The sequence below is a fragment of the Polaromonas sp. P1_F1 genome (assembly GCF_056405795.1).
Map to the genome: position 1 here is coordinate 109121 of NZ_JBFUBJ010000001.1, position 56341 is coordinate 165461.

The 56341-nt window shown below is 61.7% G+C and carries 56 protein-coding genes (2 of these 56 cut by a window edge); 28 read left to right on the forward strand and 28 right to left on the reverse strand.

Annotated features, from left to right (window positions below; all coding sequences use genetic code 11):
- The 3 genes in view from AC1DZE_RS00585 to AC1DZE_RS00595 are tightly spaced (at most 57 nt apart) and all read left to right on the forward strand, a layout consistent with a single transcriptional unit that may run on beyond the window.
- On the forward strand, nt 1-363 hold the 3' portion of the coding sequence (locus AC1DZE_RS00585; protein WP_477667967.1) for a TRAP transporter substrate-binding protein. The gene continues 621 nt to the left of window position 1, outside the view; only the last 363 of its 984 coding nucleotides appear in the window; its start codon lies off the left edge, out of view; the stop codon is at nt 361-363.
- A 20-nt stretch (nt 364-383) separates the two neighbouring features.
- The gene (locus tag AC1DZE_RS00590; protein ID WP_477667968.1) at nt 384-917 is read left to right on the forward strand and encodes a TRAP transporter small permease; all 534 of its coding nucleotides are present in this window, start codon (nt 384-386) and stop codon (nt 915-917) included.
- Between the two features lie 57 nt (nt 918-974).
- Nucleotides 975-2285, forward strand: coding sequence for a TRAP transporter large permease (locus tag AC1DZE_RS00595; RefSeq protein WP_477667969.1), 1311 nt, complete (start codon nt 975-977; stop codon nt 2283-2285).
- 8 nt (nt 2286-2293) lie between these two features.
- Here AC1DZE_RS00595 and AC1DZE_RS00600 read toward each other — a convergent pair whose 3' ends face one another.
- Nucleotides 2294-3016: an aspartate/glutamate racemase family protein gene (locus AC1DZE_RS00600; RefSeq protein WP_477671912.1), complete on the reverse strand. Its 723-nt coding sequence runs from the start codon at nt 3014-3016 to the stop codon at nt 2294-2296.
- A gap of 39 nt (nt 3017-3055) precedes the next feature.
- On the opposite strand from AC1DZE_RS00600, the gene crcB reads away from it, so the two are divergent.
- The 3 genes from crcB to AC1DZE_RS00615 all read left to right on the forward strand — a co-directional run bounded on the left by crcB (nt 3056) and on the right by AC1DZE_RS00615 (nt 5541).
- A complete protein-coding gene (crcB, locus tag AC1DZE_RS00605) occupies nt 3056-3442 on the forward strand; it encodes a fluoride efflux transporter CrcB (protein ID WP_477646309.1) in 387 nt (128 codons plus the stop codon).
- 64 nt (nt 3443-3506) lie between these two features.
- Nucleotides 3507-4172: a barstar family protein gene (locus tag AC1DZE_RS00610; protein ID WP_477667971.1), complete on the forward strand. Its 666-nt coding sequence runs from the start codon at nt 3507-3509 to the stop codon at nt 4170-4172.
- Between the two features lie 193 nt (nt 4173-4365).
- A complete protein-coding gene (locus tag AC1DZE_RS00615) occupies nt 4366-5541 on the forward strand; it encodes a sigma-54-dependent Fis family transcriptional regulator (protein ID WP_477671915.1) in 1176 nt (391 codons plus the stop codon).
- A 15-nt stretch (nt 5542-5556) separates the two neighbouring features.
- On the opposite strand, the gene AC1DZE_RS00620 is transcribed toward AC1DZE_RS00615, so the two are convergent.
- The 7 genes from AC1DZE_RS00620 to AC1DZE_RS00650 form a co-directional block, all read right to left on the reverse strand.
- Nucleotides 5557-6042 (reverse strand): copper chaperone PCu(A)C, encoded by a 486-nt coding sequence (locus tag AC1DZE_RS00620; RefSeq protein ID WP_477671916.1) that lies wholly within the window; start codon nt 6040-6042, stop codon nt 5557-5559.
- A 57-nt stretch (nt 6043-6099) separates the two neighbouring features.
- On the reverse strand, nt 6100-6672 hold the full coding sequence (locus AC1DZE_RS00625; RefSeq protein WP_477671917.1) for a YcnI family copper-binding membrane protein: 573 nt from the start codon (nt 6670-6672) through the stop codon (nt 6100-6102).
- A gap of 200 nt (nt 6673-6872) precedes the next feature.
- Nucleotides 6873-7253 carry a DUF2946 family protein gene (locus AC1DZE_RS00630; protein ID WP_477699674.1) on the reverse strand — a complete coding sequence of 127 codons (381 nt, stop codon included), beginning with the start codon at nt 7251-7253 and terminating at the stop codon, nt 6873-6875.
- A gap of 233 nt (nt 7254-7486) precedes the next feature.
- Complete coding sequence (locus AC1DZE_RS00635; protein ID WP_477699675.1) at nt 7487-8260, reverse strand: molybdate ABC transporter substrate-binding protein; 774 nt, start codon at nt 8258-8260, stop codon at nt 7487-7489.
- A 200-nt stretch (nt 8261-8460) separates the two neighbouring features.
- Nucleotides 8461-9306 carry an ABC transporter substrate-binding protein gene (locus AC1DZE_RS00640; protein WP_477671920.1) on the reverse strand — a complete coding sequence of 282 codons (846 nt, stop codon included), beginning with the start codon at nt 9304-9306 and terminating at the stop codon, nt 8461-8463.
- The gene (locus AC1DZE_RS00645) at nt 9303-9992 is read right to left on the reverse strand and encodes an ABC transporter ATP-binding protein (RefSeq protein WP_477667978.1); all 690 of its coding nucleotides are present in this window, start codon (nt 9990-9992) and stop codon (nt 9303-9305) included. The genes AC1DZE_RS00640 and AC1DZE_RS00645 overlap by 4 nt, the downstream gene beginning before the upstream one ends.
- Nucleotides 9989-10735 (reverse strand): ABC transporter permease, encoded by a 747-nt coding sequence (locus AC1DZE_RS00650; RefSeq protein ID WP_477671921.1) that lies wholly within the window; start codon nt 10733-10735, stop codon nt 9989-9991. The genes AC1DZE_RS00645 and AC1DZE_RS00650 overlap by 4 nt, the downstream gene beginning before the upstream one ends.
- A gap of 166 nt (nt 10736-10901) precedes the next feature.
- Between AC1DZE_RS00650 and AC1DZE_RS00655 the strand changes: the two genes are divergently transcribed.
- Nucleotides 10902-12014: a substrate-binding domain-containing protein gene (locus AC1DZE_RS00655; RefSeq protein WP_477671922.1), complete on the forward strand. Its 1113-nt coding sequence runs from the start codon at nt 10902-10904 to the stop codon at nt 12012-12014.
- 35 nt (nt 12015-12049) lie between these two features.
- Here AC1DZE_RS00655 and senA read toward each other — a convergent pair whose 3' ends face one another.
- Entirely contained in the window at nt 12050-13306 is a 1257-nt protein-coding gene (senA, locus tag AC1DZE_RS00660) for a selenoneine synthase SenA (protein WP_477667981.1), read from the reverse strand.
- Between the two features lie 393 nt (nt 13307-13699).
- Between senA and AC1DZE_RS00665 the strand changes: the two genes are divergently transcribed.
- The 5 genes from AC1DZE_RS00665 (at nt 13700) to AC1DZE_RS00685 (ending at nt 19551) form a co-directional block, all read left to right on the forward strand.
- Nucleotides 13700-15466 carry a FimL-related protein gene (locus tag AC1DZE_RS00665; RefSeq protein WP_477699676.1) on the forward strand — a complete coding sequence of 589 codons (1767 nt, stop codon included), beginning with the start codon at nt 13700-13702 and terminating at the stop codon, nt 15464-15466.
- 127 nt (nt 15467-15593) lie between these two features.
- Entirely contained in the window at nt 15594-16655 is a 1062-nt protein-coding gene (gene selD, locus AC1DZE_RS00670; protein WP_477671924.1) for a selenide, water dikinase SelD, read from the forward strand.
- A gap of 165 nt (nt 16656-16820) precedes the next feature.
- On the forward strand, nt 16821-17360 hold the full coding sequence (locus tag AC1DZE_RS00675) for a TRAP transporter small permease subunit (protein ID WP_477671925.1): 540 nt from the start codon (nt 16821-16823) through the stop codon (nt 17358-17360).
- A 47-nt stretch (nt 17361-17407) separates the two neighbouring features.
- Nucleotides 17408-18949 (forward strand): TRAP transporter large permease, encoded by a 1542-nt coding sequence (locus tag AC1DZE_RS00680; protein ID WP_477667985.1) that lies wholly within the window; start codon nt 17408-17410, stop codon nt 18947-18949.
- Nucleotides 18950-19053: 104 nt separating this feature from the next.
- A complete protein-coding gene (locus AC1DZE_RS00685; RefSeq protein WP_477667986.1) occupies nt 19054-19551 on the forward strand; it encodes a hypothetical protein in 498 nt (165 codons plus the stop codon).
- A 204-nt stretch (nt 19552-19755) separates the two neighbouring features.
- Here the strand turns inward: AC1DZE_RS00685 and AC1DZE_RS00690 are convergent, their stop codons facing one another.
- The 6 genes from AC1DZE_RS00690 to AC1DZE_RS00715 form a co-directional block, all read right to left on the reverse strand.
- Complete coding sequence (locus AC1DZE_RS00690) at nt 19756-20835, reverse strand: TRAP transporter substrate-binding protein (RefSeq protein ID WP_477667987.1); 1080 nt, start codon at nt 20833-20835, stop codon at nt 19756-19758.
- A 222-nt stretch (nt 20836-21057) separates the two neighbouring features.
- Nucleotides 21058-22137, reverse strand: a complete 1080-nt coding sequence (locus AC1DZE_RS00695) for a TRAP transporter substrate-binding protein (protein WP_477667988.1) — start codon at nt 22135-22137, stop codon at nt 21058-21060.
- 260 nt (nt 22138-22397) lie between these two features.
- Entirely contained in the window at nt 22398-23477 is a 1080-nt protein-coding gene (locus AC1DZE_RS00700) for a TRAP transporter substrate-binding protein (RefSeq protein ID WP_457280015.1), read from the reverse strand.
- A gap of 278 nt (nt 23478-23755) precedes the next feature.
- A complete protein-coding gene (dxs, locus tag AC1DZE_RS00705; protein ID WP_477699677.1) occupies nt 23756-25666 on the reverse strand; it encodes a 1-deoxy-D-xylulose-5-phosphate synthase in 1911 nt (636 codons plus the stop codon).
- Between the two features lie 65 nt (nt 25667-25731).
- Nucleotides 25732-26652, reverse strand: coding sequence for a polyprenyl synthetase family protein (locus tag AC1DZE_RS00710; protein WP_477667990.1), 921 nt, complete (start codon nt 26650-26652; stop codon nt 25732-25734).
- Nucleotides 26653-26705: 53 nt separating this feature from the next.
- Nucleotides 26706-26966: an exodeoxyribonuclease VII small subunit gene (locus tag AC1DZE_RS00715; RefSeq protein WP_477667991.1), complete on the reverse strand. Its 261-nt coding sequence runs from the start codon at nt 26964-26966 to the stop codon at nt 26706-26708.
- A 278-nt stretch (nt 26967-27244) separates the two neighbouring features.
- Here AC1DZE_RS00715 and AC1DZE_RS00720 point away from each other — a divergent pair, with 278 nt between their 5' ends.
- The 4 genes from AC1DZE_RS00720 to AC1DZE_RS00735 all read left to right on the forward strand — a co-directional run bounded on the left by AC1DZE_RS00720 (nt 27245) and on the right by AC1DZE_RS00735 (nt 30737).
- Nucleotides 27245-28363, forward strand: a complete 1119-nt coding sequence (locus AC1DZE_RS00720; RefSeq protein ID WP_477667992.1) for an aromatic ring-hydroxylating oxygenase subunit alpha — start codon at nt 27245-27247, stop codon at nt 28361-28363.
- A 97-nt stretch (nt 28364-28460) separates the two neighbouring features.
- Nucleotides 28461-29363 carry a DMT family transporter gene (locus AC1DZE_RS00725; protein WP_477667993.1) on the forward strand — a complete coding sequence of 301 codons (903 nt, stop codon included), beginning with the start codon at nt 28461-28463 and terminating at the stop codon, nt 29361-29363.
- 10 nt (nt 29364-29373) lie between these two features.
- A complete protein-coding gene (locus AC1DZE_RS00730; protein WP_477667994.1) occupies nt 29374-30273 on the forward strand; it encodes a sulfurtransferase in 900 nt (299 codons plus the stop codon).
- Between the two features lie 197 nt (nt 30274-30470).
- Nucleotides 30471-30737: a hypothetical protein gene (locus AC1DZE_RS00735; protein ID WP_477667995.1), complete on the forward strand. Its 267-nt coding sequence runs from the start codon at nt 30471-30473 to the stop codon at nt 30735-30737.
- A 117-nt stretch (nt 30738-30854) separates the two neighbouring features.
- Here the strand turns inward: AC1DZE_RS00735 and AC1DZE_RS00740 are convergent, their stop codons facing one another.
- The 7 genes from AC1DZE_RS00740 to AC1DZE_RS00770 form a co-directional block, all read right to left on the reverse strand.
- On the reverse strand, nt 30855-31037 hold the full coding sequence (locus tag AC1DZE_RS00740) for a hypothetical protein (RefSeq protein WP_477673444.1): 183 nt from the start codon (nt 31035-31037) through the stop codon (nt 30855-30857).
- Nucleotides 31038-31416: 379 nt separating this feature from the next.
- On the reverse strand, nt 31417-32679 hold the full coding sequence (locus AC1DZE_RS00745) for an FAD-dependent oxidoreductase (protein WP_477667997.1): 1263 nt from the start codon (nt 32677-32679) through the stop codon (nt 31417-31419).
- Nucleotides 32680-33098: 419 nt separating this feature from the next.
- Nucleotides 33099-33323 (reverse strand): hypothetical protein, encoded by a 225-nt coding sequence (locus tag AC1DZE_RS00750; RefSeq protein WP_477667998.1) that lies wholly within the window; start codon nt 33321-33323, stop codon nt 33099-33101.
- Nucleotides 33324-33487: 164 nt separating this feature from the next.
- Nucleotides 33488-34333: a ZIP family metal transporter gene (locus AC1DZE_RS00755; RefSeq protein WP_477667999.1), complete on the reverse strand. Its 846-nt coding sequence runs from the start codon at nt 34331-34333 to the stop codon at nt 33488-33490.
- 509 nt (nt 34334-34842) lie between these two features.
- Nucleotides 34843-35754 (reverse strand): dienelactone hydrolase family protein, encoded by a 912-nt coding sequence (locus tag AC1DZE_RS00760; protein WP_477668000.1) that lies wholly within the window; start codon nt 35752-35754, stop codon nt 34843-34845.
- 146 nt (nt 35755-35900) lie between these two features.
- Complete coding sequence (locus AC1DZE_RS00765; protein ID WP_477672189.1) at nt 35901-36701, reverse strand: fumarylacetoacetate hydrolase family protein; 801 nt, start codon at nt 36699-36701, stop codon at nt 35901-35903.
- Between the two features lie 165 nt (nt 36702-36866).
- Nucleotides 36867-37775, reverse strand: coding sequence for a helix-turn-helix transcriptional regulator (locus AC1DZE_RS00770; protein ID WP_477668002.1), 909 nt, complete (start codon nt 37773-37775; stop codon nt 36867-36869).
- 97 nt (nt 37776-37872) lie between these two features.
- Here AC1DZE_RS00770 and AC1DZE_RS00775 point away from each other — a divergent pair, with 97 nt between their 5' ends.
- From AC1DZE_RS00775 to AC1DZE_RS00795, 5 genes are all read left to right on the forward strand, one after another.
- A complete protein-coding gene (locus AC1DZE_RS00775; RefSeq protein ID WP_477672188.1) occupies nt 37873-38445 on the forward strand; it encodes a GbsR/MarR family transcriptional regulator in 573 nt (190 codons plus the stop codon).
- 66 nt (nt 38446-38511) lie between these two features.
- On the forward strand, nt 38512-39024 hold the full coding sequence (locus tag AC1DZE_RS00780; protein ID WP_477646341.1) for a thiol-disulfide oxidoreductase DCC family protein: 513 nt from the start codon (nt 38512-38514) through the stop codon (nt 39022-39024).
- Between the two features lie 34 nt (nt 39025-39058).
- Nucleotides 39059-39460, forward strand: coding sequence for a hypothetical protein (locus AC1DZE_RS00785; protein WP_477672187.1), 402 nt, complete (start codon nt 39059-39061; stop codon nt 39458-39460).
- Between the two features lie 49 nt (nt 39461-39509).
- Nucleotides 39510-40448 carry an SAM-dependent methyltransferase gene (locus tag AC1DZE_RS00790; protein WP_477672186.1) on the forward strand — a complete coding sequence of 313 codons (939 nt, stop codon included), beginning with the start codon at nt 39510-39512 and terminating at the stop codon, nt 40446-40448.
- A gap of 16 nt (nt 40449-40464) precedes the next feature.
- Nucleotides 40465-41514, forward strand: coding sequence for an SRPBCC family protein (locus AC1DZE_RS00795; RefSeq protein WP_477672185.1), 1050 nt, complete (start codon nt 40465-40467; stop codon nt 41512-41514).
- Between the two features lie 3 nt (nt 41515-41517).
- Here the strand turns inward: AC1DZE_RS00795 and AC1DZE_RS00800 are convergent, their stop codons facing one another.
- On the reverse strand, nt 41518-42531 hold the full coding sequence (locus tag AC1DZE_RS00800) for a M28 family peptidase (RefSeq protein ID WP_477672184.1): 1014 nt from the start codon (nt 42529-42531) through the stop codon (nt 41518-41520).
- A 33-nt stretch (nt 42532-42564) separates the two neighbouring features.
- Nucleotides 42565-45396 (reverse strand): DNA polymerase I, encoded by a 2832-nt coding sequence (polA, locus tag AC1DZE_RS00805; protein WP_477668008.1) that lies wholly within the window; start codon nt 45394-45396, stop codon nt 42565-42567.
- A gap of 154 nt (nt 45397-45550) precedes the next feature.
- On the opposite strand from polA, the gene AC1DZE_RS00810 reads away from it, so the two are divergent.
- From AC1DZE_RS00810 to AC1DZE_RS00825, 4 genes are all read left to right on the forward strand, one after another.
- A complete protein-coding gene (locus AC1DZE_RS00810; RefSeq protein ID WP_457279994.1) occupies nt 45551-45898 on the forward strand; it encodes a hypothetical protein in 348 nt (115 codons plus the stop codon).
- A gap of 48 nt (nt 45899-45946) precedes the next feature.
- Nucleotides 45947-46897: a homoserine kinase gene (locus tag AC1DZE_RS00815; RefSeq protein WP_477672183.1), complete on the forward strand. Its 951-nt coding sequence runs from the start codon at nt 45947-45949 to the stop codon at nt 46895-46897.
- 135 nt (nt 46898-47032) lie between these two features.
- Nucleotides 47033-47869, forward strand: a complete 837-nt coding sequence (locus AC1DZE_RS00820; RefSeq protein WP_477668010.1) for a BPSS1780 family membrane protein — start codon at nt 47033-47035, stop codon at nt 47867-47869.
- Nucleotides 47866-48585 carry a FecR family protein gene (locus AC1DZE_RS00825; RefSeq protein WP_477668011.1) on the forward strand — a complete coding sequence of 240 codons (720 nt, stop codon included), beginning with the start codon at nt 47866-47868 and terminating at the stop codon, nt 48583-48585. The genes AC1DZE_RS00820 and AC1DZE_RS00825 overlap by 4 nt, the downstream gene beginning before the upstream one ends.
- A gap of 20 nt (nt 48586-48605) precedes the next feature.
- Here the strand turns inward: AC1DZE_RS00825 and AC1DZE_RS00830 are convergent, their stop codons facing one another.
- On the reverse strand, nt 48606-49442 hold the full coding sequence (locus AC1DZE_RS00830; RefSeq protein WP_477668012.1) for an IclR family transcriptional regulator: 837 nt from the start codon (nt 49440-49442) through the stop codon (nt 48606-48608).
- A 184-nt stretch (nt 49443-49626) separates the two neighbouring features.
- Between AC1DZE_RS00830 and AC1DZE_RS00835 the strand changes: the two genes are divergently transcribed.
- Entirely contained in the window at nt 49627-50784 is a 1158-nt protein-coding gene (locus AC1DZE_RS00835; protein WP_477668013.1) for an ABC transporter substrate-binding protein, read from the forward strand.
- Here the strand turns inward: AC1DZE_RS00835 and AC1DZE_RS00840 are convergent.
- From AC1DZE_RS00840 to AC1DZE_RS00850, 3 genes are all read right to left on the reverse strand, one after another.
- Nucleotides 50777-51178 (reverse strand): hypothetical protein, encoded by a 402-nt coding sequence (locus AC1DZE_RS00840; RefSeq protein WP_477668014.1) that lies wholly within the window; start codon nt 51176-51178, stop codon nt 50777-50779. The two genes, AC1DZE_RS00835 and AC1DZE_RS00840, sit on opposite strands and share 8 nt — an antisense overlap.
- A gap of 51 nt (nt 51179-51229) precedes the next feature.
- A complete protein-coding gene (locus tag AC1DZE_RS00845) occupies nt 51230-53662 on the reverse strand; it encodes a UvrD-helicase domain-containing protein (RefSeq protein WP_477699678.1) in 2433 nt (810 codons plus the stop codon).
- A gap of 171 nt (nt 53663-53833) precedes the next feature.
- A complete protein-coding gene (locus AC1DZE_RS00850; RefSeq protein ID WP_477672412.1) occupies nt 53834-55177 on the reverse strand; it encodes an NAD(P)/FAD-dependent oxidoreductase in 1344 nt (447 codons plus the stop codon).
- 232 nt (nt 55178-55409) lie between these two features.
- Here AC1DZE_RS00850 and AC1DZE_RS00855 point away from each other — a divergent pair, with 232 nt between their 5' ends.
- Both AC1DZE_RS00855 and AC1DZE_RS00860 read left to right on the forward strand, forming a co-directional pair.
- Nucleotides 55410-56135 (forward strand): hypothetical protein, encoded by a 726-nt coding sequence (locus AC1DZE_RS00855; RefSeq protein ID WP_477672411.1) that lies wholly within the window; start codon nt 55410-55412, stop codon nt 56133-56135.
- 78 nt (nt 56136-56213) lie between these two features.
- Nucleotides 56214-56341, forward strand: partial view of a VIT domain-containing protein gene (locus AC1DZE_RS00860; protein WP_477699679.1) — the 5' end (the start) only. 2887 nt of this gene lie beyond the right edge of the window; the window shows 128 of its 3015 coding nt (coding positions 1-128); its start codon is at nt 56214-56216; its stop codon lies beyond the right edge, outside the window.

A 56341-nucleotide genomic window follows, 5' to 3' on the forward strand; every position in this document is an offset into this window, starting at 1 on the left:
TATGACTCCAAGACCTATGAAAGCATCAAGTACTGGTACGACACCCAGGCCTGGCTGCCCAAGAATGCCGTCATCGTGAACAAAAAAGCCTTTGATGCGCTCGACCCCGCCACACAGGCGGCCCTCACCAAGGCCGCGGCGGACGCCGAAGTGCGCGGCTGGAAGCTCAGCGAGGAAAAGAACGAGTGGTACAAAAAGGCCCTGGCCGACAAAGGCATGAAGATCGTCACGCCGCCGGCCAAGCTGGTCTCCGACATGAAGCAGGTCGGCACCATCATGCAGGCCGACTGGGTGAAAAAGGCCGGCCCTGACGGCGAAGCCATCATCGCCAACTTCAACAAGCTCAGGGCCGCGAAGAAGTAAGGCATACAACAAGGCAGGCCGTGCGCAAATTCCTCGACAAACTTTATCTGGCAGGCGGGGCCTTGGGCGCCGCCTTCATCGCCCTCATCGCGGTGCTGATGATCGCTCAAAGCATCCTGCGCGAATTCCGCGTTAACACCGGCGCCGTGAACGACGTGGTGGCCTGGTTTTGCGCGGCCGCCGCCTTCTTTGCCATGGCCCACGCATTCAAGCATGGCGACTTTGTGCGGGTGACCTTGCTGCTCGATTCAGTGAATGCAAAGACCCGCCGCGTGCTGGAGCTGGCCTCGCTTTTTATCGGCAGCGTGGCGGTGGCCTACCTGGCATGGTCGGCATGCCTCTTCACCTATGAAAGCTGGGAGTTCAACGACATCTCGCAAGGCCTCTTGCCCATGCCGATGTGGATTCCGCAGTTGAGCTTTGCGCTGGGCTCCATCCTGCTGCTGGTCGCCGTGGTCGATGAATTCATCATCGTGATACGCGGCGGCGTGCCGACCTTTGTGCGCGAAGTCGAAGAACGCCATGCGCGCGGCGACTTCTCTTCGGAAGTTTGAGCCTCAGCCTGCGTCTCTTTCATTTCCGTTTATTTTCCAGACTACAAAGACAACAACATGGATATCCTGATGGTGGGCGGCATCTTGCTGCTGCTCATGATGCTGCTGCTCTCGGGCGGCGTGTGGATTGCGATGACCCTGGCCATCTGCGGCTGGGTCGGGCAGGCCTTTTTCACAACAACCCAACCGGGCAAGAATCTCTTCAGTGCTTTCTGGGAAAGCAATGCCAGTTGGGAACTGGCAGCCCTGCCCCTCTTTATCTGGATGGGCGAGATTTTGTTTCGCACCAAGCTCAGCGAAGAGATGTTTGAGGGCCTGCGCCCCTGGCTCAACCGCGTGCCCGGCCGCCTCATGCATACCACCATCCTGGGCTGCGGGATCTTCGGCTCGGTCTCGGGTTCGTCGGCCGCCACTTGCGCCACGATTTCCAAGGTTGCGCTGCCTGAGCTGCTCAAGCGCGGCTACGACGAGAAGATCGCCCTGGGCTCCCTCGCCACCGCCGGCACGCTGGGTATTTTGATTCCCCCGTCCATCACCATGGTGGTGTATGCCGTCGCGGCCGACGCGTCCATCATCCGCATCTTCCTGGCGGGTTTTTTCCCGGGCTTTCTGCTGATGGCGCTGTTCTCGGGCTACATCATCTGGTGGAGCCTGCGCCATCCCGACAAGGTGCCCGCCGCCGACCCGCCTTCCACGTTCATGCAGAAGATCAGGCAGTCGGGCAACCTGCTTCCCTGCGCTGCGCTGATCGTTTTCATCTGCTGGGTGCTGATCAGCGGCTATGCCACGGCCACCGAATGCGCGGCTTACGGTGTGGCCGGTTCACTGGGCCTGGCGCTGTGGAGCCGGTCACTGACATGGCAAAACTTCAAAGAGGGCCTGATGGGCACGACGCGCACCAGCTGCATGATCATGTTCATCCTGGCTGGCGCGGCATTCCTGACCAAAACCATGGCTTTCACCGGCATTCCACGTGAGCTGGCCGAATGGGTCAACAGCATGAACCTCTCGCCGTTTGCGCTGATCGGTGTGCTGACCATCGTCTACCTGATCCTGGGTACCGCGCTCGACGGCATCTCCATGATCGTGCTGACCAGCGCCGTGGTGCTGCCGATGATCCAGAAGGCCGGTTTCGATCTCATCTGGTTCGGCATCTTCATCATCCTGCTGGTCGAGATTGCCGAAGTCACGCCGCCGGTGGGCTTCAATCTTTTTGTGCTGCAAAACATGACCGGCAAAGACAGCAACACGATTGCACGCGCCGCCATTCCCTTCTTTGGCTGCCTGGTGGTGTGCATTGTGCTGATCACGGTATTCCCGCAGATCGTGACCAGCTTGCCTGATCTCGTCATGGGCAAAGATAAATAGATAGCGGCTCAGCGGACGCGCCAGGGCGACAGAAGTCTCTCATCGTCAGTCAGCGCCCAGGTCTCAAAGCCGGTGGCCTCTTCAATTGCGTGGCGGTACGGCGGCAAGTTGGTGCATTCAAGCACCACTGCCTGTAATGAAGGCTCTCGCTGCCTCAGGGCCACCGCAGCCGCCACTACATCGCCGCACGCCTTCTCCCTGTCCATGGTCGGGCGGTTACCCAGAATGGCAGTAGCAAATTCACTTTCAGGATCCACCCCCTGCACCACCACATCCGCCAGACGCTCATGCGCCACACCTGCAGCACGCAAGTGTTCCTCACCCAGCGCCGCTGAACTGATGGTCAGCACGCCCACCCTGGCGTGGCGTGCAAGCAGCACCGGCAATTGAAGCAGGCTGGAAGTGATAACGGGAACCTCCACGGCCGCCTGCAATTCGTCCTGCAGCAGCACGAGGAAACCGCAACTGGTGGTGATGGCCAACGCGCCCTCGCTCGCCAAGGCCTGCACCGCCTGCACAAAAGCCGGCAGCACGCCCGCAGCACGCAGGCCGGCGGCGGTCTGCACAATCTTGCCGGGCCCGGCTCCCGACACCACCCGCTGGCGAACGGGCACGCCAAACGCGTCTGGGTGGCCGATGTCACCCGGCCACCGGTGAAAGCGCGTATCAAGCATCACCACCCCCAGAAAGCCCGAAGGCTCGCTGAAAGCGGGTGCTGAGGTTAAAGTCATGGCTCCATTCTCCCGCCAAACAAACCACCCGCCACCGCCATGTTGAACGTCATCGCCATTTCTCTTGGAGCTTCAATCGGTGCGCTGGCGCGCTGGGGCCTCGGCCTGTGGCTGACGCCGGGCGGCCTCATTCCCTGGGGCACCCTTGCGGCGAACCTGATTGGCGGCTACCTGATTGGCATCTGCATCGCGGGCTTCCAGTCCATGCCCCAGCTGGACCCGGTGTGGCGGCTGGCGCTGGTGACGGGGTTCCTGGGCGGTCTCACCACGTTTTCCTCGTTTTCGGCCGAAGTAGTGATTTTCCTGATGGAAGCGCGCTACGGGCTGGCCGCGCTTACGGCCACCGTGCACGTGCTGGGATCCCTGTTGATGACCGTGGCCGGCCTCAAAACTGCTATGTTTTTTATAGCTGCTGGCGCACGCTGAATATGGGCTGGAGGTTAAAAAAATGATATCAATGTTAATTCGCAGGGAATCTGGCGCCGTTGAAATGGAATGGGATGTCGAAAACGTTCAGGGCATGTCTCATGCTCTGAGTGAAAGCCCGGACGGTTTTTTGATTTCAATGTGGAATTTGAAGGCACGTGGTGCTTCCGCCCAATTGGAAACCGGTGTCCTGTATTCGCTGTGGAAGGTGTACGCCGGTGTTGAGTTTCGGATTTCCCTTTTTTACGTCGCAAATAATTTAGCGACCGTGGGGGAGCGCACTTACCTCTTGGCCTTGTTTGGCGAGTACGACGGGTTCAAATCGATGCTGCTGGATGCGTGGGCAGACGGTCTTTCTATTAACTGGTCTGACTTGAGCGTGCAGTATGGCGACTCATGGTTGTCCATGTGTCAGGCATTAACTTCGAAAACCAACTGGATTCAGGCAAAGGTGGATGAAAGTCCCATCGTCCTTGACGCAGCAGGCTTGCGTTCAAAGCAGGATTTGTATTGCCGGCTTGGCGAAGCTTTTTTTGGGTACAAAGGCTATGCAGGCACCAATCTCGATGCTCTTTACGATGTGTTGAGGGAGAACAGATTGGATTGCAAAATAGCTTTCAAAGATAAAAAACAGTTTTCAACTGTCTGTGAAACCCTCACGAACGATGTCAGCTATTTCGATAGATTGACTGAGGTATTTTCGGGTGCTGGATTGCGCATTCAGGAATAAAGCTATCCAGTCGAAAATTGCTATTTTTTTATAGCTACTTGCGCAAACTGAGTCTGGGCTGGAGCCACTTTTCTTATAAATTTCCCAGTCTGTAAGCCGGCCGGCTTTTGCAGCCCGCACGCGCTTGTCATACCGGCGCAGTCAACCAAAGCCGCCACCACCCGCGAACGGCCTGAATTGGCCACAATGCGTCATGGCCTCCATGACAACCCCCATGACATCGGTGTATCCGGCTCTCTCAAGCGGCGGGCCGGACCGGCTGGCCAACATAGGCCGCGCACGGCAAGCGGTTCTGTACGGTGAGTACACGCCCGGAGGTGTCAGCCCGGTGGTTGAAAGCTGGATAGAGCGCTCCTGGCAGCGCTGCCTGGCCGGCGGCCAGCGGCCCGAGCGGGCGCCTTCTTTCGATATCGTTCCGGCCGCCGCGCTGCGCCGCACGCTGGAGGCCAACCACCAGCTGGTGCAAGCTGCGGCACCTGTACTGGAAAAGCTGGGCCAGGCCATTGCCGACACGCGCTACTTCGCCATCCTGACCAACCAGGCCGGCGTGGTCATCAATGTGAATGGCCCGATAGACCGGCGCGACCGCCGTGCCGACATGATCACACGCATCGGTACGGACCTTTCGGAACAACAAGTGGGCACTACCGCCATCGGCGCAGCGCTGACCGAACTGCAACCGGTGTGGCTGCATCGGGGTGAGCATTTTTTTGATGCCACCTCGGTCTACAGCTGCGCCGGCGCGCCCTTGTTCGGCCCCGACGGCCGCTGCGCCGGCATGCTGGACCTGACGGGCATCGAAGTGGTCGAGAGACCCGAGCTCAAACACCTCGTTGCGCAATCCGCGCGCAGCATAGAGAACGCACTCACTTTGGGCAAACCCCATGCATTGCTGATCCGGCTGAATTGGCCGGGCCGCACGCTGGGGGATGAGACCGATGGGCTGGTGTGCGTGGATACCGATGGTTGCGTCACTGGCGCCAACCAGGCGGCGCGGCAGATGATTTCACAGCTGGGCTTCACCGCAGGCATGACGCCGCATTGCAACGATCTCTTTGCCATGCCCTTCGAAATGCTGTTTGACGCGGCGCAGCGCCAGGCGCCGGTGAATGGCGGCATCCTCGAGGTGCCGCTCTGGACAGGCCTGCGCCTGCACGCGCTGCCGCAGTTGCCCGGCCGGGACTCGCCGCCCCCGGCAACCAGCCTGCCGCCTTCAGGCGCCGCGTCGCGAACGCTGAAGGAACTCGAAACCGCCTTGATCCGCAAGGCGGTAACCGATTCACGCGGCAATGTGCTGCAGGCCGCAAAGGCGCTCGGCGTCAGCCGGGCCACGGTTTACCGCCGCCTGGGCCCGGGCAAACGCAACTAACCCCGCAAACACAAATCAGTGCTTGTGCTCGGCCGTGGCACCGGCTGCTCCCGGTGCGGCAGTGGCAACCGGCAGCTTCAGCTCGAGCTTGCTTTCCACACCTTTGGCGTCCCTGAACAGCAGGGTCACGGGGATTGTGCTGTCTTTGGCCAGCGGTGCCTTGAGGTCCATCAGCATGACGTGGTAACCCCCTGGCTTGAGATCGACCTTTTTGCCTGCAGGCAAATCAAGCGATGGCACGGCACGCATTTTCATGACGTCGCCGTCCATTTTCATTTCATGCACTTCAGCCACGCCCGCCACCGGCGACGACACGCCGATCAGCTGGGCCCCATCCTTGGCGGTGAGGCTCATAAAAGCCCCCGTGCCTTTTTGCCCTTGCACGGTGGCACGCGCCCACGCCCCATCGACCTTGACGGCGGCCGTCTGGGCCAGGGCGGCCATGCTGGCCAGTGCCATCGAAAATGCCAACACGGCTTTTGAGAATTTTGCGGATGTCATGTGTAAATGCTCCTTGAAGCAGTAAATTGAATCGGAAATAAAACCGCCGGGGCTCGCTCAGTGATTGTGTTCACCACCGCCTGCAGGCATCAGCTCAAGCGCGGCAGCAGGGTTTTTGAGGTCGGACAGTTTTTGGCCTGGCTTGGGCACTTCGGCCCAGTCAACCTTGCCGGTCTCGCAAACCTGGCTGACTGGCCAATACAACATGCCCGCCTGTGCGGGCAGTTTGGCCTGCAGCACAAATTCGTCGTACCAGTCGTTCTGCAGGTAGTCAGCGGGGGTTTTAGCTGTCCAGCTGATTCGCGACACGTCTTCGGTGACGGTTTTGCCGTGATCCAGCAGCGGCTGCGCCAGCTTCTCACGTGTGACCTCCAGCGTCCAGCCTGCTTTGGGCATGGGCTTGGCACCCTGCACACCCGCGGGGATGGTGACCACGATCTGTTTGACGGGTGAATTCCCGCAGCCATGCCCGACCTTGAATGTGCCCTTGTAGTAGCTGCCTGCATTCGCGACCTGGTATTCCAGGGTGACGTGTGCGGCGGCAGGCAGCGATACGGCAATAAAGATAGCTCCAGCCCAATAGGGACGAGCGCAAGCAGCTATGGTTTTAATAGCATTTGGGTATTTCATGATTGATTCTTACAGGATTGAAAATTAAAGGCAGCAGGATTTGCGGCTGAAATTAGGGCCAGCGAGCGCCATGCCGAACGGAGCGCACGGGTGCGCAGAAAAGGCTCGTGAAAGTGCACGCTGAAATGAACGATGGCACGGCGCCGGCCGCAAGGCCCGTGCGCGGGATGCCTGAGGCCTCCAGCGAGAGGCGGTTCAGTTCAAAGTGCGGGAGGTGCGCGGCTGAAAGGCAGCCCGGAGATGGCTGTGCCGGTGGTTGCCGGAATATCCGCCACCGCAACCGTGGTACCGGTGACACAGGAAACGCTTGCTACCGGTAGAGGTGGCAGCACCAGCCCTGCTGAGCCGCACAGGTCGCAGCGCTGGCCTGGGGAGGCTGCATTGCCATCGGTGGAGTCCACGCCGGCATCAGACGAAGCGGTGTTGACGCTGCAAATGCCGCTCAGCTTGCCGCTGCGCACGTCCTGGGCGAGCATGGACACCGGTGCCCACAACGCCGCCGCCACGGCCAGGAAAGCCAGCCAGGCGGCAAGGCGTTCCCATACGGGAAGGGTCGGACGGGATGCGGGGTGGTGGGGCACGGGGTGATTATATGTAGCCCCCACGCTCCCCCACTTCGTGTGGGTCGCTGCCCCCCGAGGGGGCCGCCCGCCTGCGGCCCGGCAAAGCCGGTTCCGCGGCTCATGCTGGGTTGAAGAATTCTTTGGACACTACCAGCGGGGGCCGCGGGACTGGCTTTGCCAGACCGCAGGCGCCGCCCCCTCGAGGGGGGAACAGGCTACACGCAGTGAGACTGGACGGGGGTGGTGTCTTGCTAGGGCGCCCCAAAACCAAACCGCCGAAACACCTCCTGCGCTTCCGGCGTCAACAAGTAGGCAGCAAACTGCGCAGCCGCAGCATCCCCGCTTCGCGCAGTCAAACCGTAGGCCGCACTCACCTGCAAGGCAGCCGGCATCTGCACCACGTTCATGCGCGGCGCTTCTTTGCGAACCGCCACGGCGTTGGTGCAATAGGTCAGGAACAGGTCGGCGCGGCCCTCCGTGATCAGCCACTCATACGTACTCCGGCCCGGCGGAGGCTGGGGTGCTTCGGGTGAGCCGGTGAGCTTGAGTGCCTTGCTGTCCAGTGCCGTGTAAGCACCGGGCTTGAGTGCTTCCGCCTTGCGGAACACTGCCCACGCATAGTCGCCCGACGGGTCCGCCCTGGGCGTGGAGGTGCCGAGCTTGACGGCGGGATCCAGCATCAGGTCGAGCAACTTTCCCGAATCGGCATTGAGCTGCGGCACGGCCAGAGCACACAGCTGGTTGCGCACAAACAGCGTGGGTTGCACCCATGCACTGCCCGCTGCGGAATAGAGGCGCTGGGGATGCTGCGTATCGGCCGAGGCAAACACCTGCGCAGGCTCGCCCTTTTCAATGCGTTCGCGCAGCAGTCCGGAGGCGCCAAACGTCAGCTGGGTTTTCACGCCCGTGCGGGATTCGTACGCGCGGGCCACTTCGGTGAGCGCTTCGCGCAGGCTGCCCGCCGCATACACGCGCAGCGGCGCGGCGCCTTCAGCAGATGCTGCGGGCGATTGGGCATGCGCCATAGTCAGGCCTCCTGAAAAAACAACCGCAGCAGCAATCCATACCAGCAGGCGCCGCGGGACTGGCTTTGCCAGACCGCAAGCGCCGCCCCCTCGAGGGGGGAACAAGCTACACGCAGTGAGCTTGGACGGGGGTGAGCCAATTTCACCGTCCCCTGTAGGGGAGGACAGGCTACACGCAGTGAGCCTGGGCAGGGGGGAACTCATTTAGCGTTTGGGAAGAACAATTGCTCACCGCCAATTTTGTAACCGGCGATCACGTTCTGGCCCATGGGCGAGATGATCCAGTCCACAAACCTCTGCGCTTCCACCACTTTGGTCTGCGGATGCTTGGCGGGGTTCACCACCATCACGCCGTACTGGTTAAACAGCTTGGTATCGCCTTCGACCAGCACGGCCAGGTCGCCGCGGTTTTTGAAGGACAGCCAGGTGCCGCGGTCGGCCAGCACATAGCCGCCGCTGCTGGCCGCGATGTTGAGCGCCGGGCCCATGCCGCAGCCGCAAGCCTTGTAGTTGGCAAACGCGGGCTTGTCGCCCGGCGTCTCAACGCCCGCGGCTTTCCAGTAGCGAAGCTCGGCGGCATGCGTGCCGCTCTTGTCACCGCGAGAGATAAAACCGGCATTGGCGGCGCTGAGTTTTTTCAGCGCTTCGACAATGTCCCTGCCCCTGGTTTTGGCCGGATCAGCTGCGGGGCCGATCAGCACGAAATCGTTGTACATGACAGGAAAGCGCTTGATGGCAAAACCTTCGGCTACGACTTTTTCTTCCGCCACCTGGTCGTGCACAAACAGCACGTCGGCGTCCCCCCGGCGGCCCATGTCGATAGCCTGGCCGGTGCCGACAGCGACTACTTTCACGTCAATGCCCGTAGCTTTTTTGAACTCGGGCAGCAGGTAGGGAAAGAGGCCCGACTGCTCGGTCGAGGTGGTTGACGCCATCACGATAGTGTTGGTTTGTGCTATCGAAACAGTAGCTGCCAGCGCAAGCGGGACAAGCACCAAGGCCCTGATCGACCCGAAAATTCCCGATACCATGCTCAAGCTGTTCATGCAAGTTCTCCTTTTAAAAATGCTTCTGCCGCTGCGGGGACAGGACCGGTGAAAAAGGCCGCAGTCGGCAAGTCGGCTACCAGCCGGCCATGCTCAAGGTAAATCACCCGGGTGGCCAGCCGCTTGACCTGCCCCAGGTTGTGGCTGCTGAAAATAAGCGTCATGCCGGCATCGGCAAACTCCGCCATCAGGCGCTCGACCTCGCGCTTGGCCGTGGGGTCCAGGCTGGCCGTGGGCTCGTCGAGCAGCAGAACCTGCGGCTTGAGCGCCCAGGCGCGCGCCAGCGCCACGCGCTGCTGCTGCCCTCCGGACAAAGCCTTGGCATTGCGTGTGGCCAGGTCCTCCAGCCCCACGCGCTCCAGCGCGGCCAGTGCCTGGACTTTGGCCTCTTTCCAGCGCACACCACCCAGCCACAGTCCGAGTGCCACGTTGTTCAGCACGCTGGCGCGCAGCATGTAGGGCCGCTGGAACAGCATGGCCTGCCGCAATTGCACGTCGTGCTGAAAGCTGCCGCTGGAAGGCCGGACCAGGCCGTTGAGGGTTCGCAGCAGCGTGCTCTTTCCGCTGCCGTTGGCGCCCACCAGCGCCAGTCTTTCGCCGGCCTTGATACGCAGGCTGCAGCCGCTGAGCGCCTGCACCTGGCCGAACTGCACACCGATGGCATGCAGGTTGAACACCTGCGTCATGGCTGCGCACCCCCGGTGGCCAGGGCCACATCCGGCAGGCGGTCGTCGAACCGCTCACGCCAGCGCCGCACCAGGGCGATCAGGATGTTCAGCAGCAGCACCACCCCGAGCAATACGATGCCCAGCGCCAGCGCCAGCGGCAAATCGCCCTTGCTGGTCTCCAGCGCAATCGAAGTCGTCATCACGCGCGTGAAGCCGTCGATATTGCCGCCCACCACCATCACCGCGCCGACCTCCGAGATCGCCCGGCCGAACGCGGCGATCAGCACCGTCAGCAACGCATAACGCTCGTCCCACAAAAGAATGAGGCCGCGCACAAAGCGGCCCGCACCCAGCGACCGGAATTGCTCGCCATGAGAACGGTCGGCATCTTCAATCGCCTGGCGGACCAGCGCGGTGACGACCGGCAGCACCAGCACGGCCTGCGCCAGCACCATGGCCTTGAAGGAAAACAGCCAGCCCAGAAAACCGAGGGGGCCGGTTCGCGAGAGCAACAGGTACACCACCAGCCCGACCACCACCGACGGAAGGGCCAGTGCCGTGTTGAGCAGGGCCAGAACCGCACCGCGGCCGCGAAAGCGCGACACGCCCAGCCACGCACCGAGCAGCAAGCCGCCGCTGCAGGCAATGAGGCAGGCACAAGCACTCACGGCCAATGAACGGGCCACGATGCTGGCCAGCATGGGATCGAGCGAGGTGATGAGCGTGAATGCCGTGGCGGCGCTGTCTGAGAAGGTGTTCATGTCAAAGCTGTGCGGCACTCTAGCCTAGGGCCTAAGTCCTTGATTTGCATCGGGAATCATCGCTATGAATTCATTTGCATAGGTTGGCAAACCCAAGCTGTCCACCGCGTCCCCGACCCGTTCCCGCCGACCGATGCACTCATAATCTGTGCACTTACCGTTTGCCATGCATAAAGTCGAACTCTCTTACCTGCTCACACCCCAGCGCGGCAAAAACGCCCTGATACGCAATCCGCTGATGGACATGCTCCATGCGGTGCGTGAGCAGGGCTCCATCTCCAAAGCCGCCAAGGCGCTCGACCTGTCGTACCGCCACGTGTGGGGTGCACTCAAAGACTGGGAGCAGACCCTGGGCCGAACGCTGATCGTCTGGGACAAAGGCCAGCGGGCACGGCTCACGGAATTCGGCGAGAAACTGCTTTGGGCCGAGCGGCAGGCACAGGCTCGGCTGGCGCCACAGATCGAAGCGTTGCGAGGCGACATCGAACGGGCCTTTTCCACCGCCTTTGACGACAACGCCCATGTGCTCACGCTGTATGCAAGCCACGACGCAGCGCTTTCTGCGTTGCGCGAGCAGGCGAGCCCGCGCGGGCTGCACCTGGACATCCGGTTCATGGGCAGCGTGGACGCCATTGCCGCCCTGAACGCGGGACGCTGCATGATGGCCGGATTTCACACGCTGGACCAGCCTGGCAGTCAGTCCGTGACCGCACAAACCTACCGCAACCTGCTCAAACCCGGACTGCACAAGCTGATCGGCTTCGCCCATCGCATGCAGGGCCTGATCGTGGCCAAAAACAACCCGCTGCAGATCGCCGGCATCACCGACCTTGCAAGGCCGGGCGTGCGTTACGTGAACCGGGCGGAAGGCACCGGCACGCGCGTGTTGCTGGACGAACTGCTGGGCAAAGCCGGTGTGGCGACTTCAGATATCGAGGGCTACCAGAGCCAGGAGCCATCCCATACGGCCGTAGCCCAGGCGATTGCCAGCAATGTCGCCGATGCCGGCCTTGGCATTGAAACGGCAGCGCGCGAGAAAGGCCTGGGCTTCATCCCGCTGGCGCAGGAGCGCTACCACCTGGTGTGCCTGAAGTCCGAACTGCCCACGCCGCAGGTGCAGGCACTGCTCAAGGAGCTCCAGAGCCGCGACTGGCAGGCCACGCTGGAAGAGTTGCCCGGCTACAGCGGCGAAACGGCCCAGAGCGGCAAGGTGCTGTCCCTGCGCGCCACTTTGCCCTGGTGGACATACCGCAAGGAAAAATTGGCGAAAAGTGCCTGAAATCCTTTATAGAAGAGCGCAGGCAGCTATTCTTTTTATAGCGCGCAAGACCTGAAGCCACAGAAAATATCATCCCGTCCGGGCAGGCAGAAGTTGCGGAAACGGGGATGCTTCAGGCGCGCACGTGTGGCGAACGAGCCGCCACGCAGCACCTTGTGGCTGCCGAACCAGGGTTCGGAATAGGCGGCGAAAGGACCGGGCACAAAACCCGGGTAAGCGCGAAAGGTGGTGCCCGTCCACTCCCACACGTCACCCCAGCGAAAGCCCCTGCGGGCGGCCGTGCACGCAGCGGTTTCCCATTCCACTTCTGCGGGCAGGCGGCGGCCAGCCCAGCGGCACCAGGCGTCAGCTTCCCACCAGCTCATATGCATGGCCGGCTGGTTGCCGAGCATACGCATGGCCTTGCCAAAGCGCGTCAGCATCACGGCGCCGCTGGCCACACCGATCTGTTCAACGTAACGCGGACCGCGCCTGCCCTCGCTTTTGACGGTGGCCTGCAACCACGCCCATCCCTCGGGCTGCCAGAACTCGGGCCGGTCATAGCCGCCGTCATCGACAAACTCCACGAACTGCGCCCAGCTCACCGGCTGCGCGTCGATCTCAAACTCGGGCACGCTGATGTCGTGCAGCGCCAGTTCGTTGTCGAAGGCAAAGCCTGCAGTGTCCGATGGTGCGGCAGAGCCCATTTTCCAGACGGTAGCCGGGACCAGCAGCGCGCCCCTCAGTGCCATGGACGGGGGCGTGAAGGCTTGCAATAAATCCTTTTCCATGGGCACACCCAGCATTTGCGCTGCGTGGGTCAAGGCTTCGGCCTGCATGTCCTCATAAAAGAGGCACAGGCGGTAGAAGTAGAGTGCATCGCTGTCTTCACCGGCTTTTCCCAGCAGTTCCAGTGTGCTTTCCAGCGTGTCGAGCAGATAGGCACGGCAAACGTCCACATCGGGCAGGTCAATCGCCCAGCGCTGGCTGTACGGAACACTCGCAGGGTCCCACCAGCGGTCGGCGTTGAGTTCCATCGAAGCGAGGCGGGTGTGCCCCGGTGCGCAGCGTATTCCCTGCGCGCGCTGCACATTGCGGCCGATCCACCATTCCTGGAACCAGCCGACGTGGCCGAGCATCCACAGCGGGGGGCTCAGCGGCGGGGAGGCCGGCACGGCAAAACCAACGGATTCCAGCGCCTGCTGGTACTGGCCAAAAATCCGCAAGGTGTGATTGCGGGCATCCATCAGCGCCAGCGACAGGACGTCACGGCCGGCGCTGCGCATGAGGGGCGAATCGATCTGGCGGTCCATCGCGAAAAAAATGATTGCTGGCGGGAGTAATGAAAAGGTGTAGCGTCTTGAACCCGCACAAAGTCTGGCAAGCATCGACACGAATGGACACAAACAAGACACCATCAAAGCCGCGCGCCGATTGAGGCCAGAATAGCAGACGGACGACCGGCTGGCGCGCATAAGTGTTTAGGTTGCATACTGGGCTCGAGGACAAACAAGGGGGCCTGCCAACCCGACGAAATATTGATGGCAAGGTGTCGCGCCACGGCGACTTACCCCCTTTTGTAACAACAAGTACACGGATAGACTCCGGCCAGTCGCCCCGTATCTTGAGAATGCCTGCAGGTGTCTGGAGGACGCATCGACTGCCCCTTGACCCCGCCCCTTGACTCACTCACCAGCACGCCACTTATGCAACCACACGATCTGAACTCATCGCCCGCCGAGCTCGACATGACGCTCCTGGACCTCGGGCCCCTGGCGTGGGTGCTGGAAGAACTGCGCAAGTCGCTGGAAGGCTCCAACAAAGCCCTGAAACGTTTTTTGCGGGAGGCTGAAGGCGTCAGCAACTCCGATCTTGCAGCACTCGATGCCGGCCAGTTACGCACTGCCCGCCAGCAGTTGCACCAGGCGGTCGGCGCGCTTGAGATGGTCGGCATGAGCGCGCCTGCGCTGGTGCTGCGGGCCATGGAAACGGCGGTGCAAAAGTTCATCCAGACACCGGGGCAATGCACACAGGACGCTGCGACCAAAATCGAACTTGCTGGTTTTTCCCTGGCGCATTACCTCGAAGACGTGCTGGCCGGAAAACCGGTGTCTGCGGTGTCACTTTTTCCCCAGTACCGCGACATCCAGGGCCTGGTTGGCGCCGATCGCGTCCATCCGGCAGATCTCTGGGTGTTCCAATGGCGCTGGATAGAGCCGGTCCTCAATATCACCGTCGATGCCAGGGCGTACGGCGGGGAATCCAGGCAGCTGCTGGACCGGCTGATGCTGACCCTCATCCGGACCGGTGATGCAGAAGCCGCACAGAGCCTCAKCGATGTGTGCCTGGGCTTCGCCCAGGCTCAAACCGGCATCGAACCCAGGACCTTCTGGAAAATAGCAGCGGCGTATTTCGAAGCACTGGCAAAAGGGCTGCTGAAAATCGATCTCTATGTAAAGCGTGCAACCCTGCGCATCCTGCTTCAGTATGTCTGGCTGGCCAAGGGTACGGAGGCGTCGGCCCGGCTTGCGGAAGATCTGCTTTTCCTGTGTTCCCAGGCGAAAGTCCCGCGCTCCAGCGACGCACCGGTGCTGTCGGCGGTTCGTTCAAGTTATGGCTTGACGCGGTTCAAGCCGGTGGACTATGAGTCGGTCCAGTTCGGCCGCTTCGCCCCGGCCCTGATCGCACAGGCCCGCAAGCGCATCAGCTCGGCAAAGGAAACATGGTCTGCAGCCACCGCTGGAGACCTGAGCAAGTTCAAATCCCTGAACGACCAGTTCAGCCTGGTGACGGATTCACTGGTCAAACTGCATCCGCCGAGCGAGCCGATGGCGCGGTCACTGACGCGCGTGATCGCCTCGACGGTCAGCTCGGGTCAGGCCCCCAGCCCCGAACTGGCGCTGGAGGTGGCAACCGCCGTGCTGTACCTGGAAGCCGTGTTTGACGATTTCGACCCCAACGACCCGCGCCTGTGGGCCCGGACAGCCCGGCTGGCGGAGCGGCTTGAAAGCGCCAGGACGGGCGGACAGCCACAACCCCTGGAGTCGTGGATGGAGGAGCTGTACCAGCGCGTCAACGACAAACAGACCATGGGAAGCGTGGTGGGTGAACTGCGCGTGGCCCTGGGTGTGCTGGAAAAATCCCTCGACAGCTTTTTCCGCACGCCGGAGGACAAAAAACCCCTGGCCGTGGTACCAGGGCAACTCGCGCAGATGCAGGGCGTGCTGTCCATGCTGGGGGTAGACCAGGCAGCCCTGGCGGTAATGCACATGCGTGAACTCGTGGAACAGATGCTCAAACCTGGTGCCAATGAGCAGCAGGCCCACATGGCAGGATCGGTCGATCGCCTCGGCAACAATCTCGGAGCCTTGAGTTTCCTGATTGACATGCTCAATTACCAGCCCGGCCTGGCCAAAAAGCTGTTTGTGTATGACGCGGTGAAAGGCGAACTGAAGGCCGACAAGGACAACTGAACCGCCATAAGCGCGGCCGGGGCTGCGCCTGAGGGCAGCAGGTGAAATGCCCGAGAAAACACCCTTGTTTTAAACTGGCTGCCCCCGCGCACCGCCGGTACTGCGGGAACGCCATTGAAAGCACGCCATGAACGCCCCTGAAACACTTCCGGGCACCCCACCCCGGCTCACCAGCCTGTCGCATGGCGGCGGTTGCGGCTGCAAGATTGCGCCTGGCGTGCTGAGTGAAATTCTCAAAAACTCCAGCAACCTCCCGATTCCGCCGCAGCTGCTGGTGGGCATTGAAACTGCCGACGACGCGGCTGTTTACCTGCTCAATGACGAGCAGGCTCTGATCGCGACGACCGATTTCTTCATGCCCATCGTCGATGATCCCTACGACTTCGGCCGCATCGCCGCCACCAATGCAATCAGTGACGTCTATGCCATGGGCGGCACGCCCATCATGGCGCTGGGGCTGGTGGGCATGCCCATCAATGTGCTGCCGCTGGAGACCATAGGCGCCATCTTGCGCGGCGGGCAGGACGTTTGCCGCGATGCGGGCATTCCGATTGCGGGAGGCCACACCATCGACTCGGTCGAGCCGATTTATGGCCTGGTGGTGCTGGGCCTGGTGCATCCATCGCGGGTCAAGAAAAATTCCGGAGCCCGGACTGGCGATGTGCTGGTGCTGGGCAAGCCGCTGGGCATCGGCATCCTGTCGGCGGCGCTGAAAAAAGAACAGCTGGATGCCGCAGGCTATGCCCGCATGATCGCGCTCACCACACAGCTCAACAAGCCGGGTATCGAGCTGGCGCGCATGGAAGGCGTGCATGCACTCACCGACATCACCGGCTTTGGCCTGGCAGGCCACGGCCTGGAACTGGCCCGCGGGGCCGACGTCCAGCTGCGTATCGACTGGCATCGCGTGCCGCTGGTCAGTGGCGCGCGCGAACTCGCGGCGCAAGGCTGTGTGACGGGCGCCTCGGGGCGAAACTGGGCCAGCTATGGAAATGAAGTGAGTTTGCCCGCCGCCTTTGCCGACGTAGACAAAGCCCTGCTCAGTGACCCGCAAACCTCCGGAGGCCTGCTGGTGTCCTGCAATGCAGACAGCGCCGCCGAGGTTCTGGCAATTTTCCACGCCCAGGGCTTTGCCGGGGCAGCGGTCATCGGGGAGGTCACCGCCGGCCATGGGCTGGCCGTACGCTGAAAAAACGCGCGAGAGTCTGGCACAAGCCGTAAAACCCTAGGGTAAACCCGGAAATTTTTTGTCAGTCTTTATTCAGTGCGGGAGCGGGCATCCGTCGTACCATTCATGCCTCGACGTACCCGGGTGGGTACTTTCTCATTCAAAAGAACTTATCGGAGACATCCCGTGCCCGCACTCCTCAAACTCGCACTGGCCTACGACTGGCTGACCACGCGACTTGGCAAGATCGCCGCCTGGACGGTGTTGCTCGCCGCGATGATTTCCGCCGGCAACGCCTTTGTGCGCTACGGCCTGGACATCAGTTCCAACGGCTGGCTTGAAATCCAGTGGTACCTGTTCGCCGCCACCGTGATGCTGGGCGCACCTGTGGTCCTCAAGCTCAACGAGCACGTGCGGGTCGACATCATTTACGGCAAGCTCAAGGGCAACGGGCCGGTGTATGTAGACATCTTCGGTCTGGCCATCTTTCTGCTGCCGGTGATGGGGCTGATGGCCTACCTGAGCTGGCCGCTGTTCATGAGCATGCTGCGCTCAGGTGAAGTCTCAGGCAATGCCGGTGGCCTGATCCGCTGGCCGGCGATGCTGCTGCTGCCGCTGGGCTTCGGTCTGATGTTCGTACAGGGCCTCTCGGAAATCATCAAGCGCATCTGCTATCTCCAGGGCAAATTCGAGATGGATACGCACTACGAAAAACCGGTTCAGTGATCCGTTTGCATCGCTCGTTCCCATAAAAATACTTTCAGGACTACCCCATGCAGATGGAAAATTTCGCCCCGATCATGTTCGCGGGCCTCGTGCTGATCATGCTGATCGGCTTTCCCGTCGCCTTCTCGCTGGCCGCCCTCGGGCTGGCCTCGGGCTTCCTTGCCATCGAGATGGGCTGGTTTCCCGCCAGCTTCATGTCCAACCTGCCGCTCAACATGTTCGGCATTTTGTCGAACGAGTTGCTGCTGGCGATTCCCTTCTTCACTTTCATGGGCGCCATCCTTGAAAAGTGCGGCCTGGCCGAAGACATGCTCGACTCCATGGGCCAGCTGTTCGGCCCGGCCAAGGGCGGCCTGGGCTACTCGGTCATCATCGTCGGCTTCATCCTGGGTGCCATTACCGGCACCGTAGCCGGCCAGGTGATCGCCATGGCGCTGATCTCGCTGCCCGTGATGATCCGCTACGGCTACAACATGCGCTACGCCACGGGTGTGCTGGCGGCCTCGGGCACCATTACGCAGCTGGTGCCGCCGTCACTCGTACTGATCGTGATGGCCGACCAGCTGGGCCGCTCCGTCGGTGACATGTACAAGGGCGCCTGGGGCCCCTCCATCCTGCAGGTGCTGATCTTCGCGGGCTACACCTTCATGCTCGGCGTGTTCAAGCCGCACCATGTTCCCGGTGTGCCCAAAACCGCACGCACGCTCAACGGCTGGGCGTTGTGGGCCAAATGCCTGCGCGGCATCATTCCCTCGGCCATCCTGATCTTCGCGGTGCTCGGCTCCATGGGCGGCCTGCCCGGTATCGACACCGCCATCGCCACGCCGACGGAAGCCGGCGCCATGGGTGTGGTGGGCGCACTGGTGCTGGCCGCCATGCACAAGCGACTGACCCCCGCGCTGATCTGGGAGGCCATGAGCGGCACGATGCGACTGACGGCCATGGTCGTCTTCATCCTGATCGGCGCGCGCGTCTTCTCGATGGTGTTCCAGGGCGTGGACGGTGCCAAGTGGGTCGAGCACATGCTCAGCGGCCTGCCGGGTGGCCAGACCGGCTTCCTGATCGCCGTCAACCTGTTCATCTTCTTCCTGGCCTTCTTCCTCGACTTCTTCGAGATCGCTTTCATCATCCTGCCGATGCTGGGCCCCGTCGCCGACAAGCTGGGCATCGACCTGATCTGGTTCGGCGTGCTGCTGTGCGTGAACATGCAGACCAGCTTCATGCACCCGCCCTTCGGCTTCGCACTGTTCTATTTGCGCGGCATCGCCGACACGCTGTTCAAGGAAGGGCGCATCCCCAAGCCGATCAAGTCCAATGACATCTACCTGGGCGCGATTCCCTGGGTGGCGATGCAGCTGATCCTTGTGGCGATCGTGATCTTCGTGCCGCAGACGGTAACGATCTTCCTCGACAAACCCGCGGTGATCGACCTGGACAAAGTCAAGATCGAAATCCCGGCCGACGAAAGCGCGACCCCACCCGCGGGCGCGGCCAGCGGTGCGACAGGCAGCGATCCACTGGCACCGCCGGCAGAACCGAATTCCGACGACGAACAGAAAAAGGTCGACGAACTGTTCAAGACCAAATAACCGATCGCAGCCTTCCAGGCCAGCGTCCAACGCCCCTTTCGCGAGGGGCGTTTTTATTGGCAGCCCATACTGTCAGTTTTTCCTTTCCAGACCGCGAGCACTCCATGGACCCCGTACCCGCCCCCAGCACCTATTTTGGCCCGCCACCCTTCAAGTTCACCCCAACAGGTGGGAGCATCTCGGGGCAGGCGTTTTCCGTGCCCTTCAAGGTGTTGGCGACCGCCATCGTGCTGGCGCTGGCCGCGGCTTTTGCCCAGGCCTGGCTGGCTGGGAGGGCCTCAGGCGCGGCTGCAGGCGGGGGGTGGTTCATCGCCGGGCTGCTGATGGTGGGCTACACCTGGTGGCACATCCTGCGCAGCGTCACGCGCCTCGACGAGCAAGGACTCTACCAGAGCTGGGTCTGGGACAAGCACATGGAGCTGCGCGAACTCGCCTACGGCAAGCTGATCCGCGTGCGCGGACTCGAATGGCTGATCGCGCCGCGTCTGTATGTGCGTACCTTGATGGGGAAGTTCGCGGTGTTCTACGCCGCCTCGCCCGAAATGGTCGCAGAATTCGAACGGCTGGTAAGCGAGTTGAAGACCTTTCGCAGCCAACGCTGAGGGCACGGCTCACTGCCGCCGGAAAGGCAGGCGAAAAAAACCGCGACATGTCGCGGTTTTTTATTTCCCGGGAAAACGGGGAACCACTGATTTCCCTTTCAAGCAGGGGCCGCGGAACCGGCTTCGCCGGGCCGCAGGCGCAGCGGCCCCCTCGGGGGGCAGCGCATTACACGAAGTCGAAGACGCAGTGAAAAGCGTGGGGGCTCATAAGGTGACACCCTGCATGTAAGTGTCGAAGCGCGACTCGGCGAAACGGAACCAGAGGATCTGGTCCTTCTGGAAAGCACGGTAATCGCTGTAGATCTTCTTCCAGTCAGGGTTCTTCTCGGCCAGCTCGGCATACAGATCCATTGAAGCCTTGAACGAGGCATCAAGCACGGGCTTGGGAAAGGGCAAGACCTTGGTCTTGGCGCCCACCAGCTGTTTCAGCGCGGTCGGGTTGCGCGCATCGTACTTGGCCTGCATGTCGATATGGGCGTGCGAAGCCGCGGCTTCAATGATGGCGCGGTATTCCGCGGGCAGGGCTTCCAGCGCCTTGTTGTTGATGAAGAAATCAACCTCAGGGCCGCCTTCCCACCAGCCGGGGTAGTAGTAAAACGGTGCCACCTTGTTGAAGCCCAGTTTCTGGTCGTCGTAAGGACCGACCCACTCGGCAGCATCCAGCGTGCCCTTTTCGAGGGCCTGGTAGATTTCGCCGCCGGGAAGGTTTTGCGGCACCACGCCGAGACGCTCCACCACCTTGCCTGCAAAGCCGCCGATACGGAACTTCAGGCCTTTCAGGTCGGCCACGGTCTTGATTTCCTTGCGGAACCAGCCGCCCATCTGGGTGCCGGTGTTGCCGCCAGGAAAGCTCACCAGGTTGTATTTGGCATAGAACTCATTCATGAGCTTGCGGCCGTTGCCTTCGTACATCCAGGCCGACATCTGGCGTGAGTTCATGCCGAATGGAATTGCTGCACCGATCGCAAAGGCTTCGTTCTTGCCGAAGTAGTAATACGGGACGGTGTGGCACATTTCCACGGAGCCCTGGCCAACGCCGTCGACCACACCAAAAGCAGGCATCAGTTCGCCGGCGGCATGGACGCTGATCTGGAATTTGCCGCCAGTCATTTCGCTGACCTTCTTGGCGAAAACTTCGGCACCGCCGTAAATGGTGTCAAGCGGCTTGGGGAAACTGGAAGCCAGGCGCCAGCGGATGGCGGCCTGGGCGTGAACAGCGGGTGCCACACCGGCGGCCAGTACACCGGCAATACCGGCGTTTTTGATAAGTGAACGACGATCCATTAAATGCTATCTCCTGAAGGGTGGTCGGGTTTGCGGTCCGAATGGACCTGCGGGCGCCCAGCTGGCAATCGACGGCCATGCAAGCCGCGCTTTTGAGCAAGAGGGCGGAGATCTATTTTGTCAGCATTTCACACCGCCTGCCCAACCCGTTTTTACAGATCGGGACAGACGTAAAAAAGCCGCCTGCAAAAGGCGGCTTTCGGGATGACGGATGGGCCGGGTTCAGAGTTTCTGGGCTTGCATGAAGCGGTCAAACGTGGCTTCCGTGAAACGGAACCACAGGTTCTGTTCGGCACGGAACTTGGAGTAGTCGGCGTAGATCTTCTTCCAGTTTTCGTTCCTTGTGCCGATCTCTTCGTAGAGCGCCATCGACTCCTTGAAAGCCGCGTTCATCACGTCCGCCGGGAAAGGCCGGAGCTTGGTACCCGCACCCACGAGCTGCTTGAGCGCACCTGGGTTCTTCGCGTCGTATTTGGCCTGCATGTCGCCGTGGGCCTGGGCCGCAGCCGCTTCCACAATCGCCTTGTTCTCGGGCGTGAGGGCGTCGAATGCCTTGTTGTTGATGAAGAAGTCCAGCTCGGGACCACCTTCCCACCAGCCGGGGTAGTAGTAAAAGGGGGCAACTTTGTTAAAGCCCAGCTTCAGGTCGTCGTAAGGTCCCACCCATTCGGCGGCATCAATCGTGCCTTTTTCGAGGGCCTGGTAAATCTCGCCGCCGGGAATGTTCTGCGGCACGCCACCTATGCGCTCAAGCACCTTGCCGGCGAAGCCGCCTATGCGCATCTTCAGGCCCTTGATGTCCTTGACGGACTTGATTTCCTTGCGGTACCAGCCACCCATCTGGGCGCCGGTATTGCCGCCCGGGAAGTTCACGATGTTGAACTTGGAATAGAACTCGCGCATCAGCTTCATGCCGTTGCCTTCGTACATCCAGGCACTCATCTGCCGGCTGTTCAGGCCGAAGGGAATGGCGCAACCCAGCGCAAAGCATTCGTCCTTGCCGAAGAAATAGTAGGGCGCCGTGTGGCAGGCCTCGATGGAGCCTTGTTGTACACCGTCGACCACACCGAAGGCCGGCATCAACTCACCGGCCGCATGCACCGAGATTTCGAACTTGCCGCCGGACATGGCCTTGACGGCCTTGGCAAATACTTCGGCGGCACCAAAAATCGTGTCAAGGGATTTGGGGAAGCTGGAGGCCAGGCGCCAACGAACGGCAGCCTGCGCATGAACAGCAGGTGCGACACCTGCGGCCAGCACACCGGCAATACCGGCATTTTTGATAAGTGAGCGACGATCCATAAAACTCTCTCCTGAAGTTATCGAATTTTGCGTTGATCTGCCAGATCGGTTCGGCCTGCTATAACAGTTGAATTGCATTGCCTTGATTGAATCGGCGGAGCATGGATACTTTGTCACTCTTTTGCATAAAAACACCCCGTTTTTACCCGTAGATCGCGCACAAAAAAGCCGCCTGGGCAGGCGGCTTTTTGACGAAAACGTTTCAGCGAGCGGCTTGCCAGTTGCAAGCCGCTCGCCCCTATCTGATCAAGATGATGGCTTTACAGCTTCTGGCTCTGCATGAAGCGGTCGAAGGTCGCCTCAGTAAAACGGAACCACAAGTTCTGGTCACCGCGGAATTTCGAATAGTCCGCATAGACCTTGCGCCAGTTTTCATTTTTGGCCGACAGCTCTTCATACAGCTTCATCGACTCCTTGAAAGCGGCGTTCATGACATCGGCAGGGAAAGGCCGGAGCTTGGCGCCAGCACCCACCAGCTGCTTCAGGGCCGTCGGATTCTTGGTGTCGTATTTGGCCTGCATGTCGACGTGTGCGGCGGCGCTGGCCGCTTCCACAATCGCCTTGTATTCGGGCGACAAAGCATCGTAGGCTTTCTGGTTGATGTACAGGTCCAGCTGCAGGCCGCCTTCCCACCAGCCGGGGTAGTAGTAGTTGGGTGCCACCTTGTTGAAGCCCAGCTTCTGGTCATCGTAGGGACCGATCCATTCGGCGGCATCGATGGTGCCTTTTTCCAGCGCCTGGTAAATCTCGCCGCCGGGAATGTTCTGCGGCACGCCACCCAGACGCTCGATGACCTTGCCGGCAAAACCGCCGACGCGGAATTTGAGGCCCTTCATGTCGGCAATGGACTTGATTTCCTTGCGGAACCAGCCACCCATTTGCGCGCCGGTATTGCCGCACGGAAAGCTGATCATGTTGTATTTGGCGTAGAACTCGCGCATCAGTTTCAAGCCGTTGCCCTCAAAGGTCCAGGCGCTCATCTGGCGGCTGTTCAGGCCAAAAGGAATGGCGCCGCCGATGGCAAAGGTTTCGTCCTTGCCGAAGAAATAGTAAGGCGCCGTATGGGCTGCCTCGATGGAGCCTTGCTGCACACCGTCGACCACACCAAACGCAGGCATCAGCTCGCCCGCAGCATGGACGGAGATCTCAAATTTGCCGCCTGAAATCGCCTTGACATGCTTGGCAAACGTTTCAGCACCTCCATAGATCGTGTCCAGCGATTTGGGGAAGCTGGATGCCAGGCGCCAGCGAACAGCGGCCTGTGCGTGAACAGCCGGCGCAACGCCTGCTGCCAAAACACCGGCAACGCCGGCGTGTTTGATGAGTGAACGACGATCCATCAGGTTGACTCCGAAAGGTAAAAATGAAAATTCCACTGGGCTCAGGCGCCAGTCAGACCGTTTTGCAGGTCTTTGGGAATTCTAAAAATGAGGGGGTCTCGACCCGGCCGGGTTTACCCTTGAAGAGCTGACAGGAAGCTGTCTATGTAGCCCCCACGGTCGCGCACTTCGTGTCGCTCCCTGCCCCCCGAGGGGGCCGCTGCGCCTGCGGTCCGGCAAAGCCGGTCCCGCGGCCCCTGCTTGAATGAAGAGCCTTCAGGGCTTAGCAGAATCAGTGGTCAGGCGACGGACTTGAGTGCCGGTTTGCCGGGCTTGCCGGATCCGAGCAATGCGGCAAAACGTGCCGTGATGGACGCTTCGATGCCGGTGGCATCGAGGCCTTGGAGGGCGAGCAGTTTTGCGGGATCGCCGTGTTCGATGAACTCGTCTTTCAGGCCCAAATGCAGCACCTGTTTCGCGATGCCTGCGGCCTGCAGGGCTTCACTGACTGCGCTGCCGGCACCGCCCATGATGGCTCCCTCTTCCACCGTCACCAGGGCTTGGTGGTTGGCTGCCACCTTGAGCAGCAGCTCGGTGTCCAGCGGTTTTGCCCAGCGCATGTTGACCACTGTGGCGCCTAGTTTTTCTGCGGCTTGCAGGGCCGGGTATAGCAAGGTGCCGAAAGCCAGGATGGCAACACCTGCGCCTTCGCGGCGGACTTCGCCCTTGCCAACGGGCAGCGCTTCCAGTCCGGTTCCCGGCTTGATGCCGGCGCCGGCGCCGCGCGGGTAGCGTACAGCCACCGGATGGTTTTGCTCGAAAGCCGAGCTCAGCAGCATGCGGCATTCATTTTCATCGGCGGGGCATGCCACACTCATGTTGGGAATGCAGCGCAGGTAAGGAATGTCATAGGCGCCCGCATGCGTGGCCCCGTCGGCGCCGACCAGGCCAGCGCGGTCCAGCGCAAACACGACAGGCAGGTTCTGCAGGGCCACATCGTGGATCAGCTGGTCGTAGCCGCGCTGCAGAAAGGTGGAGTAAATCGCGACCACGGGCTTGAGCCCTTCGCAGGCCATGCCCGCGGCAAACGTCACCGCATGCTGCTCGGCAATGCCGACGTCGTGGTAGCGCTCGGGAAAGCGCCTGTGGAACTCAACCATGCCCGAGCCCTCTCTCATGGCCGGTGTGATACCGACGAGCCGGCTGTCGTGCTCGGCCATGTCGCACAGCCACTGGCCGAACACCTGGGTGAAGGTCTGCTTGGCCGGTGCGGTGGACTTTTGCAGCCCCATGGCCGGATCGAACTTGCCGGGGCCGTGGTAGGCGATGGGGTCGGCTTCGGCGAGCTTGTAGCCTTGGCCTTTTTTGGTGACCACATGCAGGAACTGCGGGCCGCCCTTGGTGTCCATGAGGTGTTTGATGTTCTCCAGCGTGGGGACCAGCGACTCGAGATCGTGGCCGTCGATGGGGCCGATGTAATTGAAGCCGAAGTTTTCAAACAGCGTGGCAGGCACGACCATGCCCTTGGCGTGCGACTCCAGGCGTTTGGCCAGTTCCAGCAGCGGCGGTGCTACGCGCAGCACCTGCTTGCCCATGTGCCTGGCGGATGCATAAAAACGCCCGCTCATCAGCTGGGCCAGGTAACGGTTCAGCGCGCCCACCGGCGGGCTGATGCTCATGTCGTTGTCGTTGAGCACCACCAGCAGCTTGCAATGGTCATGCACGCCCGCATTGTTCAGGGCCTCGAAGGCCATGCCGGCGCTCATGGCACCGTCGCCAATGATGGCCACCGCATGGCGGTCTTCGCCTTTTTGCTGGGCGGCCAGCGCCATGCCCAGTGCGGCGGAAATCGAGGTCGATGAGTGGGCCGTGCCGAAGGTGTCGTAGGGGCTTTCGTCGCGGCGCGGAAAGCCCGACAGGCCGCCAAACTGCCGCAGGCTGTCCATGCGCTCGCGCCGGCCCGTGAGGATTTTGTGCGGATAGGTCTGATGGCCCACGTCCCACACCAGGCGGTCTTCGGGGGTGTTAAAGACGTAATGCAGGGCCACCGTCAGCTCCACCGTGCCCAGGTTCGAGCTCAGGTGGCCGCCGGTTTTTGAAACGCTGTCAAGCACGTAGGCACGCAGTTCGTCGGCCAGGGGTTTCAGGTCAACGCGGGGCAGGCTCCGCAGGTCGGCGGGGCTGTTGATGGTTTCAAGCAATGGGTACATCGTGGTGTCGCTGTTTATGGCAAGGCCGGTTTCCCGGTCCGCGGTATTCAATCCTGATGACGGCTTCAATGATGACGGTTCACAAGCATGTCCGCCAGTGCGCGCAGGGCATCGGTGTGGCCCAGCCCGCTGGCATCCAGGCTGCGCAGTGCCTTGCCCAGCAGCTGCTGCGCATAGGCTTTGGAGTCTTCCAGCCCCATCAGCGATACAAAGGTGGGTTTGTCCTGGGCGGCGTCCTTGCCGGCCGTCTTGCCCAGTGTGGCGGAGTCAGCGGTGACGTCGAGGATGTCGTCAACGACCTGGAAAGCCAGGCCGACGGCGGCGCCGTAATCGCGCAAGGCGTCTTGAGCGGCCGGTGTCGCAGCACCACAGGCCGCGCCCATCATCACGCTGGCCTGCAGCAGCGCACCGGTTTTGAGCCGGTGCATTTCATGCAGCTGGACGGACGTCAGCGGCATGCCCACGCTGGCAAGGTCAATGGCCTGGCCGCCGGCCATGCCCTGAAAACCGGCCGCCTGAGCCAGCATGCGGCACAGGCGCGCCTGTGTGGCCGCATCAACTGAATCGTCGGGCGGCGTGAGGAATTCAAATGCCAGCGCCTGCAGGGCGTCGCCGGCCAGCAGTGCCTGAGCCTGGCCGAACTTGACATGCACCGTGGGCTTGCCGCGGCGCAGCACATCGTTGTCCATGCAGGGCATGTCGTCGTGCACCAGCGAATAGGCGTGGATCAGCTCTACCGCGCAGGCAGCCCGCAGGGCGGCTTGCGCATTGCCCTGCACGGCCTCACAGGCCGCCATGACCAGCAACGGCCGCAGGCGTTTTCCACCGTCGAGCACGGCATAACGCATGGCGTCGCCCAAGCCCGCAGGCGCAGGCGCGTCGCTGGGGCAGGCAACCCAGCGCGACAAGGCGCTCTCGACATTGGCAAGCTGCCCGGCACTCCAGGCGCTCAAGGTAAACAAAGGCAGTTTTTCAGGGGCGTTCAATCGTGGGTCTCTTTTTTAGGGGGTGAAGGAATGTTCTGCCTGCAATGCGCCGGTTATTCCTGCACCCACGGCTTGAGTTCCGTGCCTTCCAGCACCTTGATCTGGGTTTCCACGGCCTCAAGCTTGTCCCTGCAGAACTTCAGCAGCTGCGCACCGCGCTGGTAGCCGGTAAGCAGTTGGTCCAGCGGCAGCTGCCCGGATTCCAGGCTGTCAACCAGCCCTTCAAGTTCCTGCAATGCGGCCTCATAGCTGGCGGGCAATGCCGGAACAACGGAAGCGGAGGCAGCAGCGGTGGACGAAGGACTTTTGGCCATGGTGATTTGGATGAAGGCTGATTTTAGGCCGTTGCAGGCAGTTTGCGATCCCGGCGCCCGGGGCTACGAATCCATACATCTCTATTATCCGGCGGCGGCGTGCGAAGACCCGCAAAAAGGCCTGCGCGGGTACAATTGATAACAGTTCTCGACAACAGCAGTGCCCCTGCTGCGGGATATCCGGCCTTGTTTTCTCCGTGGGCTGTCGCTCAGCCTGCCTACCCGCTTGTCAACAGCCTCCACCGCCTTGGCGCGGAGGCATGTTCACCGAAATTTGCATGTCTGATCTCAGCCTCCGTCTCCTGCAGGCCACCAGCCAGCTCCCCATTTCCAGCTACTTCGATGCGGGCTTGTACCAGCGGGAGCAGCAAAAGCTGTTTGCCCGCGGGCCGCGCTACCTGGGCCATGAACTGGCCGTGCCCCACCTGGGCGACTATTACGCCCTGCCGCATGAGGGCGAAGGGCGGGCGCTGGTGCGCAACGCCTCAGGCATCGAGCTGATCTCCAACGTCTGCCGGCATCGCCAATCCACCATGTTGCAGGGCCGCGGCAATACCGGCAGCAACATCGTCTGCCCGCTGCACCGCTGGACCTACAACACCTCGGGCGAACTCATAGGCGCGCCGCACTTCGAGATCGACCCCTGCCTGAACCTGAACCGCTACAAGACCACGACCTGGAATGGCCTGGTGTTCGAGGACACCGGCCGCGACGTGGCGGCCGAGATGTCGCAGCTGGCCACCTACGCCGACCTCGACTTTTCAGGCTACCAGCTCGACAAGGTGCACCTGCACGAGTGCAACTACAACTGGAAGACCTTCATCGAGGTCTACCTGGAGGACTACCACGTCGGCCCCTTCCACCCCGGCCTGGGCGGCTTCGTCACCACCGACGACCTGCGCTGGCAACTTGAGCCTGACTACTCCGTGCAGACCGTGGGCGTGTCGGACAAGCTGGGCAAGCCTGGCACCGACACCTACAAGAAATGGCATGACGTGGTGCTGCAGTACCGCAAGGGAGTGCCGCCCAAATACGGCGCCATCTGGCTCACCTACTACCCGCACGTGATGGTTGAGTGGTACCCGCATGTGCTGGTGGTCAGCACGCTGCATCCACAGGGCCCCGACAAGACGCTCAACGTGGTCGAGTTTTTTTACCCCGAAGAAATCTGCGCCTTCGAGCGTGAATTCATCGAAGCTCAGCAAGCCGCCTACATGGAAACCTGCGTGGAAGACGATGAGATCGCCCTGCGCATGGACGCCGGCCGCAAGGCCTTGATGGTTCGCGGTGACAACGAGTTCGGGCCTTACCAAAGCCCCATGGAAGACGGCATGCAGCACTTTCACGAGTGGTACCGCCGCGAAATGGGCGCCAGCAAAACCACGCAGATGATCTGACGGCACCGGAACTGCTATTTATTTGATAGCTGTTTTCGCACAGCCATTGCGGATCCCAGCCTCTTTTACCACTCATAACTCCTTCTCCTGAAAATCGATGCAAGCCGTCTGGATGATTCTTTCCTCCTTCCTGTTTGCCACGATGGGGGTCTGCGTCAAGTACGCGTCAGAACACTTCAACAGCGCCGAACTGGTGTTCTACCGCGGCACCCTGGGCATCGTCTTCATGGCCGCCTACGCCCGCGCGCGCGGCATCACCCTGGCCACCCGCTACCCGTCCATGCATGCCTGGCGCAGCGTGATTGGCGTGATGTCGCTGTCAGCCTGGTTTTATGCGATTGCCCATCTGCCGCTGGCGACCGCCATGACGCTCAACTACATGAGCAGCGTGTGGATTGCGGCCTTCCTGGTCGGCGGTGCGCTGATGCTGGGCAAGGCCGGCCAGAAAGGGCCCAGCCAGGGGCCTCTGGTCATGGCCATCCTGGCAAGCTTTGCCGGCGTCGTCATGCTGCTGCGCCCCGCCATCGACCAGAACCAGACCTTTGCCGGGCTGGTGGGCCTGATGTCCGGCCTGGGTGCTGCCTTTGCCTACATGCAGGTGATGGCGATTTCGCGCATGGGCGAGCCCGAAACGCGCACCGTGTTTTATTTTGCCGTGGGCACGGCGGTTGCCGGCGCGCTCGGCATGTGCGTCATGGGCATCACACCCTGGAACTGGGAACACGCGCTGTGGCTGCCGCCTATCGGCATCCTGGCTTCACTGGGCCAGCTGTCCATGACCAAGGCTTATTCCATGTCTGAAAACCATGGCGGCACGCTGATGGTGGCCAACCTGCAGTACTCGGGCATTGTGTTCGCGGCTATCTACAGCCTGATCCTGTTTGGCGACAATATCCCCCTGATCGGCTGGGCCGGCATGGGCCTCATCATCGTCAGCGCGATTGCCGCAACTGTTTTGCGCGCCCGCGCTGCGCCGAATGCCCCGGCTGAAGAGCATTAAGGAGTTTTCCATGAGCTACACCACCCTGATTTCCGCCGAACAACTGCAAGCCCTGATCGCATCGGCCAAGCCCCTGCGTATCTTCGACTGCACCTTCGACCTGATGAAGCCCAACGCCGGCCAGGAGCAGTACCTCGCCTCGCACCTTCCCGGCGCCGTGTATGCCAACCTGGACACCGCATTGAGTGCCAAGCACGGCGTGGCGGGCGCCCATGGCGTGATCACGGCCAGCGGCGCTGATACACCCGCGTCGGGCGGACGCCACCCACTGCCCAACCGCGAGAAGTTCGCCACCTGGCTTTCCAGCGTCGGCTTTGCCAACAACATGCAGGCGGTGGTGTATGACCGCAACGGCGCCAACTACTGCGGGCGCCTGTGGTGGATGCTCAAATGGGCCGGTCATGAAAACGTGGCGGTGCTCGACGGTGGGCTGCAAGCATGGCAGGCCGCCAGCGGCGCCGTCAACAGCGGCGAAGAACCTGCGCATTTCCAGGCCAGCTTCCTCCTGGCGCCGGAAAAAGCCACATTGGTATCGGCCCAGACCGTGGCGAGCCAGTTGGGCCGCCCGGCACAAACACTGGTTGATGCACGCGCCACGCCACGCTTCAAGGGCGAGGTGGAGCCGCTGGATCCGGTGGCCGGCCACATCCCCGGCGCATTGAACCGCCCCTTCGGCCAGAACCTGGGGCCCGACGGAAAGTTCAAGCCGGCAGTCCAGCTCAAGGCCGAGTTTGAAACCTTGCTGGCCGGCCGCGACCCGGCCACCGTGGTACACCATTGCGGCAGCGGCGTCAGCGCCGTTCCCAACATCATTGCCATGGAGTTGGCCGGCCTCGGAAGAAGCGGGCTCTACGCCGGCAGCTGGAGCGACTGGTGCAGCGACCCAGCGCATCCGGTCGCACAGGGCTGAGGCCGCCCCGCTTCGCGGCGCCGCCAGAAACACAAAAACCTGCATGCTTTCCGGCATGCAGGTTTTTCTTCTTGTTGAGGCGGCCGCGCAGGACCCGCTCAAAAAGTGCCGGTCAATGCCGGATTTTCAGGTCCGATTACTTGGCCGGAGCGCTGGCTGCCGTACCAGGCGTCGCTGCGTCACCTGTCATCGGAGACGTGCTGGTTCCCATTGGGGTGCTACCGGTTGTGGACGTACCCATCGAAGAGCTGCTGCCTGTTGGGGATGGCGTGGTCGACGGCGAAGGTGTGGTCGAGGGTGAAGCGGCAGGTGTCGAAGGCGACGCGCCGGTGTCTTCCACCTTTTTGCCACAGGCTCCCAGTGCCAGCAAAGCGGCCAGGGCAACGGCGGTAAGGGCAGCAGGTTTGAATTTGGATGCGTGCATGTCGGTTTCCTTTTTTGAAGATGAAATGGCTGAACGGTGAGTGGCTGAACGTCAGCCGGAATTCAATTTAGCCCGCTACATCGGGCTTACCCCATGAGACGGTGTCCCACAGGGCTGTAAGCGTTTTTCGCCTGATGCGCACACAGAGGCGCCTGCATCAGCAGGCGCGCGCGTGGCCGGACAGGCGGATGCGCTTGTGCGGATTGTCCAGGCGTGACCCCGACGAAGGGCCGGCACCGCGACTGCTCCGCGAGCCGTTGTCCGGCCGGTCACCCAGGCGTCCTTTCGAAGGGCTGGGTTCGGGCCTGTGGGAGTGAAGTGTCTCTGCGGCGGTTTTCATGACGGTCTCCTTGAAGGTCACCTTTGCTTGCGGCAGAAAGCAGCAGCGAGGTGCAGACTGTTGAGTGGGATTGGGGGGTGGTTTGCGGCGCTTGCACACCTGCTACGCACCTGTGCCTGCCTTATTCACTGTAGGCATCGTTGCGGCCGGGGAATGTAGGCAATGCCTGTGGATTGCGTAGGAACAAGCCTACAAACCCTCTTTTTTTGTCTTTTTGCCCTTCCTGCGGACGCCAGTGTTCAAGTCCTCCCGCTGGAAAAGAAGGCGGATGCAGCTCAGGACCGCCCCCCGAAAATCTTCAAGGACTCAAGAAAAAATGGCCTTCCAGCCTTATTGAACAAGCGCAAACAGCTATCAAATCAATAGCAACTACGACCATTCAGCCGGTATCGGCAGTCACCAGCTGGACAGGCGAGCGCACGTGCTCAGGCCGCACGCCCACGCCGACCGCATAGGCCGGCAGCGCCTGCAGCAAGGGCCAGCGCCGCATCAGCTTCAGCGGCCAGGGCAGCGCCATGGGCGGGCCGTCGCGCCCCCGCGCCGCCAGTACCGGGCTGAGCAGGCGGTTCTGGATGGCGACCTGCACCGCCTGCGTGACGCGTGTGGGAAACAACCGGCGTTTTTGTACCTGCGCCAGCAAGGGCGTCAGCGCGGCCCGGTCCACCTGCGGACTTGCGAGGGGAGCAGCCAGAATGTTGGCCGCCGCCACGGCATCCTGTACCGCCAGGTTGATGCCCACGCCGCCCACAGGCGACATGGCATGTGCAGCGTCGCCGATGCACAGCAGGCCGGGCTTGTACCAGTGCTCCAGCCGGTCGACCGTGACACTCAGCAGCTTGATGTCGTCCCAACTGGCCAGGGTGGCGATACGGTCGGCAAAGAGCGGCGCCACCTTCACCACGTCTGTGCGGAAAGCCTCCAGCCCCTCTGAGCGAACAGCCTCGATGCCGCCCTTGGGAATCACATAGGCGCACTGCCAATAAGTACGGCGGTCAATCATGGCCAGGAAAATGCCGTTGGTAATGCGCCCGCCCGTCGTGGAAGGATCGCCCGGCATCTTGGGCAGGCGCATCCACAGCACATCGATAGGCGCGCCCAGATCGCGCACGACCAGCCCGGCCGAACTGCGCACCGTGGACCGCCTGCCATCGGCCCCGATCACGAGGTCCGCCATCACCTGCAGGGCGCCCTCGGGTGTGGCGACCTCCACGCCCGTCACCACGCCATCTTGCTGGATCACGCCGGTCACTCCGGCGTTCTGGATCAGGCGAAAACCGGGATACAGCTCCGCCTCATCGCGCACAAAATCCAGAAACTCCCATTGGGGCATCATCGCGATGAATTTGCAGCGCAGGCGCAAATGCCTGAAGCTGGCCAGCACGAGTTCGGTGTTGCCGACCACGGCGCGCAACTCACTCACTTCATCGTGCGGGCGCGCCAGGAACTTCTCCAGCAGGCCCAGTTCGTGAATCACTTCGAGAGTGGATGGATGCACGGTGTCGCCGCGAAAGTCACGCAGGAAATCGGCGTGCTTTTCCAGCACAAGCACCTGCACCCCGGCGCGTGCCAGCAAAAGGCCCAGCATCATGCCGGCCGGGCCGCCGCCGGCGATGCAGCAGCGGACATTCATTACGTCGGCCATGGTGTCTCCCCGGGGATGAAAATCCTCCGACCATATCCAGGCTTGATGGCCCTTGCAAGCTCCAGGCGGGGCAACCACCGCCCAGACCCGTCAACATCTCTTGCGGAGCTGTTTTCGCCTATTTCAGCGTCATTGGCATGGGAGTGGTCTGTACTTCGCCCGGGTCCGGCGGGGTGTCCAGGGGCGGCAGGGGCTCGGGTGGCGGAACGTTCGGGTTGGTGGCCATGGCTACTTCCTGCTTCCCTTTTCCGGCGCCGTTGGGCCCCTGCCAGGCGACTGCAGAGACTGCGGCGGCTCCACCCGTCTGGGCAAGTCGCGGATCATCGCTTCACCTTTTTCGTCCCCGCCGTCGGACGGCAGGTCCGCTTCCAACGTCGGTTCGGGCTCTTCATTGCCTGGCCGCTTGCGCGTTCCGCCCATCACAGACCCACCACCATCAAAGGCATGTCATGGATTGCCAGCGCAGCGGCGGCGGCCATGCTGGCGAAAACGGTGATGAAAAAAGCGATGTACGCGGCTGCGCGCGGGCGGTGAAAACTCCGCGGCTTGCGCGGCGGCGCGTCTTGAGCCAACTCGCCGCTGACATCGTAGGCCGACGGGCGGAAGGCGCTGGAAACCGTGGTGGAGTCTGAATGGAAGTTCATGGCGGGCCTGCCTTTTGCACAGTGTTTGCACAACGCAACGGAGCATCAAAAGGATGCTTGCCCTTATCTTCCCGCTCCGCCCGAAACCCGCCTATAGGTCGCCAGGCCTTGTACTTGTCAGGCGCCGTCTGACAGCAGCCGCAACCGCAGCTGCGCCTTGCCGCTCAGTGGTGGTGCGCCATCCCGCTGATCAGCGTGACCAGCCCGATGCCGATACCCAGCCAGGCAATTTGCGCCATGGTTTCCCGGGCGGTGACGCGTTTTTGCAACTGGGGAATCAGGTCGGCCAGCGCGACATAGATAAAACTGCTGGACGCCATGATCAGGAAAAACGGCAGGTAGTCATATAGCTGGTCAACCAGCGCATAGCCGACCACGCCGCCCAGCGCGGTGACGGCACCGGCCAGCGACACCTTGATGAAGGCGGCGCGGCGGTTGTTGGAGGTCTGGCGCAGGACCACCAGGTCGCCCATGTGGTGAGGCACCTCATGCACCAGCACCGCCAGCGCGGCGACCACGCCCAGCCGCAAATCGGCCATGAAGGCCGACGCAATCAGGATGCCGTCGCCGAAAGCGTGCACGCTGTCGCCGGCCAGCACAGCCCAGCTGCCGCTTTTGGCTTCGCCATGCGTATGGCCGTGGTGGCCGTGGTGGCTGTGCGCGGCATGGACGTGCTCCGTATGGTCATGGTGTGCATGCGCCGCAGCCTCGGGGCCATGGTGCTCGCCGCCATGGTGCTCATGGCCGTGATGCCAGAGTTCGGCCTTGTCGAGCAGGAAAAAGAACACCAGCCCGACCAGCAAGGTGGCAAACAGTTCCTTGGCCCCGGCCTGGCTTTCAAAAGCCTCGGGCAGCAAATGCATGAAGGCCGTGGCCAATAGCGCGCCGGCCGCCAGGCTGAGCATGTGCTGGGTGTAGCGGGCCAGCACACCAAAGCTGAGCAGAGCCGCCAGCCACACGCTGCCAATGCCTGCAGCCAGGGTCCCCACCAGGATTGCTATCAAAGTCATAGCTGCTTGCGCTCGTATTTATTGGGCTAAGGCCCGAAATCACTCAAAATTATCCGCAGAGGTTACACCACAGACGACAAACCCCGGGCGCGGCATCCAATGCCTGCGGCCGGGGTTGTTTCAATCTTATCAAGCCTGTCAAGTGGTTAGCCCCCACGGTCGCTCACTGCGTGTAGCTCCCGAGGCCTTGCAGGCCGCGGCTCGCGAGACGCTTCGCCTCTGTCGCCCGTCCAAGCCTGCGCAGGCAGGCTTGGAGCCGCGGGCTCCAGCCCCTCGGGGGCCGCCCGCCTGCGGTCTGGCAAAGCCAGTCCCGCGCCTCATGCTGGCTTGAAGAGTTCAGGGCGCAATCAGTGTGGGGTATTTCACCAGCAGGGGCCGCGGAACCGGCTTTGCCGGGCCGCTGGCGCCGCCCCCTCGAGGGGGGAACAAGCTACATGTAGTGAGCTTGGACAGGGGTGCATCACTTTTGGGGGAACAGGCTACACGCAGTGAGCCTGGACGGGGGTGCTTTAACCCACGCCGTGGGATTTAAACCATTCCAGGGCACGCTTGAATCCGTCATCTGCCGCATCCTTGCGGTAGCTCGGGCGATAGTCGGCATGGAAGGCGTGGGGCGCTTGCGGGTAGACCACAAACTCAGAGGCGGCTGCCGCCTTGTTGCCCTTGGCGCCGGCTTCAGTCAGTGCGTCTTTCATCTGGTTGACGGTGGTCAGCGGGATGCCGCCGTCTTGCCCGCCGTACAGGCCCAGCACCGGCGCCTTGAGGTTGGCGGCCAGGTCCAGCGGGTGCTTGGGCGTCAGCGCTGATGGCTGGCCGACCAGGCGGCCATACCAGGCCACACCGGCCTTCACGTTCTTGCTTTGCTCGGCATACAGCCAGGTGATGCGGCCGCCCCAGCAAAAACCGGTGATGCCCACCTTTTTCGCATTGCCACCGTTAGCGGCTGCCCACTTCACGGCGCCGTCCAGGTCGGCCATGACCTGTTCGTCAGGCACCTTGGACACCACTTCGGCCATGAGCTTGGCCATTTCGTTGTATTTGCTCGGGTCACCCTGGCGCGCATAGAGCTCTGGGGCAATCGCCAGATAGCCGGCTTTGGCAAAGCGCCGGGCCGTGTCGGCGATGTATTCGTGCACGCCAAAAATTTCCTGGATCACCAGCACCACCGGCAGGTTGGTCTTGCCGGCGGGCGCCGCAAAGAAAGCGGGCACCTTGAAGCCATTGACTTCATAGGTGGTTTCGCCGGTCTTCAGGCCTTCTGAAGAAGTTTTGATGGCTGTCTGCGCCATGATGGGCATGGCGGTGGCCGCGTACCCGACCCCCAGGGCCGTTTTGAGCGCGGTGCGGCGACTGGCGCCGGCTTCGGTGGACCGCCCGGGCAGCAGGGCGTCGAAGTCTTTCTTCTGGTCGTGTTCAAGCATGGCGGTTCCTCAGTAGATTGTGGGAGGTTCTCAAAAGGCAAACAGTCGGAGTCTATGCGGCCCCGGAAGTTCTTGCCACCGCAAGGCAATGACGCTGGTGTTTTCCCTTGCCCACCGCCCCGCCCCGCCCCGCCCCGCACCCAAACTCAAACGATCTTGACGCTCAACTCTGGCAAACCGTCAATATGGCATTCGATGACGTCGCCCTTGACCACCGGGCCGACGTTTTCAGGCGTGCCCGAGTAAATGATGTCGCCGGGAAAGAGCTCAAACGCTTCGGACAGTTTGGAGATCTGCTCGGCCACCGACCAGATCATGTGGTTAAGCGTGGCGTTCTGCTTGACCTGGCCATTGACCTTGAGCCAGATTGCGCCCTTGGTGTAGTGGCCGGTCTGCGCAACCTTGTGGATGGGACCGATGGGAGCCGACATGTCAAAGCTCTTGCCGATTTCCCAGGGCTTTTTCTGGTCGCCCATGCCGCGCTGCAGGTCGCGGCGCGTCATGTCCAGGCCCAGCGCGTAACCGTAAACACGATCCAGCGCCTCGCTCATCGGGATGTTGCGCCCACCTTTGGCCAGCGCCGCCACGAGTTCGACTTCGTAGTGGTAGTTTTTGGTCAGTGTGGGGTACGGGTGGTCTGCAACCTTGCCGGGCGGCACCACCTGAATGGCGTCCGTCGGCTTCTGGAAGAAGAACGGCGGTTCACGGCTCGGATCCGAACCCATCTCGATTGCATGTGCTGCGTAGTTGCGACCTATGCAGTAAATGCGGCGCACCGGAAACATTTCGGCGCTGCCCGCGATGGGGATGTAGGTCTCAGCCACCGTGAAAGGCGTGGCCGGCGCATTTGCCGCCGTGCCCGGCGTGGCGCAGCCGACGACGGCGCCTGTCGCCATCAGGGCGCCTGTTTGCAGAATTCCGCGTTTGCTCATGTCTGGTGTTGTCATGTGTGTCTCCTGGGATTGATAAAAAGCCGGGTGAAGCTGGAGCTTGTTGTCCGTGTTTTTCTCCAACTGTCGAGCTTATGGCGAACACGCCCGGCGCAGGCAGACGCAATTACGCATTAACCGGACGATTCAATGCAACGCTGCTGCGCTGCAGCAGCAACGGCTTCAGGTTGAACCGGAAATTTTGGCGCGTACAGAGTCGCGAAAAGCCTTGGGCGTCTGGCCAAAACGCTGCCTGAAGCGCCGCGCGAAGTAGGCCTCATCGGCAAAGCCCGAGGCATGGGCGATGCTGGCGATGCGCTGGCTGCTGTGCGCCAGTTGTTCCTGCGCAAACTCCAGGCGCCGTTCGGTCACCAGGTCGGTGAAAGTCTTGCCGGTTTCTTTCTTCAGCAGATGCGCAAGGTAGTTGGGCGAGAGGAAAGCGGCCGCTGCCGCGTCGGCCAGCGTGACCTCGCCAGCCAGGTGCTCGCGGATGTAGCGCACCGCGCGCTGCAGGCTGGCACGCCGGCTGCCCTGCTGCGCCTGGCTGGCCGAAAAACGCAGCAGGTCAGCTTCGTACTTGCGGCAGACCAAACCTATCAGCTGCAGCATCAGGCCGCGGATCATCTCGATGGAGCCGAAACGGCGATGCGCGTTTTCCAACGCGAGTTTTTCCAGCAGTACTTCGATCTCCGGAAACTCATCTTCGGAAAAATAGAAGTCAGCGTATTCCTGGAACAGGAAGGGCGCGAGTTCAGGCGCGCGGCTCAAGGGCACGTCTTCCAGGTCCAGCGGATCCACATCGAGGCCGGGGCGCAGGAACTGCTGCGACATGTTGATGATGACGTAGCGCGAGCCCTCGGGATGCGGGATCACATGCACACGGTAAGGCAGGATAAAACTCAAATAGCCACGCCGGAAAGGCCGCACCGTGCCGGCCACGTTCTGTTCGGTGTCGCCCTGCAGGCTGATCTGGACCTGGAAATACTCGTGCCGGTGCGGGCGCACCAACGGCGGCCGCACCAGCTGGGACCGGATGTCGAAGTCGAGGTGGTCGGCCCGCTCTGACATGCCGTAGGTCTTGATGTCTGTCATGCGCCGTATTCTCGGGCTTGGGCCTTTGCTGTTGTTTCTTTTCAGAATCCTTTATTTCTGTATTGACAGAAATTTCAGACGGCGTATATTCAGAACCATGGAACTCAGCCCCGTCGCCCGCAAATTTGTCGTCCACTGGGGAGAAATGGGCACCGCCTGGGGCGTGAACCGCACCGTTTCACAAATCCACGCCCTGCTTTTCTTCCACGGCCGCCCCCTGCATGCCGAAGACATCGCCGATACGCTGGAAGTAGCGCGCTCCAACGTCAGCACCAGCCTCAAGGAGCTGCTGAACTGGAACCTGATCCGTGCCACCCATTTACTGGGCGACAGGCGCGACTATTACGAAACCTCGCTCGACGTCTGGGAACTCTTTCGCACCGTGGTGCGCGAACGCAAGGAGCGCGAGTTTGACCCGACCGTGCGCATGTTGCGCGAGCTTGTCAAGGAAGACGGCTTTGAGGCCGAGTCCTCCGATGCCCAGGACCGGGTACGGGAAACGCTGCGCCTGATGGAATCCCTGGGCTCGTGGGCCGACGAGATGCTGCGTCTGTCGCCCACCACGCTGGAGAAAGTGCTGCGCATGGGCGCCAGCGTGCAGAAATTCGTGCGGGGCGACAGCGACGCGAAACTCATGGATCCTTCGGAGTTGTTGCCGCCCACCTTCTGAAAGGCGGGGTTGGTTTTTTTTTGACTAGTGATTTCTGTTTGTACTGAAATTTATAAAGGAGAGAAAATGACTGTCATTAAAGGCTTTACCAACGCAGGCAACACGCGTTACGACGACTTCAAGGCCGGCAATCCTGACCCGCTGACCTTTCCACTGACCCTCTTCTACGAGTCGGCCTGCCCGCTCTGCAACGCAGAAATGACCAATCTGATGCTGCGCAATACCGCAGGCCACCTGCGCTTTAGCGATGTGTCGGCGCCGGATTTTGCCGACATTCCAGCTGGCACCACCATGCAGGACCTGCTGGACCTGATTCATGCCCGCACGGCAGACGGCCGCGTTCTCAAGGGTGTTGATGTATTCCGGCTGGCTTATGAGGCGGTAGGCCTGGGCTGGGCCAGTACGGCCATGCGCCTGCCGGTGCTGGCCCCACTGGCCGACTGGGCCTACCCGATGCTGGCACGCAACCGCCACCGCATTCCGCGCCGGCTGGTGGGCCTGCTGTTTGAAGGTGCGGTACGCCGCGCCGCTGAACGGTCCGCCAGTGCCCGTTGCGATTCCGGTACCTGCGCACGTTAACCATCCCCCACCGATAGAAACGAAAGGAAACCTCATGAGCCCCAACCTGTTTTTCATCTCGCTGCTGATTGCACTGGTCGGCCCCGTGATTGCCATTGGTTATCTCAAGCCCATTCTCTACAAGGTGCTTCGCATGTTGTGCGACGCCGAGGGCGGCGCGGAGTTCTGGATACGCTGCGCCTACCTGCTGGCGGTGTCCGGCACGCTGTTGCTGATGCTGACCTTTGGTGAATTCAATGGCAGGAACGACGTCATTGACGCGGTGCGGCGATCGCTCTGGCTGGTAATGGCCGGGGTGTTTGTCACCGTCGCCATCATCGCGCGCAATGTCTGGACGCAGGTACGGCAGTGGATAGCCGCGCAGGAGCTGGCCGCCCATGTGTCGGCTGCCGGCAGCGCCGCACCGGCCGTACCTGCGGCTATTGATGCTCGCTAAAGATCGCCGAAAGTATTGACGGGTCGAAGCAGCACTGAAGGAGAAGAAAATGCTCACCACAACACCTGTTGCGCGCCGCGCCGATATGCCAACGGACAAGGGCCGGGAAGCTCGGCTGGCGGACATCCGGTCTTATTACAACGCCGTGGCCGATGATTACCGTGCCTGGAGCCCCGGCATGAACATGCACTTCGGCTACTGGTCCTGGCAGGTCAACCCCTTGGCCCGCGAAGCGATGCTGGAACGCATGAACCGGGAAGTGCTACACCGGCTGGCCCTGCCGGGCACTGGCGCCGTCCGGCTTGCCGACCTCGGCTGCGGTGCCGGTGCCACGGCCAGATCGATCGTGAAAAACCGCAAGCACAGCACCGTGGACGCCGTCACACTGGTGGCGCGGCAAATCATCCAGGGTGCCGGGCTCAACCAGGCCGCCGCCTTATTCAATCAGGTTCGTTTTCATCTGGCCGATTATGTGGACACAAGCTTGCGTTCAGGCGCGTACGACGGCGTTTACGCCCTGGAAAGCGCTTGCCACGCGCCGGGAGCCGACAAACGGGCACTGGTACGGGAAGCTGCACGCCTGCTGCGGCCTGGCGGCACGCTGGTGATCGCCGATGCCTTGCGGCGCAACAACAAGCCCTTGCCGGGGTTCATGGAGCGCATCTATCGCCTGTGGTGCCATCACTGGGCGGTCAATGAGCTGGCCGAAAAACAGGCGCTGCACGCCGCACTCGCGAGCCAGGGGTTTACGGACATCCGGTTTCAGGACATCAGCCTGCGTCTGGCGCCCAGCGCATTGCAGATACCTCTGTTTGCCACCCGCTTTGCCTTGCGTGAACTCTGGCGGGCCCGCTTTCGCCTGTCGCCGCTGCGCCGCGGCCATATAGTGGCTTCCTACGCAGCCTTCCTGCTGGGCATGTGGCTGCCGGGTTTTGGCTACTTCATGGTCACCGCGCGCAAACCAGCAGATAGGCAGGCATCGAACTAAACCTGTCAATACACCCATGACCGCAGAACAAAACAAGCCGACAGCTGATCTCGCTCCGCACGATCGCATACCCGCGCCGAAAGAGGGATTTGCGTCTTCGGACGGCTTGCCGTTTTCAGGCTGGACGCCTTTTCTTGCCGGAGCGCTGAGCGGGCTGGTACTGCGCCTGGCGTTTTCCGGAAAACCGGGGAGTGCACTGTCGGCCATGGCGGCCGGTTTTGTCTGGTTTGCACCATTTGCCGTAGGAGCCATCACGGTGTACGTGGCCGAGCGGCACAAGCGCAGGGGCTTTTCCTATTACCTTTTTGCACCGGCGCTGGCAACCTTCGTGTTTGTGCTCGGCAGCCTGGCCATCCTGATAGAGGGGGTGATTTGCGCCATCGTCATCCTTCCGCTCTTCACCGCCGTCGGCATGCTCGGCGGTGTGGTCATGGGCCTGGTTTGCCGCATGACCAATTGGCCCAGGCAAGCGGTCTATAGCATCGCCGCGTTGCCACTGCTGGTGGCGATGGCATTTCCACAAAACCAGGTAGAGCGCATCGGCAGCGTGGAGCGCAGTGTGCTCATACAGGCAACTTCTGCTGAAGTTTGGCAGCAGATCAACAACGCACGCGATATCGCGCCTGCAGAGGTTCAGCATGCCTGGGCCTATCGCATAGGCGTTCCGCTTCCGGTTAGCGGCATCACGACCGACACGGCTGAAGGCCCCATACGAAAAAGCACCTGGGGCAAAGGCGTTCATTTTGACGAGGTGATACGACAGTGGGAGCCGCAGCGGCATGTGCGCTGGACCTACCGTTTCGCAGAAGATTCATTTCCCGCAGGCGCGCTGGACGACCACGTGAAAGTGGGCGGCGCTTATTTTGATCTGCGCGACACCTCCTACACATTGACGCCCGAAGAAGGCGGTACACGCCTGCACATTCGCGTGAGCTATCGCATCAGCACGGATTTCGACGCGTATGCGAACTGGGTGGCCCAACGCCTGCTTGGCAATTTTTCAGAAGTGATCCTGGACATGTACAAGGCACGCAGTGAACATGCCGGGAACGCAGCGCTGTCTTGACTGCTACCGTACCGGCCCGGCCACTACGGCGTGCTGCATGACCACCGCACGCACACCATCGACGACCTTTGCCATGCGGCGGTAGTCCAGCCTGTCTGCGGTGTCCTGCGGCGTGTGATAGGCCTTGTTCCGGTAGAAAGCCGTATCGGTGACCATCATTCCCACATAGCCTTCGTTCCAGTAATTGAGATGGTCTGAAAAATCGACCCCCACCACGAAACCCGGCGCGTTGATGGAATACACCGGCAGGTCGGAGGCCGACTTCATCGCCGCCTTGACCTGGCGCGCGATGTCGCCGTCCTGGTAGAAACCCACCAGTGAAATGAAATTTCCGGTAGTGGGGTAGATCGCATTGAGAAGCCGCACAGGATGGTCCTGGCTTCCCGGCTCATCACTGAAGTAGCCGATGCACTCGAGCGACAACATGAGGGATGCGCGCTTGCCGGACTCTGCGAGAGACCGGGCGTGAATGGCGCTGCCCATGTAAGGTGTGCGGAAAAAAGGAGGCTCTTCATTCGTGTAGATCACCAGTTCCACCCGCTGGCGGAAAGTTTGCCCCTTGAGCAAGCGCACCAGCTCAACGAGGCCCGCCACGCCGCTGGCATTGTCGTCCGCGCCGGGCTGCTCACCAGCCACGTCATAGTGCGCGCCCACCACCATCACCTCAGGTGTATCAGGACCCAGCTTCACAACCAGGTTGCGGTAGGACCTGCCTCTGGCCCTGAAGCGCTGGCTCTCCACCTGAAGGCCCAATCCGGAAAGCTGTGACTCCAGATAAACGGCAGCACCTTCAAGCCGGGTTCCGTTATCGAACGTGCGGTTCGGAAAATCGGTGGAGAGTTTGTAGACCAGTTGCTTCAGTCTCGCGGCGGATGCCGTTTGCGAAGCAGGCGCTGGCGTCTCGCCAGCCGGCACAAACGGCTGGGTCAACCGGTACCAGGCATAGCCTGCCGCGGCGCCAGCCATCAGCAAGGGCAGGACGACACCAGCGACGAGGATTTTCCAGCCCCGCCTCACACACAGCCCCATCGCAGGGAAAATGGAGCCGGCTTAATGTGCCTTGTCCCAGTTGAGCCCAACGCCAATCTCCGCCAGCAACGGCACTTTCAGCTCAGCGACGCTGGCCATCAGGCGCGGGATCTCGGTACGCAGCCACTCGACCTCTGCCTCCGGCACTTCAAACACCAGTTCGTCGTGCACCTGCATGATCATTTTGGTGGCGCGCTTTTCTTCGTCAAGCACCTGCTGCACCTTGTTCATGCTGAGCTTGATCAGGTCGGCCGCCGTGCCCTGCATGGGCGCGTTGATGGCCTGCCTTTCCGCGGCCTTCTTGCGTGGCCCGTTGCCGCCGGTGATTTCCGCCAGGTACAGCTGCCGGCCAAATACGGTTTCGACGTAGTGGTGTTCCCGGGCAAACGCCACGGTCTGGTCCATGTAGTTCTTGACGCCGGGATAGCGCTGGAAATACTTGTCGATGTAGGCCGCCGCGGCCTTGGTTTCGATGCCGAGGTTGCGCGCCAGCCCGAAACTGCTCATGCCGTAAATCAGGCCGAAGTTAATGACCTTGGCGTAGCGGCGCTGCTCGCTGCTGACCTGGTCGACCGCCACCCCGAACACCTCGGCGGCCGTGGCACGGTGCACGTCCAGGCCGTCGGTGAAGGCGCGCAGCAGCGCTTCATCGCCGCTCAGATGCGCCATGATGCGCAGCTCGATCTGCGAATAGTCAGCGCTGGCGATCACGCTGCCTGCAGGCGCGATAAAGGCCTCACGTACGCGCCGGCCTTCTGCCGTGCGAATGGGAATGTTCTGCAGGTTGGGGTCGTTGCTGGAAAGCCGCCCCGTGACCGCGACGGCCTGCGCGTAATGCGTGTGCACGCGGCCGGTACGGGGCAACGCCAGCTGCGCGAGCTTGTCGGTGTAGGTACCCTTGAGTTTGCTCAGCGAGCGGTGCTCCAGCAGCTTGGCAGGTAGCGGGTAGTCTTCGGCCAGCTTTTCCAGCACCTCCTCGTCGGTGCTGCGTGCGCCACTGGGGGTTTTCTTGATGACCGGCATGCCGAGCTTGTCGAAAAAAATCTCGCCGAGCTGCTTGGGACTGCCCAGGTTGAAGGGCTGACCGGCGATCTCATAGGCCTCGGCTTCCAGCTGAATGATGCGCTGGCCCAGCTCGTGGCTCTGCGCGGCCAGCGTGGGCGCATCGATCATCACGCCGTTGCGCTCAATGCGGTACAGCGTTTCGCTGCTCTGCATCTCCAGCTCATAGATAAAGCGCAGTTTCTCGTTGGCCTCCAGCCGCGGCCACAGCACACGGTGCACGTCCAGCGTCTGGTCGGAGTCTTCACAGGAGTATTCGGCGGCCTTGGCGATGTCGACCTGGTTGAACTTGATCTGGTGCGCGCCCTTGCCGCAAAGGTCTTCATAGTTGATACCGCTGCGGCCCACATGCCGCTCGGCCAGGCTGGCCAGGCCGTGCGGCTTGGTCACTTCCAGCACATAGCTTTGCAGCATGGTGTCGTGCGCATAGCCCTGCACTTCCACACCGTGGTTGGCAAACACATGGCGGTCATATTTGACGTGCTGGCCCAGCTTGGCTTTGCTCGGGTTTTCCAGCCAGGGTTTCAGGCGCGCCAGCACATCGTCGCGCGGCAGCTGGGCGGGTGCATCAGGGTAATCGTGTGTGAGCGGAATGTAGGCTGCCTCGCCGGGCGTGACGCTGAAACTCAGGCCGACGATTTCCGCCAGCATTTCGTCGAGCGAGGTGGTTTCGGTGTCCAGCGCTACCAATTCGGCCGCTTCGATCTTTGCCAGCCAGCGGTCAAACGCTTCCCAGGTCAGCACCGTGTCGTAGTTCAGGTTGCTGGCACGTTCAGCCGGTGGCGTATCGGTCAGGGGCGCTTCGTCAAACAGGCCCGGCGAATCCGAACGGCCGCCTGGACCGCCGGCGGGTGCGGGCTTGTGCCTGCCTTCAGGTCCGCCAATCAATTCCGGCGGTGTGCTTTCGATTTCGATCTGCTTGACCAGGCCTTTGAAGCCGTACTTTTCATAAAAGGCTTTCAGGGGTTCCGTCTGCTGGCCGCCGATGGTGATGGCATCCAGGGCGGGCAGGCCGGGGATGTAGCCGTCCAGTTCGCAGTCCTTCTTGATGGTCAGCAGCTCACGGCCTTTGGGCAGCCAATCGAGTGACTGGCGCAGGTTCTCACCCACCACGCCCTTGATCTCGCCGGCGCGTGCCACCAGCGCATCGAGCGAGCCGTATTCGAGAAGCCACTTCACGGCCGTCTTGGGGCCGACCTTGGGCACGCCGGGCACGTTGTCGACCGCGTCGCCGACCAGTGCCTGGTAATCGACCATGAGCCGCGGCGGTACGCCGAATTCAGCCTCCACCCCGGCCAGGTCGCGCCGGCGGTCGTTCATGGTGTCGATGACGGTGATGTTTTCGTCGACCAGCTGGCTCAAGTCCTTGTCGCCGCTGGAGATGATGACTTCGATCCCCTGAGTTGAAGCCATGCAGGCGAGCGTTCCGATCACGTCGTCGGCCTCCACGCCGGGGACGTCCAGCACTTTCCAGCCCAGCAGGCGCACTACTTCGTGGATGGGTTCGACCTGGCTACGCAGGTCGTCGGGCATGGGTGAGCGCTGGGCCTTGTATTCAGGGTACAGCGCGTCGCGAAATGTCGGCCCTTTGGCATCGAACACGCAGGCAGCGAAGTCAGCGCGCACGTCCTTGCGCAGCTTTTGCATCATGTTGACCATGCCGCGTATGGCACCGGTCGCCGGACTGGCCGGGTCGCCCGGGTTGGCGCGCAGGTCGGGCATGGCATGAAAGGCGCGGTACAGGTAGCTGGAGCCGTCCACCAGCAGCAGTGTTTTTTTGTCGGTACTCATGAAGCCGATTGTCGGGGATATCGGCCCGCCGCTGCCCGCGGCGCCGATAGCGCCCGGCGCTGGCCTGTGGGGAAGCTTTCCGCCTACAGCCGCAGCCCCCTTATTACGACATATCGGGCTTTCTCGGCTGGGCTCCGCAGCCTACAATGCAGGCATGAACCACGCTTTCCGCCCTCTTCTTGCCGCCGCGTTTGCGGTGCTGCCGCTGGCTGCGGCCATGGCTCAAGCGCCTGCACAAAACGCAGTGCCGCCCGTGACCGCGGAGGCCCCGGCGCCTGCAGGCCGGCCGGACAAGGCAATCCAGCGCATTCGCACTGAAGACGCGGGCAGCCGGATCGACGAACTCCGTGTGGGCGGCGAAACGCAGCAAATCCTGGTCCAGCCCAAAGTCGGCGGTGCGGCTTACGAAATCAAGCCCGCAGAAGGCGCCCGGGGCACCGCCCCCGCGTCGACCAACAACGACACCAACGGCTCACGCGTCTGGAACGTGCTGAAGTTCTGATTTTCGCAGCTCCACGTACTCCAAGAACTCCAGGATCCAGTTTCAGGCATGGCCGTATATACCGAAGTCTCGTTTGACGAGGCTGCAGCGTTCTTGAACGCCCTGAATCTGGGGCAGCTGCAAAATATCAAAGGTGCCGCAGGCGGCATCGAAAACACCAACTACTTTGTGGATACCGACCAGGGCCAGTATGTGCTGACCCTGTTCGAGCGCCTGACATTCGAGCAGCTGCCGTTTTACCTGCACCTGATGAAGCACCTGGCGGCGCACGGTATTCCGGTGCCTGATCCGGCTGCCGACCCCAAAGGGAACATTCTTCACCGCCTGAAGGACAAACCGGCCTCCGTCGTCAACAAGCTGCGCGGCCACAGTGAGCTGGCGCCCACATCCGGCCACTGCGCCGGTGTCGGGGAAACGCTGGCACGCATGCACCTGGCAGGCCTCGAATACCCGCGGCGCCAGCCCAACCTGCGGGGCCTGGCCTGGTGGAACGAGACTGTTCCGGTCGTGCTGCCTTACATCACGCCGGCGCAAACCAGCCTCATCCTGGGGGAGCTGGCTTACCAGAACCATATTGCGGCTTCATCCGCTTTTGGCAGCCTGCCCCGCGGTGCCATACACGCCGACCTCTTTCGCGACAACGTGATGTTCGAAGACGGCCGGCTCACCGGTTTTTTTGATTTTTACTTCGCCGGCTGCGACACCTTCCTGTTTGACATTGGTGTGTGCCTCAACGATTGGTGTATAGACCTGGAAACCGGCGTACAAGACGAAGCCCGTTCGGCGGCCTTCGTGAGGGCTTACGAAAGCGTGCGGCGCCTGACGGCGCAGGAGCGCAGGCTCCTGCCTGCCATGCAGCGCGCCGGAGCCCTGCGCTTTTGGCTGTCGCGGCTGTGGGACTTGCATTTGCCCCGTGAAGCTGCAGTGCTCAAGCCCCACGACCCCAGCCATTTCGAGCGTGTCCTGCGCGAGCGGCTCACACACCCTTACGTCCTCTAGCCCAAGCCACCCGCGGGCCTGATGACCCTTCGGCCAAGGCCTGTTTGAGGGCCTGCGCCAAGCGTCGCTGCTTTCAGGCAAACTGCCCTCCTGCAATATCCCGGTCTCGTCCGGCCCCATTTCCCGCTGAAGACCATGAAACTTAATATTGTTCCCGCAAGCACCGGCATAACCTGGGTCAGGTTGGGCATCAAGACTTTCATGCAGCAGCCCCTGGCCATGTCGGGCCTGTTTTTCCTGTACCTGGCCGCAGTCACGGTGCTTTCCTTGCTGCCGTTTTTCGGACTGATCCTGGCACTGATGATTGTTCCCGCTGCCATGCTGGGCCTGATGGCCGCCACACAGGAAGCCGTGAAGGGAAAATTTCCCATGCCCACGGTGCTTCTCAGCGCTTTTCGCGCGGGACGCGAGCGTTTGGGCGCGATGCTTGTCCTTGGTGCGATCTATACGGCGTTCTGCGTGCTGATCAACTGGATCGTACCGATGCTGGTGGACCCCCCCGTTGCCGCCGACGCGAGCCGCGAGGCGATGATGACGCCGCAGTTCCAGCTGGCCATGGCCAAGAACATGTCGGTGTCCCTGCTGCTGTACCTGCCCGTGCTGCTGCTGTTCTGGCATGCACCCGCCCTGGTTCACTGGCACGGCATTTCTCCGGTCAAAAGCCTCTTTTTCAGCGTTGTCGCCTGCGTTCGCAACGCGGGGGCCTTCCTGATGTTCGGGCTGGGCTGGCTCGGCGTATCCATGGGCCTGGTCATCGTGCTGAGCGTGCTTGCCGGCCTGACAGGCAGCGCTGAATTCGCGGCCGCGGCAATGATGCCCCTGGGCTTGCTCATCGCAGCCATGTTTTCCACCTCGATTTACTTCACGTTTCGTGATAGCTTCGTGGCCACGCTACCCGGTGACTCGCCGGATGGCGCCAATAACCCGGAAAACACCAATAACGACCCCGCTACCCCAGGAGATTCTTCATGACCCAGCACCAGCTGCAAGGCCGTACCGAACAGGACATTTTGTGGTTTCAACGGCGTGACACGCTCAAGGCAGCAGCCGCCTGGGTAGCGATGGGGGGATTGCCGGCCGCCATGGCCCAGCAGCGAAGCAATATCGTCGAGCTGAGGGGCGATGCCCTGCTCAACGGCAATCGGCTGCAGACCGGCGAAACCATCCTCACCGGCGACCAGATCCAGACCGGTCCGGGCTCCAACCTGATGTTTGTCATCGGCAACTCGGCATTCCAGGTGCGTGAGAACTCCATGATGAAAGTGGAGCGCGGCAACTCGCTCAATACCGTGAGCCTGCTGCGCCTGCTCACGGGCGCCGTGGTCAGCGTCTGGGGCAAGGGCAGCAGCCGCTCCATTGTCCTGCCCACGCTGACGGCGGGTATACGTGGCACGGGCGTCTATGCCGAGGTCTTCGCCGACCAGGGGAACCGCAGCTATTTCTGCAACTGCTACGGTACGGTTGACATGGAGTCGAACGGGGAAAAGACCGTGTCACAGTCAAGTTACCACCAGTCATTCTGGGGCGAAGTGGAGCCCAAAAACGGCCGCCGTCTCACCCCTGCCAACGCGATCAATCACAGTGACGAGGAACTGGAATTCCTAGCCGGCCTGATCGATCAGCGTACCTCCTGGCAAATTGCAGGCAGGAAAGGGATCAAGGACGGCAGCGGAAAAATGACCTACTGACCCGGCCTCACCGGCGCTGCCTATAAGGCATCGCCGGATGCGTTTTGCAGCCGCCTGACCAATGCCACCAGTTGCGGCTGCACCTGCGTCATCAGGAAATGCGGCGAAAGATTGAACCCCGGGCCGCCGCAGCTCACCACCATGACGGAGCGTCTACCCGGTGGCCGGAATGCAGCAGCAATAGCGTTAACGTCCTTCTGCCAATCACCAAAAGACGCGCAGCAGCCGTGATCGCGGTAATGCGCCAGCGCCAGCGCCATCACCTCGCGGGTTTTAGGCCACGCTTCCTCGTCCTGGACCCGAATACGCTCAAGCAGGGTCTCACGCTCCTTATCCGAACAGCCGCACAGGTAGGCTCGCCCCATCGCAGTGCTGGCCAGTGGAATGCGCGAACCTACGTCCAGGCTGAGCGTGAGCGCAGATTCGCTGCGGCAGTTTTCCACATAAATCATGCTCAGGCGATCGCGTATCCCCAACGACACCATGGCCTGCGAACTGTCGGCGAGATCCTGCATCAGCGGCCTGGCGAGCTGCCGCATGTCCATGCGCGCCAGCATGGCGCTGCCCAGCGCCAGTACCGCACTACCCAGGCGATAACCGGCGCGACCGCTGGCGTCCTGCGCATGCTCGAGGTAGCCATGCTTGGTCAGCGTATAGGTCAAACGCGAAATCGTTGACTTGGGCAGGCCGCAACGGCGTGCCAGTTCCGTGTTGCCCAAGGACCGGTCTCGCGAGCGAAAAGCACTGAGCACATCCAGGCCGCGTGCCAATGCCGTCACAAAGTGCCGATCCTCCTTGGCATGGACGGGGCTGACCGTTCCGGGGGCCGACCTGGTGGGAACAGGAGATTGGGACATTACCAGTTCTGCATTGCGGAATAAAAAGTCCAGCGATTGTGGCACCCAGACGTCATTGCACTCATCACTCAAGGGAAATCCACTAGTGAAAATGTATCCTAATGTTTCACAATTTGAACAATGATCAGGAAAATAGTTCTGCAATGCAGAACAAGTAAGTAATCTTAATTAACCAGGAAGACTGATGGAACACAAAAAAATTCATCTCATGGCCAAAGCCCTGAGCTTTGCCGCCCTGCTGTCGGTTGTCCTTTCCGGGCAGGCGGCGCCGGCACGCGAAGATCTGGTGATCGGTCAGGTGGCGCCGCTGACAGGCACCATCGCCGGAACCGGTAACGAATACGTGGCCGGCGGCGCTGCGTATTTCGCCTATGTCAACGACAACGGCGGAATTTATGGTCGCAAGATACGCGTCGCACTGAAAGACGACAGCTACAAGCCGGAGCAGACCCTTGCCCTGACGCGCCAGCTGCTGGCCGAGGAAAAGCCTTTGGCACTGTTCGGTTTTGTCGGAACCGGCAACGTGCTGGCCCTGAACAAGAACAAGGTGCTTGAGGAAGCGGGCATCGCCCTGCTGGCACCTTACACGGGCGCCCAGGATTTGCGTGACCCGGTCAACCCCCTGATTTTCCACATCCGGGCCAGCTACGCCGACGAAACTGCCCGCATGGTGGAACACCTGCACACCATTGGCCTGCGCCGCTTCGCGGTGATGTACCAGGACGACCCCTTCGGCAAAAGCGGCCTGGCAGGTGCGGAAAGCGCGCTGAAAAAACTGGGCATGACGGCCGTGGCCACGGGCAACTACGACCGCACCAAGCCTGAGGAAGTCGATGGAGCGGTCGCGGCCATCACCCCGGCCAATCCTGACGCCATCATCATGGTTTCAGTCAACCGCGCCTCCGCCGCTTTCATCAAGAAGATGCGGGCACAAGGCAGCAAGGCTCGCCTGTTCAGTATCTCGGTGGTGAATTTCAAGGAACTGCTCAAAAATGCCGGGGAGGACAACGCCCGCGGCATCGGTATTTCCCAGGTCATGCCCTACCCTTATTCCACCCTGGCGCCGGTGGCCCGCGAGTTCCAGACCCTGATGGCCAAATACCAGCCGGACAAGGTGGTCTCCTACGCCAGCATGGAGTCCTTCATTGCAGCCAAGATTCTTGTTGAAGCCATGCGCCGCAGCGGTGCCGATCCAACGCGCCAGAAAATCATCACCCAGCTGGAGAAGATGAACAACTACGACGCAGGAGGCTTCAAGGTCAGCTTTTCGCCGGAGAACCGTGTCGGCTCGAAGTTTGTTGAAGTGACCGTGATCGGCCGCGACGGCAGGTTGCTCAAGTAGCGCGGCGCACTTCCAGGATCTCGTACTCCATCGCTTCCTCGTAGGTCTTGGCGTCGTTCAGCGCTAGGTGCAGCAGAATCCTGGGCGCATGGGCCTTGATAACCCTGTGCATCAACACGCCGACGACGACCATCGGCAGGCCCACCCAGAGGTAGCCGTACATGGAAAGCACCACACCGATGCCCAGGAGGGGCAAGGAAATGCCGACAACAAACAGGCGGTGCTTGACGTATTTTTGCGCACGCTCCGGATTCACGATCACGCGGAACCGGCCGTGCGGCAGGCCGGTGCGGAATTCCTGGTGCGGAACATAAATCGCTGACGGGCTTTCAGGGGGTTCAGTGCCTTCACTTTTTCCGGTCTCGATTCCGGTTTCGGAATTTGTCTCTGTCATTTTTTTTCCCGTCAGTTTGAATTCAACAAAATGCCGCAAGCGGCGCGGCAACTACACCACCGTCAGTTTGGCCACGCTCAGGGCCAGCCACTTCACACCGTGCCGCGTGAAGTTGATCTGTGCGCGTGCATCGTCACCGCTGCCCTCCAGCATCAGCACTTTTCCTTCGCCGAACTTGGCATGGAACACTTCCATGCCGCTTTTGAGTCCATGCGAAGGCGCATTCTTCTGAGGCGGCACCGGTGGGTTGGCAAAACGCTCTGCGCTGCCGGATTTTGAAGAAAAAACGCCGCTAGCCCAATCTCCACGTGCGCCACCAGCTCCTGAATTGCTAGCACCAGGCCATCCGCCGGAACCCATTCCCGACGCAAAACCGGGATTCTTCGGCGTGATCCACTTGAGGGCGGCTTCCGGCAACTCGTCAAAAAACCGGCTCTTGAGGTTGTAGCGCGTCTGACCATGCAGCATGCGGGTTTGCGAATGACTGAGGTACAGGCGCTTGCGCGCGCGCGTGATCGCGACATACATCAAGCGGCGTTCTTCTTCCAGGCCATCGCGGTCGCTCATCGAGTTCTCGTGCGGGAAGATGCCGTCCTCCAGGCCGGTGATGAACACGCAGTCAAACTCCAGCCCCTTGGACGAATGCACGGTCATGAGCTGCACTGCATCCTGTCCGGCCTGGGCCTGGTTGTCGCCCGACTCCAGCGCGGCGTGCGTGAGGAAGGCCGCCAGGGGCGACAACGTCTCGCCGGTTTCAATGTCGGGTGCCAGCGCCTCAGGCAAGGGCTCGTTCACCAGCGGCGCAGACGCATCCAGCCCCTGGCTGGCCGGCGACTGCGTGAGCCGCCCGCCCAGTTCATCGACCGGCAGCGCAACGGCATCACGGCCAAAGCCTTCCTGGCTGACGAAAGACTCGGCGGCATTGACCAGTTCGGCCAGATTCTCCAGCCGGTCCTGGCCTTCCTTTTCGGTCTTGTAGTGTTCTTCCAGCCCGCTGTGCTGCAGCACCAGTTCAATGATCTCCCGCAGCGTCAGCCCCGTGGTCTGCTCGCTCAGCACCTGGATCTTGGCGGCAAAGGCGCCGAGGTTCGCGCCTGCCTTGCCCGGCACGGCACTCACGCCGTCGTACAGCGAACAGCCGGCCGCGCGCGAAATATCCTGCAGCTGCTCAATGCTGCGCGCGCCAATCCCGCGCGGCGGAAAATTGACGACACGCATGAAGCTGGTGTCGTCGTGCGGGTTCTCCAGCAGGCGCAGGTAGGCGAGTGCATGCTTGATTTCAGCGCGCTCGAAAAAGCGCAGGCCGCCATAGACGCGATAAGGCACACCGGCATTGAAGAGCGCTGTCTCCATCACCCGGCTTTGCGCATTGCTGCGGTAGAGCAGCGCGATCTCCTTGCGCTCGGTGCCGTCACGTACCAGTTGCTTGACTTCATCCACAAACCACTGGGCCTCGGCAAAATCACTGGTCGACTCGTACACACGCACCGGCTCGCCCGGCCCCGCTTCGGTGCGCAGGTTTTTGCCCAGGCGTTTGCTGTTGTGGCTGATCAGCTCGTTGGCTGAATCAAGAATATTGCCGAAGCTGCGGTAGTTGCGCTCGAGTTTGATCTGATGTGTCACCTCGAACTCGCGCACAAAGTCAGCCATGTTGCCCACACGCGCGCCGCGAAAAGCGTAAATGCTCTGGTCGTCATCACCCACCGCCACCACGGAGCCGCCCGGCATGGCGTCCGCGCCCTGGGTCGCATCGGGCCCTTGCCCCGCCAGCATCTTGATCCAGGCGTACTGCAGCTTGTTGGTGTCCTGAAACTCGTCAATCAGGATATGGCGAAAGCGCCGCTGGTAGTGCTCGCGCACGGGGGCGTTGTCGCGCAGCAGTTCATAGCTGCGCAGCATGAGTTCACCGAAATCGACCACGCCTTCGCGCTGGCATTGTTCCTCGTACAGGGCATAAATTTCGACCTTCTTGCGGCCTTCTTCGTCGCGCACCTGCACGTCTTTGGCGCGCAGGCCGTCTTCCTTGTTGCCGGCAATAAACCACATCAGTTGCTTGGGCGGAAACCGTTCGTCGTCCACATTGAACTGCTTGCACAGGCGCTTGATGGCCGAGAGCTGGTCCTGCGTATCGAGGATCTGAAAACTCTGCGGCAAATTCGCCAGCTTGTAATGCGCGCGCAAAAACCGGTTGCACAAGCCGTGAAAGGTGCCTATCCACATGCCGCGCACATTCACCGGCAGCATGGCCGACAGGCGCGCCATCATTTCCTTGGCGGCTTTATTGGTGAAGGTGACAGCCAGAATGCCGCCTGGCGACACCTGGCCGGTTTGCAGCAGCCAGGCGATGCGTGTGGTCAGCACCCGGGTCTTGCCGGACCCGGCACCGGCCAGGATCAGCGCATGCGTATTGGGCAGCGTGACCGCTGCGAGTTGCTCCGGGTTAAGGTTTTGCAGGAGGGGGGAGCTGGGAACTTCTGGGGACATCCCCCATTGTAGAAAGAACCCCGGCTCCGGCACGGTGCCGGGATGCACCCCGTCCGCCCGAGGCAGATTTCTCTTCACCAGCCGGGGCCGCGGGTCTGACTTTGCCAGCCCGCAGGCGCAGCGCCCCCTCGGGGGCAGGGAGCTTGCGCGTTGTGAGCGACCGTGGGGGCTCTAGCTCCCGTCCGTCTTCAGGATGGTCTCGCCCTTGAGCGCTCCTACGTCGCGGATGGCCATGCGGTGGCGCTTCCAGCCGTCCCAGGTACGGCGGAAATTCGCCAGCGAAATACCGTAATAGATCGCCTTGAACATCCGCAGCCGTCCCCAGAACGGCGTCTTGCCGAAGATATCACCCGCCAGGAGCGACAACAGGGCTTCCTTGACGCGCAGCGGGTTGGCCGGGTGCATGAACATGTGCCGGATGGTCGGGTTGGTCACGCGGTAAATGAACCACGAATACTCGCTGGGGCCCTTGCGCATCATGGCCTCGAAGCTTTTGCGCACAGCGGGCAGGTCGGCCGGCTGGTCAAGCGCAGTGGCCACCAGCTCGGCGCCATCAAAAGCGCTGTGCATCGCAAGGTAAACACCTGACGAGAACATCGGGTCGATGAAGGTAAACGCGTCGCCCAGCATCAGGTAGCGGTCGCCGGTGGCGTGGGTGCTGCTGTACGAAAAATTACCGGTGGCGTGCACCGCGTCATCGACCAGCGTGGCGTTGGCAAGGCGCCGTTTGAGCTCCGGCGCCAGGGCGATGGTGTCCATGAAGAACTCGCGCAGCGACTTTTCGCGCGACTTCAGGTAATACGGCCAGCACACCGCGCCGACGCTGGTGGTGCCGTCGGCCAACGGAATAAACCAGAACCAGCCGTGGGGGAACCAGCAGATGCTGATGTTGCCTTCGCGCTTGCCCTGCAGCCGCTCGACATTCGTGAAATGGCCAAACAGCGCCGTGCTGTTGTGTTCCTTGCTCTTGGCTTTGGAGCGCAGCTTGTTCGCCAGCAATGTGTCGCGGCCGGAGGCGTCCACCACAAAACGGGCCCGCCAGCTGCGCTTCGCGCCGTCGTCCAGCTCCGCCTGCACGGTGGCGCCTTCCGCGTCAAACACCACATCACGCACGGTGCAGCCTTCGAGCGTTTTTGCCCCACGCGTCGCCGCGTTGCGAAACAGCAGTTCGTCCAGTTCAGAGCGCCGCACCTGCCAGGCCGAAGGCATCGATTTGTCCCAGGCGTCGGCGAATTCGATGTAGCTGCAGTGCGTGTGTTCGGGTGAAACAAACTCAATGCCCCATTTGGGCATGCCGATGCGGTCAACCTGGTCGCGCACCCCCAGACGTTCGAAAAGCTCGACATTGGCCGGAAGCAGCGATTCACCGATGTGGAACCGCGGGTGATGCGCTTTTTCGAGCAGCACCACGTCACGCCCTTGGGCAGCCAGCAAGGCTGCAATGGTGGAGCCGGCCGGGCCGCCGCCCACAATCAGTACGTCACAGGTCGAGGTAGAAGTGGGGATTTCGTTCATGGCAGGCATTGGCTACGGGTTCGCGCAACGGCATGTCAGGCACGCCGCTGCAATTGTGGAAGACTGCGCGCAGGGTAACACCGCTCGCGCCGCGCGTTCAACTTTGCCTCTTTTGAAATTGTATGGTTCAGTTTCTTCCGTCACCCAACGGGATACGCCGGACTGCGACCGGAAACCCGTAAATCCCCGCCCGGTTGCGGCTTCTGCGAACATAGCCGTATTTGGGGTTTTCATGACTACAGGTTTGGGCCCATCAGGGCCTGCTTGGCTGGCCGCCAGCCTTTTGGCGGTGGGCCTCGGTTTTGCCGGCGTGGCGCGTGCGCAGTCGTCCTGCTCCAGCGACGGCCAGGGCCGGCCGGTGATGCTGCTTGAGCGTTTTATCAACGCCAACTGCGACACCTGCTGGGCCGACCCGGCCACCCCGCAAGCCGCGGCCGGCCAGGTCGCACTGGATTGGGTGGTTCCTGGCGACAAGGGCAGCGACGCCCCGCTGTCCGCCGTCGCCGCAAGCGAAGGATTGCAACGGCTGGACGCGCTGCGCCAGGCCGTCCCCGCACAGAGCCTGGCCAACACCTCGCCCGTCAAAGCCATCAAGGGCGCCACCCTGCGTGTCGCGCATGGCCTGCCGCTGAGCGGTTATTTTGGCGCCTCCATCGAGCTCAAGCCCGTCCCGGCAGCCGCCAAGGGCCGCCAATGGACAGCCTGGCTTGCCCTGGTCGAAACCTTGCCGGCCGGCACCGAGGGTTCCCCGGTTGAGCGGAATTTGATTCGAAACGTGCTCCAGACCAGTTGGGACGGGCGCAAGCAGCTATCAAAAACAGAGCAAAACCGGTTCTTTGATGCACGCTCCATGAGCATTGCGGAGGGCGCCAACCCCGACCGGATGCGCGTGGTGGGCTGGGTAGAAAACGAAAAAGGCCTGGTGGTGGCCGCGGCGCAGTCGCGCTGCGTGCCTTAAAAATATTTGGCGTCATTTAACCCCTTTGCGTTGCGCGCGCCGTTTAACGGTGCATCGCCAACAACAAAAGGGGTTTTCATGCCAAACGGCTTTCACGTCTTTCGCGGGTTCACCCGGCTGACTGCCGCCCGCCTCCTTCAGGCCACCGCCGCAGCCTGCTTCAGCCTGCAGGCACTGGCGCTCAGCCCGATGCCGCAGCCTTTCCC

Coding starts and splice junctions, on each gene's coding strand:
- AC1DZE_RS00845 (WP_477699678.1), bottom strand. CDS start 53,662: ATGTCCCCAGAAGTTCCCAGCTCCCCCCTCCTGCAAAACCTTAACCCG.
- AC1DZE_RS00720 (WP_477667992.1), top strand. CDS start 27,245: ATGTCTGATCTCAGCCTCCGTCTCCTGCAGGCCACCAGCCAGCTCCCC.
- AC1DZE_RS00700 (WP_457280015.1), bottom strand. CDS start 23,477: ATGGATCGTCGTTCACTCATCAAACACGCCGGCGTTGCCGGTGTTTTG.
- crcB (WP_477646309.1), top strand. CDS start 3,056: ATGTTGAACGTCATCGCCATTTCTCTTGGAGCTTCAATCGGTGCGCTG.
- AC1DZE_RS00635 (WP_477699675.1), bottom strand. CDS start 8,260: ATGGCGCATGCCCAATCGCCCGCAGCATCTGCTGAAGGCGCCGCGCCG.
- AC1DZE_RS00655 (WP_477671922.1), top strand. CDS start 10,902: ATGCATAAAGTCGAACTCTCTTACCTGCTCACACCCCAGCGCGGCAAA.
- AC1DZE_RS00645 (WP_477667978.1), bottom strand. CDS start 9,992: ATGACGCAGGTGTTCAACCTGCATGCCATCGGTGTGCAGTTCGGCCAG.
- AC1DZE_RS00760 (WP_477668000.1), bottom strand. CDS start 35,754: ATGCTTGAACACGACCAGAAGAAAGACTTCGACGCCCTGCTGCCCGGG.
- AC1DZE_RS00595 (WP_477667969.1), top strand. CDS start 975: ATGGATATCCTGATGGTGGGCGGCATCTTGCTGCTGCTCATGATGCTG.
- AC1DZE_RS00835 (WP_477668013.1), top strand. CDS start 49,627: ATGGAACACAAAAAAATTCATCTCATGGCCAAAGCCCTGAGCTTTGCC.
- AC1DZE_RS00685 (WP_477667986.1), top strand. CDS start 19,054: ATGGACCCCGTACCCGCCCCCAGCACCTATTTTGGCCCGCCACCCTTC.
- AC1DZE_RS00695 (WP_477667988.1), bottom strand. CDS start 22,137: ATGGATCGTCGCTCACTTATCAAAAATGCCGGTATTGCCGGTGTGCTG.
- polA (WP_477668008.1), bottom strand. CDS start 45,396: ATGAGTACCGACAAAAAAACACTGCTGCTGGTGGACGGCTCCAGCTAC.
- AC1DZE_RS00680 (WP_477667985.1), top strand. CDS start 17,408: ATGCAGATGGAAAATTTCGCCCCGATCATGTTCGCGGGCCTCGTGCTG.
- AC1DZE_RS00775 (WP_477672188.1), top strand. CDS start 37,873: ATGGAACTCAGCCCCGTCGCCCGCAAATTTGTCGTCCACTGGGGAGAA.
- AC1DZE_RS00840 (WP_477668014.1), bottom strand. CDS start 51,178: ATGACAGAGACAAATTCCGAAACCGGAATCGAGACCGGAAAAAGTGAA.
- AC1DZE_RS00850 (WP_477672412.1), bottom strand. CDS start 55,177: ATGAACGAAATCCCCACTTCTACCTCGACCTGTGACGTACTGATTGTG.
- selD (WP_477671924.1), top strand. CDS start 15,594: ATGAACGCCCCTGAAACACTTCCGGGCACCCCACCCCGGCTCACCAGC.
- AC1DZE_RS00815 (WP_477672183.1), top strand. CDS start 45,947: ATGGCCGTATATACCGAAGTCTCGTTTGACGAGGCTGCAGCGTTCTTG.
- AC1DZE_RS00810 (WP_457279994.1), top strand. CDS start 45,551: ATGAACCACGCTTTCCGCCCTCTTCTTGCCGCCGCGTTTGCGGTGCTG.
- AC1DZE_RS00830 (WP_477668012.1), bottom strand. CDS start 49,442: ATGTCCCAATCTCCTGTTCCCACCAGGTCGGCCCCCGGAACGGTCAGC.
- AC1DZE_RS00640 (WP_477671920.1), bottom strand. CDS start 9,306: ATGAACAGCTTGAGCATGGTATCGGGAATTTTCGGGTCGATCAGGGCC.
- AC1DZE_RS00785 (WP_477672187.1), top strand. CDS start 39,059: ATGAGCCCCAACCTGTTTTTCATCTCGCTGCTGATTGCACTGGTCGGC.
- AC1DZE_RS00855 (WP_477672411.1), top strand. CDS start 55,410: ATGACTACAGGTTTGGGCCCATCAGGGCCTGCTTGGCTGGCCGCCAGC.
- AC1DZE_RS00745 (WP_477667997.1), bottom strand. CDS start 32,679: ATGGCCGACGTAATGAATGTCCGCTGCTGCATCGCCGGCGGCGGCCCG.
- AC1DZE_RS00820 (WP_477668010.1), top strand. CDS start 47,033: ATGAAACTTAATATTGTTCCCGCAAGCACCGGCATAACCTGGGTCAGG.
- AC1DZE_RS00795 (WP_477672185.1), top strand. CDS start 40,465: ATGACCGCAGAACAAAACAAGCCGACAGCTGATCTCGCTCCGCACGAT.
- senA (WP_477667981.1), bottom strand. CDS start 13,306: ATGGACCGCCAGATCGATTCGCCCCTCATGCGCAGCGCCGGCCGTGAC.
- AC1DZE_RS00615 (WP_477671915.1), top strand. CDS start 4,366: ATGGCCTCCATGACAACCCCCATGACATCGGTGTATCCGGCTCTCTCA.
- AC1DZE_RS00750 (WP_477667998.1), bottom strand. CDS start 33,323: ATGAACTTCCATTCAGACTCCACCACGGTTTCCAGCGCCTTCCGCCCG.
- AC1DZE_RS00780 (WP_477646341.1), top strand. CDS start 38,512: ATGACTGTCATTAAAGGCTTTACCAACGCAGGCAACACGCGTTACGAC.
- AC1DZE_RS00765 (WP_477672189.1), bottom strand. CDS start 36,701: ATGACAACACCAGACATGAGCAAACGCGGAATTCTGCAAACAGGCGCC.
- AC1DZE_RS00715 (WP_477667991.1), bottom strand. CDS start 26,966: ATGGCCAAAAGTCCTTCGTCCACCGCTGCTGCCTCCGCTTCCGTTGTT.
- AC1DZE_RS00825 (WP_477668011.1), top strand. CDS start 47,866: ATGACCCAGCACCAGCTGCAAGGCCGTACCGAACAGGACATTTTGTGG.
- AC1DZE_RS00625 (WP_477671917.1), bottom strand. CDS start 6,672: ATGAAATACCCAAATGCTATTAAAACCATAGCTGCTTGCGCTCGTCCC.
- dxs (WP_477699677.1), bottom strand. CDS start 25,666: ATGTACCCATTGCTTGAAACCATCAACAGCCCCGCCGACCTGCGGAGC.
- AC1DZE_RS00755 (WP_477667999.1), bottom strand. CDS start 34,333: ATGACTTTGATAGCAATCCTGGTGGGGACCCTGGCTGCAGGCATTGGC.
- AC1DZE_RS00730 (WP_477667994.1), top strand. CDS start 29,374: ATGAGCTACACCACCCTGATTTCCGCCGAACAACTGCAAGCCCTGATC.
- AC1DZE_RS00610 (WP_477667971.1), top strand. CDS start 3,507: ATGGAATGGGATGTCGAAAACGTTCAGGGCATGTCTCATGCTCTGAGT.
- AC1DZE_RS00600 (WP_477671912.1), bottom strand. CDS start 3,016: ATGACTTTAACCTCAGCACCCGCTTTCAGCGAGCCTTCGGGCTTTCTG.
- AC1DZE_RS00790 (WP_477672186.1), top strand. CDS start 39,510: ATGCTCACCACAACACCTGTTGCGCGCCGCGCCGATATGCCAACGGAC.
- AC1DZE_RS00725 (WP_477667993.1), top strand. CDS start 28,461: ATGCAAGCCGTCTGGATGATTCTTTCCTCCTTCCTGTTTGCCACGATG.
- AC1DZE_RS00770 (WP_477668002.1), bottom strand. CDS start 37,775: ATGACAGACATCAAGACCTACGGCATGTCAGAGCGGGCCGACCACCTC.
- AC1DZE_RS00690 (WP_477667987.1), bottom strand. CDS start 20,835: ATGGATCGTCGTTCACTTATCAAAAACGCCGGTATTGCCGGTGTACTG.
- AC1DZE_RS00620 (WP_477671916.1), bottom strand. CDS start 6,042: ATGACATCCGCAAAATTCTCAAAAGCCGTGTTGGCATTTTCGATGGCA.
- AC1DZE_RS00650 (WP_477671921.1), bottom strand. CDS start 10,735: ATGAACACCTTCTCAGACAGCGCCGCCACGGCATTCACGCTCATCACC.
- AC1DZE_RS00740 (WP_477673444.1), bottom strand. CDS start 31,037: ATGAAAACCGCCGCAGAGACACTTCACTCCCACAGGCCCGAACCCAGC.